Annotated in this window: 47 protein-coding genes and 2 pseudogenes; 24 read left to right on the top strand and 25 right to left on the bottom strand. The window is 62.5% G+C overall.

Going from position 1 to position 53,192, the window contains the following annotated elements:
- Positions 1-76: 76 nt before the first annotated feature.
- On the top strand, positions 77-349 hold the full coding sequence (locus ACILRA_RS00495) for a hypothetical protein (protein WP_395660122.1): 273 nt from the start codon (positions 77-79) through the stop codon (positions 347-349).
- Positions 350-676: 327 nt separating this feature from the next.
- On the opposite strand, the gene ACILRA_RS00490 is transcribed toward ACILRA_RS00495, so the two are convergent.
- The 9 genes from ACILRA_RS00490 to ACILRA_RS00450 all read right to left on the bottom strand — a co-directional run bounded on the left by ACILRA_RS00490 (position 677) and on the right by ACILRA_RS00450 (position 12,818).
- Entirely contained in the window at positions 677-1,546 is an 870-nt protein-coding gene (locus ACILRA_RS00490) for an ASCH domain-containing protein (protein ID WP_395660121.1), read from the bottom strand.
- A gap of 25 nt (positions 1,547-1,571) precedes the next feature.
- Complete coding sequence (locus ACILRA_RS00485) at positions 1,572-4,685, bottom strand: DEAD/DEAH box helicase (protein ID WP_395660120.1); 3,114 nt, start codon at positions 4,683-4,685, stop codon at positions 1,572-1,574.
- Positions 4,678-6,021, bottom strand: a complete 1,344-nt coding sequence (locus ACILRA_RS00480) for an EH signature domain-containing protein (RefSeq protein ID WP_395660119.1) — start codon at positions 6,019-6,021, stop codon at positions 4,678-4,680. The genes ACILRA_RS00485 and ACILRA_RS00480 overlap by 8 nt, the downstream gene beginning before the upstream one ends.
- Positions 6,018-7,115: an OmpA family protein gene (locus ACILRA_RS00475; protein ID WP_395660118.1), complete on the bottom strand. Its 1,098-nt coding sequence runs from the start codon at positions 7,113-7,115 to the stop codon at positions 6,018-6,020. The genes ACILRA_RS00480 and ACILRA_RS00475 overlap by 4 nt, the downstream gene beginning before the upstream one ends.
- The gene (locus ACILRA_RS00470; protein WP_395660117.1) at positions 7,112-9,169 is read right to left on the bottom strand and encodes a hypothetical protein; all 2,058 of its coding nucleotides are present in this window, start codon (positions 9,167-9,169) and stop codon (positions 7,112-7,114) included. Before ACILRA_RS00470 ends, ACILRA_RS00475 begins: the two co-directional genes overlap by 4 nt.
- 380 nt (positions 9,170-9,549) lie before the next feature.
- Positions 9,550-10,668 (bottom strand): IS4 family transposase, encoded by a 1,119-nt coding sequence (locus ACILRA_RS00465; protein ID WP_395660116.1) that lies wholly within the window; start codon positions 10,666-10,668, stop codon positions 9,550-9,552.
- A 96-nt stretch (positions 10,669-10,764) separates the two neighbouring features.
- Positions 10,765-11,310: a hypothetical protein gene (locus ACILRA_RS00460; RefSeq protein WP_395660115.1), complete on the bottom strand. Its 546-nt coding sequence runs from the start codon at positions 11,308-11,310 to the stop codon at positions 10,765-10,767.
- Between the two features lie 215 nt (positions 11,311-11,525).
- Positions 11,526-11,786, bottom strand: coding sequence for a hypothetical protein (locus tag ACILRA_RS00455; RefSeq protein ID WP_395660114.1), 261 nt, complete (start codon positions 11,784-11,786; stop codon positions 11,526-11,528).
- 36 nt (positions 11,787-11,822) lie between these two features.
- Entirely contained in the window at positions 11,823-12,818 is a 996-nt protein-coding gene (locus tag ACILRA_RS00450; protein ID WP_395660113.1) for a helix-turn-helix transcriptional regulator, read from the bottom strand.
- Between the two features lie 351 nt (positions 12,819-13,169).
- On the opposite strand from ACILRA_RS00450, the gene ACILRA_RS00445 reads away from it, so the two are divergent.
- The 7 genes from ACILRA_RS00445 to ACILRA_RS00415 all read left to right on the top strand — a co-directional run bounded on the left by ACILRA_RS00445 (position 13,170) and on the right by ACILRA_RS00415 (position 19,480).
- The gene (locus ACILRA_RS00445; RefSeq protein ID WP_395660112.1) at positions 13,170-13,814 is read left to right on the top strand and encodes a metallophosphoesterase family protein; all 645 of its coding nucleotides are present in this window, start codon (positions 13,170-13,172) and stop codon (positions 13,812-13,814) included.
- Positions 13,815-14,151: 337 nt separating this feature from the next.
- Positions 14,152-15,600 carry a hypothetical protein gene (locus tag ACILRA_RS00440; RefSeq protein WP_395660111.1) on the top strand — a complete coding sequence of 483 codons (1,449 nt, stop codon included), beginning with the start codon at positions 14,152-14,154 and terminating at the stop codon, positions 15,598-15,600.
- An 88-nt stretch (positions 15,601-15,688) separates the two neighbouring features.
- Entirely contained in the window at positions 15,689-16,021 is a 333-nt protein-coding gene (locus ACILRA_RS00435; RefSeq protein ID WP_395660110.1) for a hypothetical protein, read from the top strand.
- Positions 16,022-16,084: 63 nt separating this feature from the next.
- Positions 16,085-16,909: an ADP-ribosylglycohydrolase family protein gene (locus ACILRA_RS00430; protein ID WP_395660109.1), complete on the top strand. Its 825-nt coding sequence runs from the start codon at positions 16,085-16,087 to the stop codon at positions 16,907-16,909.
- A 250-nt stretch (positions 16,910-17,159) separates the two neighbouring features.
- Positions 17,160-17,447 (top strand): recombinase family protein, encoded by a 288-nt coding sequence (locus ACILRA_RS00425; RefSeq protein WP_395660108.1) that lies wholly within the window; start codon positions 17,160-17,162, stop codon positions 17,445-17,447.
- Between the two features lie 1,572 nt (positions 17,448-19,019).
- A complete protein-coding gene (locus ACILRA_RS00420) occupies positions 19,020-19,184 on the top strand; it encodes a Na+/H+ antiporter NhaC family protein (RefSeq protein WP_395660107.1) in 165 nt (54 codons plus the stop codon).
- Positions 19,163-19,480, top strand: a complete 318-nt coding sequence (locus ACILRA_RS00415) for a Na+/H+ antiporter NhaC family protein (RefSeq protein ID WP_395660106.1) — start codon at positions 19,163-19,165, stop codon at positions 19,478-19,480. The genes ACILRA_RS00420 and ACILRA_RS00415 overlap by 22 nt, the downstream gene beginning before the upstream one ends.
- A gap of 110 nt (positions 19,481-19,590) precedes the next feature.
- Here the strand turns inward: ACILRA_RS00415 and ACILRA_RS00410 are convergent, their stop codons facing one another.
- From ACILRA_RS00410 to pks2, 5 genes are read right to left on the bottom strand one after another with little or no spacing between them, the layout of a single operon-like run.
- Positions 19,591-21,078 (bottom strand): hypothetical protein, encoded by a 1,488-nt coding sequence (locus tag ACILRA_RS00410; RefSeq protein ID WP_395660105.1) that lies wholly within the window; start codon positions 21,076-21,078, stop codon positions 19,591-19,593.
- 28 nt (positions 21,079-21,106) lie between these two features.
- Entirely contained in the window at positions 21,107-22,483 is a 1,377-nt protein-coding gene (locus ACILRA_RS00405; protein ID WP_395660104.1) for a hypothetical protein, read from the bottom strand.
- Complete coding sequence (locus ACILRA_RS00400; RefSeq protein ID WP_395660103.1) at positions 22,476-23,831, bottom strand: hypothetical protein; 1,356 nt, start codon at positions 23,829-23,831, stop codon at positions 22,476-22,478. The genes ACILRA_RS00405 and ACILRA_RS00400 overlap by 8 nt, the downstream gene beginning before the upstream one ends.
- Positions 23,828-25,252, bottom strand: a complete 1,425-nt coding sequence (locus tag ACILRA_RS00395; protein ID WP_395660102.1) for a condensation domain-containing protein — start codon at positions 25,250-25,252, stop codon at positions 23,828-23,830. Before ACILRA_RS00395 ends, ACILRA_RS00400 begins: the two co-directional genes overlap by 4 nt.
- A complete protein-coding gene (gene pks2, locus ACILRA_RS00390; protein WP_395660101.1) occupies positions 25,245-31,514 on the bottom strand; it encodes a sulfolipid-1 biosynthesis phthioceranic/hydroxyphthioceranic acid synthase in 6,270 nt (2,089 codons plus the stop codon). Before pks2 ends, ACILRA_RS00395 begins: the two co-directional genes overlap by 8 nt.
- Positions 31,515-31,900: 386 nt before the next feature.
- On the opposite strand from pks2, the gene ACILRA_RS00385 reads away from it, so the two are divergent.
- From ACILRA_RS00385 to ACILRA_RS00375, 3 genes are read left to right on the top strand one after another with little or no spacing between them, the layout of a single operon-like run.
- On the top strand, positions 31,901-33,325 hold the full coding sequence (locus ACILRA_RS00385; protein WP_395660100.1) for a trehalose-6-phosphate synthase: 1,425 nt from the start codon (positions 31,901-31,903) through the stop codon (positions 33,323-33,325).
- Positions 33,322-34,137 carry a trehalose-phosphatase gene (gene otsB, locus ACILRA_RS00380; RefSeq protein WP_395660099.1) on the top strand — a complete coding sequence of 272 codons (816 nt, stop codon included), beginning with the start codon at positions 33,322-33,324 and terminating at the stop codon, positions 34,135-34,137. Before ACILRA_RS00385 ends, otsB begins: the two co-directional genes overlap by 4 nt.
- A complete protein-coding gene (locus tag ACILRA_RS00375; protein ID WP_395660098.1) occupies positions 34,134-35,510 on the top strand; it encodes a hypothetical protein in 1,377 nt (458 codons plus the stop codon). The genes otsB and ACILRA_RS00375 overlap by 4 nt, the downstream gene beginning before the upstream one ends.
- Before the next feature lie 15 nt (positions 35,511-35,525).
- On the opposite strand, the gene ACILRA_RS00370 is transcribed toward ACILRA_RS00375, so the two are convergent.
- The 4 genes from ACILRA_RS00370 to ACILRA_RS00355 are packed head-to-tail and all read right to left on the bottom strand — an operon-like array spanning position 35,526 to position 39,882.
- Complete coding sequence (locus ACILRA_RS00370; RefSeq protein ID WP_395660097.1) at positions 35,526-36,692, bottom strand: ABC transporter permease; 1,167 nt, start codon at positions 36,690-36,692, stop codon at positions 35,526-35,528.
- A 2-nt stretch (positions 36,693-36,694) separates the two neighbouring features.
- Positions 36,695-37,855: an ABC transporter permease gene (locus tag ACILRA_RS00365; RefSeq protein ID WP_395660096.1), complete on the bottom strand. Its 1,161-nt coding sequence runs from the start codon at positions 37,853-37,855 to the stop codon at positions 36,695-36,697.
- 9 nt (positions 37,856-37,864) lie between these two features.
- Entirely contained in the window at positions 37,865-38,596 is a 732-nt protein-coding gene (locus ACILRA_RS00360; protein WP_395660095.1) for an ABC transporter ATP-binding protein, read from the bottom strand.
- A complete protein-coding gene (locus ACILRA_RS00355) occupies positions 38,593-39,882 on the bottom strand; it encodes an efflux RND transporter periplasmic adaptor subunit (protein WP_395660094.1) in 1,290 nt (429 codons plus the stop codon). The genes ACILRA_RS00360 and ACILRA_RS00355 overlap by 4 nt, the downstream gene beginning before the upstream one ends.
- A 462-nt stretch (positions 39,883-40,344) precedes the next feature.
- Between ACILRA_RS00355 and ACILRA_RS00350 the strand changes: the two are divergent.
- Positions 40,345-40,616, top strand: a pseudogene (locus ACILRA_RS00350) (site-specific integrase); the annotation flags it as partial.
- Here the strand turns inward: ACILRA_RS00350 and ACILRA_RS00345 are convergent.
- Both ACILRA_RS00345 and ACILRA_RS00340 read right to left on the bottom strand, forming a co-directional pair.
- Complete coding sequence (locus ACILRA_RS00345; RefSeq protein WP_395660124.1) at positions 40,577-41,440, bottom strand: hypothetical protein; 864 nt, start codon at positions 41,438-41,440, stop codon at positions 40,577-40,579. The pseudogene ACILRA_RS00350 and the gene ACILRA_RS00345 sit on opposite strands and share 40 nt — an antisense overlap.
- 18 nt (positions 41,441-41,458) lie before the next feature.
- Positions 41,459-41,737 (bottom strand): CatA-like O-acetyltransferase, encoded by a 279-nt coding sequence (locus ACILRA_RS00340; RefSeq protein ID WP_395660123.1) that lies wholly within the window; start codon positions 41,735-41,737, stop codon positions 41,459-41,461.
- A 133-nt stretch (positions 41,738-41,870) separates the two neighbouring features.
- Here ACILRA_RS00340 and ACILRA_RS00335 point away from each other — a divergent pair.
- A pseudogene (locus ACILRA_RS00335) lies at positions 41,871-42,337 on the top strand (transposase); the annotation flags it as partial.
- 310 nt (positions 42,338-42,647) lie between these two features.
- Here ACILRA_RS00335 and ACILRA_RS00330 read toward each other — a convergent pair.
- The 5 genes from ACILRA_RS00330 to ACILRA_RS00310 all read right to left on the bottom strand — a co-directional run bounded on the left by ACILRA_RS00330 (position 42,648) and on the right by ACILRA_RS00310 (position 45,974).
- Positions 42,648-43,109, bottom strand: a complete 462-nt coding sequence (locus ACILRA_RS00330; protein ID WP_395660093.1) for a GTP pyrophosphokinase — start codon at positions 43,107-43,109, stop codon at positions 42,648-42,650.
- Positions 43,110-43,289: 180 nt separating this feature from the next.
- Positions 43,290-43,787 carry a thermonuclease family protein gene (locus ACILRA_RS00325; protein ID WP_395660092.1) on the bottom strand — a complete coding sequence of 166 codons (498 nt, stop codon included), beginning with the start codon at positions 43,785-43,787 and terminating at the stop codon, positions 43,290-43,292.
- 50 nt (positions 43,788-43,837) lie between these two features.
- Complete coding sequence (locus ACILRA_RS00320; protein ID WP_395660091.1) at positions 43,838-44,212, bottom strand: hypothetical protein; 375 nt, start codon at positions 44,210-44,212, stop codon at positions 43,838-43,840.
- On the bottom strand, positions 44,209-45,528 hold the full coding sequence (locus ACILRA_RS00315; protein ID WP_395660090.1) for a recombinase family protein: 1,320 nt from the start codon (positions 45,526-45,528) through the stop codon (positions 44,209-44,211). Before ACILRA_RS00315 ends, ACILRA_RS00320 begins: the two co-directional genes overlap by 4 nt.
- 2 nt (positions 45,529-45,530) lie before the next feature.
- Positions 45,531-45,974, bottom strand: coding sequence for a DUF2924 domain-containing protein (locus tag ACILRA_RS00310; protein ID WP_395660089.1), 444 nt, complete (start codon positions 45,972-45,974; stop codon positions 45,531-45,533).
- A gap of 935 nt (positions 45,975-46,909) precedes the next feature.
- Here ACILRA_RS00310 and ACILRA_RS00305 point away from each other — a divergent pair.
- The 11 genes from ACILRA_RS00305 to ACILRA_RS00255 form a co-directional block, all read left to right on the top strand.
- Complete coding sequence (locus ACILRA_RS00305) at positions 46,910-47,662, top strand: ImmA/IrrE family metallo-endopeptidase (RefSeq protein ID WP_395660088.1); 753 nt, start codon at positions 46,910-46,912, stop codon at positions 47,660-47,662.
- A gap of 24 nt (positions 47,663-47,686) precedes the next feature.
- Positions 47,687-47,965, top strand: a complete 279-nt coding sequence (locus tag ACILRA_RS00300; RefSeq protein ID WP_395660087.1) for a helix-turn-helix domain-containing protein — start codon at positions 47,687-47,689, stop codon at positions 47,963-47,965.
- 133 nt (positions 47,966-48,098) lie between these two features.
- Positions 48,099-48,707: a sigma factor gene (locus ACILRA_RS00295; RefSeq protein WP_395660086.1), complete on the top strand. Its 609-nt coding sequence runs from the start codon at positions 48,099-48,101 to the stop codon at positions 48,705-48,707.
- A gap of 255 nt (positions 48,708-48,962) precedes the next feature.
- Complete coding sequence (locus ACILRA_RS00290) at positions 48,963-49,316, top strand: hypothetical protein (RefSeq protein WP_395660085.1); 354 nt, start codon at positions 48,963-48,965, stop codon at positions 49,314-49,316.
- The gene (locus ACILRA_RS00285) at positions 49,309-49,806 is read left to right on the top strand and encodes a hypothetical protein (protein ID WP_395660084.1); all 498 of its coding nucleotides are present in this window, start codon (positions 49,309-49,311) and stop codon (positions 49,804-49,806) included. Before ACILRA_RS00290 ends, ACILRA_RS00285 begins: the two co-directional genes overlap by 8 nt.
- The gene (locus tag ACILRA_RS00280; protein ID WP_395660083.1) at positions 49,803-50,588 is read left to right on the top strand and encodes a hypothetical protein; all 786 of its coding nucleotides are present in this window, start codon (positions 49,803-49,805) and stop codon (positions 50,586-50,588) included. Before ACILRA_RS00285 ends, ACILRA_RS00280 begins: the two co-directional genes overlap by 4 nt.
- On the top strand, positions 50,581-51,060 hold the full coding sequence (locus ACILRA_RS00275; RefSeq protein WP_395660082.1) for a hypothetical protein: 480 nt from the start codon (positions 50,581-50,583) through the stop codon (positions 51,058-51,060). The genes ACILRA_RS00280 and ACILRA_RS00275 overlap by 8 nt, the downstream gene beginning before the upstream one ends.
- A 107-nt stretch (positions 51,061-51,167) precedes the next feature.
- Positions 51,168-51,449: a hypothetical protein gene (locus ACILRA_RS00270; RefSeq protein ID WP_395660081.1), complete on the top strand. Its 282-nt coding sequence runs from the start codon at positions 51,168-51,170 to the stop codon at positions 51,447-51,449.
- An 8-nt stretch (positions 51,450-51,457) separates the two neighbouring features.
- Positions 51,458-52,204, top strand: a complete 747-nt coding sequence (locus ACILRA_RS00265) for an ATP-binding protein (RefSeq protein ID WP_395660080.1) — start codon at positions 51,458-51,460, stop codon at positions 52,202-52,204.
- 31 nt (positions 52,205-52,235) lie between these two features.
- Positions 52,236-52,754: a DUF669 domain-containing protein gene (locus ACILRA_RS00260; protein WP_395660079.1), complete on the top strand. Its 519-nt coding sequence runs from the start codon at positions 52,236-52,238 to the stop codon at positions 52,752-52,754.
- A gap of 76 nt (positions 52,755-52,830) precedes the next feature.
- Positions 52,831-53,192: hypothetical protein (locus ACILRA_RS00255; RefSeq protein ID WP_395660078.1), on the top strand; the 362-nt coding region annotated here is incomplete at its 3' end.

Below are 53,192 nucleotides of genomic sequence, written 5' to 3'. Positions count from 1 at the left end.
ATCAACTACACTCACTGTGGCGGGTTCTTTCCGCACCTCTTGACGAGCTTGAATATATCACAGGGATGACCCGCGCATGAACTTGAAGCCCGAACTCCTCGCCACCCTCACCAGTCTCGGTATCACCGGGACCGAACTCGACACTCTCAAGGCAAGGATGATGTTCACCGTCACCAGCCTTGAGGCTCAGGCAAGCGCGCTCAACGCTCAGATCGCTACGCTCACCGCCCAGCGCGATGTCTCCCGGCAGGAGCTCGCCGTCGCGCTGATTACGGCGTCGAAGCTGGTCGATCCGGCGGCGCCGGAGCCGGAGGCGGGCGAGACTGAGCCAGTTGCAGCCTTATCATAGCAGGGAAGGGATGTGCCGGCAGCGCCGCAGAACCCGCGCGCACCCCGGATGACATGACCGGGATTCCGGCCATGCCCGGCCGGCGAAGTCTCAAGCCAGCCTGGCGGGCTCCGGACGGGTTCGCCGCCATTCCCACCACCGCGCTCGATCCGCCCCACCGTGCGGCTTCTCCAGCGGTTCCCGCGCTTCATGGGTCCGGGTCCCCCTTGCTGATCATTGCCACAATGCGCGGAAAGTCGTTTCCTGGATCGTGCAAGTTCTTTCCGATCAGCTCCTCCCGCTTGGAACCTCTCGATCGTCGACAAAGATATCGGGACGACGATACTGCTATCCAATATGTAGGTTTCGCTCGACTCGCACATGAACTTCATATGGCCCGGTCAAGCTGATTACGATCGTATCACCCTCTCGGGCCTTAGATGCAGCAAAAAATTTTCGTACCCAGCTGCGCTTCCGAAACAATTTCTTCGATCGATCAATGTCGGTTATCTCGCGGGTAGGTCCACCCCAGTCGATGCTCAATGTCTTGGCCGCAACCTCACTCGCATTCCTACCACCTATGGCGTCTGTCGGAAAGGCGTCGAGGAAATTCGTAAGGTAGAAATGATAGTTGTTCAGATTTCCCAAAGTGAGGCGTGCACGCCCAATTACACGGCGACTCTGGTCCAAAAGTGCTCTGGTAGGGGGCGCGGCCGCAGGGGACCGCAGCCTCATGGCTTCGTCGGACCGCGATATAGATATCTCCACCGTTTTGGTCACGGTCCGCGATGGAGATTGCATCGGACCGGAATCAGCACTCCTGCACTCTGCGATCAGCTCTGTCAGTTGGCGAGATACATCTTCTGACAACGTGACCCAGATCACTGCACCACTTTTGTGATCGTAGGGCAGCGGCCGCTCGAGGGCCAGGATGTCAGCTAGCTTCCAGGGCACAACCCATTTTGCGACGTCGCCGCTTCGGATCATGCGCTCGGGCATGCGGTGATGATCCTGGGTGGCGATCATGTCAACTTGCTCCAGGGCTTTGCCGCAGTCCACTAACTTTGCAAGGCCCACAACTTGGCCGCTGCCCTTGCGGATCAGCCCGATCCATCCGCGAACGGACGTCGATTGAGATCGCATTTCCCAGTCCTTGCGACCTTCGAGGATGTGGTCGATCCATGGGGTGTCGATGATGAGGCCGCGAGCGACGGTCATTCGATCTTCCTTCGGCAGCGCTTGATCACGTCAATTCCCACGCACCATGGGCGTCCGGGGTGGTGGCGGGCAGGCCATCGCGTCGAAAAAGATCGTCCATGCTATCGGCGATGATGGTGTGGCTGCGGGTAGTCTTCGAGACCGCCGCGGTGAGGTCTGCCACATCAGCGAGGCTGTCTCCCATGGGCCAAAGAGCCTGTTCGGCAAGCTTGCGCTTGCGCTGCATCAAGCTTTGCAAAAGGCTGTCGAAGCTCTGGGCACCTAGCTCAGGGTGAAGTGCCATCGGAACGTGGACGGAGACCGGCCTCGATTGGCCGATCCTATGCACACGGTCGTTGCACTGCTCTTCCACAGCGGGGTTCCACCAGCGGGACAAGTGAATGACTTGGTTTGCGGCAGTTAAGGTTAGCCCTGTGCCGGCGGCCTTCGGACCGAGGATCAGCACGTCGAAGCCGGCATCCGTGGCTAGGTGGCGCTGAAAGCGGTTCACGATCTCCTGCCGCTTCGGTATTGGCGTGTCACCGTTGATCACATCGATCCTTTCGAGTTGAAACAAGTGCCGGACAAGCTCGGCAAAGCGGAATTGCATATCGCGATGTTCGATGAACACCAGGACCCGCTCGCCTGCATCCCTGATGCGATGCAGGATATCAATGACAGCATCAAGCCTGGCACTGAGGGCTATAAACTCCCCCGGTGGCAGCGTCTTAGTCGCGCCAGGATGGACAGAAACAGAGCGGATGTGATGCAACACCTTAAGTGCCGCACCCGGGCCGCCGTTCGCGAGCTTGAGCTGTGCCAGATCATAGGCTTCGGCCTGAGCCTTGGGCATCAGCCGTGGGTGAAGAAAACGCCGCTTCGCTGGCAGGTCGCGGGCCACTTCGCTCTTGAGGCGGCGCAGCCCGAGCGGTGGAACTGTGCCCCGGGCTTTGAAGACGCGGCTGTGAAGCTCGGCCATGTTTTCGATGTCCGGAGTCGCATACCTGGCCTTGAATTCGGATCCGGAACCGAGGGAACCAGGAGAGATGCGATCCATGATTGTCCAGAGGTCAATGGCTGCATTCTCGATCGGTGTGCCGGTTAACCCGATGCGGAAGTCTGCGTTCATTGCTTCGACAGCCTTGGAAGCAAGCGTGGCCCGGTTCTTGATGTTCTGGATCTCGTCCATGACCATGGCCGAGAAGGGGATCTTACCGAGCGAATGTTGATAGTTGGCGAGTGTCGTATAGGTAGCCAACAGCCAATAGCGATGGGCGCGACCATCCTCAAAAGCCTCGTCCAGCCAGCCCAGCTCTAGCTGCGGAACGGCAGATTGGGTCTCGGTGCCGCGTGTATCACGGCGTTTCTGTGACCCAAGCGACGAGCCATAAAGGCGTACGAGTGTTCCGAAACCCGGTCCTTCGACATGGGTTTCGACCTCTTGTTCCCAATTCCTTAGCAGTGATGTCGGTGCCAAAACAAGGATCGGGCCGCGATTGGTGGCACTGGGTTGCCTCATGTGGTTCTTTAGCCAAGCGAGGAATGAAATGGTCTGCAACGTCTTGCCAAGACCTTGCTCATCTGCGTTCAGGATGCCGGGAAGACCAGCTGTCCAAGCCTCCATCGCCCAATCGAAGCTGACTTTCTGGTGCTCTTGCAAAGGTGTGCGGATCATCGCAGGCAGTGCAACCGGAATGGCGGGCACCCGGGGCGACAGCCGCGCCTCCCACCTCAGTTCGTCAAAGTTATCTTCAGTCTCGAGAATGATCGGCCCATCATTGCCCAGTCCCTCAGTTTTGATCTCTTCCGGCACCGGCGAAGCCTCGCGTCGCTGGATTTCGCCCTCAATCGCGGTCAGCCGTGAAACGGTGACATGCACCTCTTCGCCGGCGATGAGAGCTGTCGATCCCGCTTCGGCTTCCAAAACCGCCGCCATGTGATCGCGCAGGGCGCGCAACTCCGGTTCGGGCATCAATCTGATGGCCTCGACGAGGTGCTCTGCGAAGGCCTCCGGCAACCAGGTTGTTCCGCTGGCTTCCCCCATATCGTTGGTCCGTTTGTAGACTACAACCCCCGTAACCCGCTCGGAATATTCGCGGCTTTCGATCAGGGTCAGCCCCGCGATGGCCTCGACCATCTCCGCCTGCTGAATATCATCGATCTCGTCGAGCTGGCCTGTCGCGGACAGGTGGCGATTGACCGCCTCTGTGACGAATACGCGCGGATTTTTGATGAAGGCACGGCGTTCGTCTCGTGGTGCCTTTTGGACGCGCACCATTTCTTCGAGGATCGGCTCGGCGCCCTTGTCGATGACGAGATAATTATTGTTGCCAAGACTGTAGGCGGGCCTTACTCCGCGCTGGTGCAGAGCGAACTGGAAAACGGCCAAGGCTTCACCGGCCAACTCAGCGTTGTCCTCTGAGACATCTTCGATTAGCCCAGCGCTTGCTAACCTCTCAGTTGAGAATGGTACCACCTCAAATTGACTGAGGGACTTGTCCGGCGAGATGGAGAAGCAGTCAGCGATCCGGACTTCGAGGCCGCGTAAGAACGCGCTCATCGACAGCCCGGCCATCGTTCGGTTAGCGGGCATTTCCGCGCTAATGGCGGACTCCGGTTCAATTGCCCGACGGAATTCGCTGAGAGCACGCCAATGGCCTTCTATCGGCTCGGTCGGATCGAAGTGATCCGCCAGGTCAAGGATACGCTTCATCCATAGCGGCAGTCGCCTGGGGCCTTCTGACGTACTCAAGAGTGAGCCGGTCCGCTTGGGGGTCTCGCGGCGACCTTGGCGTGACCATTCGTAATGCAGCCTGAAATCCGGACGTCCCAGTACTCCGGTTACGTCAGTCCTGAGCATCAGATCGATGGTGCGCGGCAATCCCAAGGCTTCGGCCGAGGGCGCAGACAGGCTTGCTGCCGCATCGTGGGAGATATGCAGATGGTCTGCGGCTATGACCACCTCACCCGGATGAGTGTCGTTCCAAGCTCGTAAGTCGCCGAGCGCGAAAAGCAGATCTCGGTCGGGCGACGCCAGGCTTGTGAAGCTTCGTTCCAGTGGCTTGGAAAACAAACCAACCAGAAGACCCTGTCGTGGCTTTGGGAAGCGGATTTCGATGCCAGTTTCGGTGATGGTGTGACGTGGAGGGAGGTCAGACATTCTGAAGAACCCACTGCGACCAGTTATAGATTGGATTATGTGACTTTGAGTTTGTCGAGGCCCTCATGATGTTATCGCAGTGGTATACGCGTTCGTAAAGCTTGGGGGCGCGCTTATCATCCTGGCGAAAGATATGCGTCTTGTAGCTGTGGCAGCCATCCACGACGATCTTGTTGCCGATCCTCATGATCAGTAAAGACGTGCTGCCTCCGCGATCGGGCTGTAGTGCAAATCGCTTGACCGCGTCTGTACGCCCTGAACTTAACAGATTCTGCTGGGCAAAGCGCCGGGCGTCGCTTCCGAAGGCAACCCAAGCTTCATCAATCATGTTGTCTTTGTGCAGCTTCAGCCAGAAATCACGGCGGGGGGGCCACATGTGACTGTTCTGCGTGGCCGTGACCATGTCGCAGAAGAATTTCATGTCCTGATAGGTTAACCACTGTAACAAGATGGCACGAAGCGCAGGATCAAACCCGGACCATATCCCACCTGCATGCAGACGTGGGTCGTTCCATGCGGCAATGATCCGCTCGGACAGTTCGTTGCGCAGGGCTGCCGGTGGCGGGTGGTCTCGCCAGGGTGCCAGCAGGGCTTCGACAGCAGCACCCGCACCCGATTGCAGGACGGGGCCATTTTCAGGCGTCAGCCAGTGGAAGAGCTTCGTTCGCGCCTCCGCTTTGTCCAGTTCAGGAGCGAGGAGCTGGAGAAAGATTTTGTGTGCAGCCCGGGCGAGGCCCGAAGCATGTGGGGTAGTCAAACCATTGCTTATCATGGCCGCATAGCTATCTTCAGCCTCTAGCATCATGCGGGCCAAGTCTAGTGGCGCAGCATCAGGCTTGAACAATCTCTGCAATATCTTGTGCAGTTTTTGCAGCCGCCCCCCCAGATCAGCTCTTCTGGCGCTCAATGCATCGGCCAAGAGCTTCGTGTGCTCGCCTTCGAGGTCGAAACTGTCAATATAGACTTCGACCATCCCGTCAAGAAAGGGACCTGGCTTTGACGCTGCGATTTCTCCGAGGTAGAATTTTCGTGCCGGTAAGAGGTCGGGGCGCCTTCGCCGGTCTTCGTCAAAGATTGCGATGGCGGCAGATGTGACGCGCTGTATTGTGATATCCGTCCACTTGTTGTTCTGTATCCGGAAGAGCATGCTCAGCGCGAGCGCTTCACGGTCGCGTTCTGGGGGTGAGCTGACGATATCGGGCCAGCGCGCGAGGATTTTTTCGATCGAACGTCCGATGCCGTCTAACGACGGAAGAACGCGAGCGGTCAGAGGCTTCTGCCGTGCCAGCAAAGTACGTGCACTGTCGCGCGGCTTTTTTGGCTCACTTTCCATCATTGCCTGACCTCGCCCAAACCCTGAAATGCGTCACGGATCAGTGCGATCCCGTCGGTGTCGCGTGGGGTCACCATAATGAAGCGCAAGTCGATCCGTCGGTTCGTTGCGCGGCCTTTTTCAGTTTCATTTGTCTCGACCGGGCGATCGGGACCGTAAGCCGCGACCGATAGTACCGGCTGCCTTTTCAGATTCCGATGTTGCCTGAGGCCTTCTGCGGTATTTGTCATGGTGAAAAAGGTGGTATTGGCTCTCGCGGTCGAGAGGTTGCGATTGACCTCGTCGGTACCACTGGAATCCGTGTGGCCTTCGATCTGCACGGCCTCCACCATGGCGAATGCGGGGTTACAACCTACATCGAAACGTGACGCCGGGCCGAGGGTGAAGCAGGGTAGGATTTCGTCTAATCGTTCGGCGAGGCGCGAAACAATTGCGGCTTTGTCGGGTGTCAGATATGATTCACTTTCGATGAATAGTCCCTCGCCCTGAAAGCGCAACGCATCGCTTTCCTCGCTGAGCTCGACCTCTAGGTTCTTGAAGTCTTGACGTATGGCGTCTCGGAGGCGGATTAGGACTTCGCGCCGGGCCTTCGATACATTAGCAAGGTATGATTCCAGCGGATCAACCAGCTTGAGCTTGGCGAGTTGTTCACGCAGGCCAGCAATCTCTGTGTTTTTTTCCTCGATCTGTTTCTTGAGATCTGCGACATCTGCATTGAGTTTAACAATCAGTCTGGAAAGCTGTTCGTTGCGGTCGATCAATGACGCTGCCTGAGCCTTGAAGTTGTCGCGTTCCGACTGCATCTGGACGAGCTGCTCACTCAGATACTTACTCACGTCCTTCGCCTTCTTTAGCTCTGCCTCCAGATGCGTGATGGTCTCGGCACGACTTTCTGCCTTTCCGCGCCAAACATCGCGTTGCGCCACCATGTCATCAAAGCGGCTTCGAGAGACGGTTTCCGTTTCACCTGCCTGGCTGGCAAAGAATGCCAGCAGGATCATCATGATGAAGAGAAACCCCACGGTCATGTCCGTCATCGAGACGAAGGCGCTTTCGTCCTCCTCCTCGCGTCGAACTTGTTTGGCCTGCGCCCTCATGGCCGACCCCGGCTTTGCGGAATGAACCGTTCCGCCTGTGCAACAACGTTCAGCAATGTATCAAGACCTGGCTGGAGAGTGTCTCGCATCTTGACAACGTGGTCCTGGGCGTTGCCGAGAGCTGTTTCAAGTTGGTTGTTGTAAAGGGTAAGGGCACGCCCAAGCATGGAGTCGATCTGGTCCAGCCGTTCGGCTTCGTGGGACAACTGAGCGATCACCGCGCGCGTGGCCTCCAGGTTCCGGCGAATACCCTCTCGTTCTGTACCCAGTGCTGTCTGCGCGGTTTCAAGAACATGTGCGGCATTCTCTGCCACTGTGGCGGAGTTCTGCATCAAGGTTTCCGAAACCGTCTCCACAAGTTCGCCGACACGACGAAGTGTGACATCGACACGCTCCTGCGAGGCTCGGATTGGCTCGAACGAAGCCGTAAGCGTCTGGCTGGCTCCCCGAAAACCTGCCGACGCATTGTTGATAGCATCGGCACCGGTGGTCATGCCCTGCGCTGCCTTCTGTGCACCTATAGCGCCCTCTTGCACGGCATGGGCCAATTCTGACAGATGTCCACTGACTTCTTGTAGTTGCGACAGCAGTTCATCACTGATCACACCGCCCATCTCGGTGCCGAGTTTTGCAATATCGGTGCTGGTTTGGTTGAAGCTGTTGAGCAGAGAGCGGCCGGCATTTGTGATGGCTTGGCTTGCCTCCTCGGAACTGGCGGCCATGCGTTGGCGCGCAGCCTCAGCACTGGTCTCGCTGGCGCTGGCAAGCGTATCGCGGAAACCTTCCGCTGCTCGTCGCATCTCTTCAGCGGCGCTGCGCATTGCAGTTGCGCCTTGGCCGGTATTCTCATGGATACCCCTCAACGTGTCGTTCATGATCGCAAGCAGGCGATCGGCCCCGTTGTTCATGACTTCGGTTGCAGTCCGGCCACTTGCAGCCACCTCAGCGCGCATCTCCGACATAACGCGGGCTATCTGGTCGACTGCGTCACGCAAACCATTACCCGCCTGGGCATGGCTTCCGTCTATTCGGTCGACCATAAGGCCGATCCGATCCGTCGCTTCTCTTAGAGCCTCGCTGGCGCGCGTAAGTGAAAATCCGACAGAATGCGACAACTGCTTTGACAGATCGCCAACCATGCCTTCCATGCTGCTGGCACCCATCGAAGACACCTTCTGAAAGATCGGGTCCATGCTTTCAGCAATGGCACCGGTGATCCGATCAGGCAATGCCTCTAGTGGCTTTGTAAGCTCGGCCACCATCCCATAACCAATTTCGCGTAAGTGTTCGCGCTGCTCGGTTGCAGCACGCAACTGGCGGAATCCAATGTCCTCGAGGCTAACAAAAACCAGGCGCCGCTCGATGCTGCGGCAAAGATGGTTGAGTGCCGCCTCTATCGCGTTCTGCCGCAACCGCAGAATGATCGTGAAGAGGATGGAGCAGAATAAGCCTACGAGGGACATCACGAATTTGGCTGAGGCTATCTGCATGAAGCCCTGCATGGCCTGATCCATTGCGCCGGATCCGGTATTCATGGACTGGGAGAACTGGTGCAGAGCTGCAACGAGGCCAAGAAATGTTGCTAAGAGGCCAGCGGAGACGAAGAAGTTCGGCAAGATACGATAGATGCCCGGACCAAACTCAAGGTCGTCGACATTCAAAAAATTCGTGGGGCGGATCGAGTTGCGGAGTCTAGGTGGCCCATCCAGATCGTCGATCACTACCGTCTCAATGAATTCGTCGAAGGCCTTCCACACAGCTTTCCTATAATGATTGGCTTGGAAGTCTTCGCGCACTCCGGCCAAAAATTCATTGTAACCCTCTGCAAAAGCGGTGATGCCGTCATGCTTCCGGACCCGTGCATCGAGTGCCGCAATTGCTGCCGTCTGGCGAAGTGTCTGCCAACAGTAGAAGTACCCCGTAATGATTGACAGGAGAAGAAACAGCCCGGCAAAGTATCCGGGGGCGCTATCGGAAAGGGTAAGTAGCTCTGCCAAGCTGATGATGCCGTTTTTCAGCATCAGGCCAGGGTCAACTCCAAGTTCAAAATTCATACATATCTCCCGACGGAACCGGACCGATCTTCGTAGTTTCAGCCCTTGATGAAATGTTCCACTTTGTGCGTTCGCAAGGCTGCAACTGTCAAGGGAGGCCGATTTTTATGGAGTAGCGAGACATTTAATGTTAGGAATTGTCTGTAAGAGAAATCTGTCCCCAACCAGGGTGCTGAAGGCAGGACTGAATTAAAGTCACGAAAAGTCACGCGACGAGCCGCAGATATTGCGATGAACAAATCATGCAATAATTCATTCCGTAAAGCCTGCGATGACCGTATCAACGAATGTCTGTATTGTGCTGTGAGCAATCAGCCGTTGGCCGATCTGAAGTCCGTGTGGGTGGTATGATCTCTTCAGCCATCGTGCTCGACTCCCCTTCAGAACGGCAGCGGTTTCAATTGGTTAACGGGAAGTTTCGGTGAGAGCAGGTGCTGCAGGAACGCGATTACTTGATCGGGCTCTGCTGCTGCTGCGATTTTGCGGAGTGCGCTGAGGCCAATTGCAGAGATCGAGCAGGCCTTGCGGCCATGTTTCTTGACAGGGACAGGACGGATACGCTCCGAGGCCACCCCGGTCTTCACGAACAGTGTCACAGCGAGGGCGAGGACAGCCAACAGGGTAGACAGCTTCTGCGCATTCGTGATGTGCGTGTCCTCCAGATTGAAGCCCTTGGTCTTGAGATTGGAGAACAGCGTCTCGATTGTCCATCTTTGCCGATAGGCGGCGAGCGCATGCTTCGGTTTGGCCGAACAAGCGAGGGCGAGGAGTTCGCCGGAGTGCAAACGCATGACGACAAGCCGGACCGCCGGAGAGTCCTCGTCAGTATGCTGACCAAGTTTGCACCAGCCCTTCAGGATCATTTTCTCACCCTTGCCGAGGCCCTTTGCGATCTGAGTGATCGTCCACGTGGCGAAGCCGTCGCGAACGAAATGCTGGTTCTCGCGGAGCCGAAGAACAAAAGGGATCTTCTCCTTGGAGAGATAGGCCATCCACGCGCCGCCAATGAACTCCCGGTCGCCCATCAGTGATGAGACCTTCATGTCAGGAATGGCTTCGCGGAGCCGGTCCAGAAGGTCCGTACGCGCCTGCGTGTTCGAATTCCCGGCAGTTGGCAGTAGCGCCCAGATCAACGGAATGCCTATGCCGTTCCAGATGACTGAAATCATGAGGATGTTGATCGTGGTCTTGCCGAACTCCCAGTTGGTTCGATCCATTGCGAGAACCCAAGGCTTTCCACGCAGCCCCAGAAGTCCAACGATCACAGGGGCTGTCAGGGACCCATCCAATGCGACATGCTGAAAGAAGCGATAGAACCGACGGCGCACCGAATCGATCTCAGCAACCGTGTCGACATAGGCGGCAAGCCGCCACAGGCAGATCGTGCCTTGGCGCATGATCATGAACGCCAGCCAAGTCAGCGTTTCGTGTCTTGTCTGAGCCAGCGCGATGTGCTGGGTTAACAACTTGGATAAGGCGTCTGAAAATGCATTCTGCATCAAGGCGATCCTTCGTTTGCTGACAAAGAATCCCTTTTGTGAGTCGTTTCAACGCCTTATTCAAACGTGTCGAGTACTATGGGTCACAGCATTCGGCTATGGTTCAAGCCATTTCCAGAATTCATCTGGCATTGCCCCCTCGACTTTCTCGAGGTCTCTAATATTGACCGTGTCATTACACCCCAAGAGTTGCACCTCTATTTCATCTGACTGAGGAGACCATTGCATCCTCAACATGCGATCACCTTTTTCTGACTTGTCCAGCGCTGTAACTCGCCCATGTCCATAAAGCCGCATCACTTTTCCGCGCTTCTGAATCTTTTTAAGTATTATCAAGTCACCTACTTGTATTGAGCGGAACCGCTTCATTTGGCGTTCACTCTCGTAGAACTCAAAGGTGCAAGTACTGTTGCTCTTCCACTCGATGTCTAGTCGATTGCTGAAATCCGCACCAGGGCAGAAACCCATGAATACAAAATACCTGTCAGAGGGTGCCGTCCTATTGACGGCATCCAAGACCATCTGAGCTCCTCTGTCGCCCCCATCAATTGCCTCCTGCGCACGAAGTCTCATAGTGGAGAGGTCTTCGCGGCTGAGGGCGGTACTATTGATATAGGCTACCATTCGAGCATGTTTGTCCATCAGTGACTTCTATCCGAGTGCGTTGTTCAGTGATTATGTTTTGATAGTCAATTAGTTTCAAGCTGGCTCTAGCCGTCACGCCGGGTCCACAAGAGCAACACAGATCGCTCATGCAGTGCACTCCTTGCCTTGGAAGCCTTGAGGTACATGGACATCAAAAGAGAACTTGAAGCGTCGTTTCCTGGTACCCGCGTGCCACATGACAGTAGTAACGCCTAGGTTGCGGACAATTGGGCGTGACGGAAGGCACAATAGGATAGCATCGTGAAATATACTCCGCGCACGTTCTCATCCATGCTCCCAAAGATGGCAGGTAGCCTTTCGGTGACGATCAGCAATCCGTTGAAAAACCCGAGGTAGAACTCTGCGGAGCGTTCAACGTCCGTTCCGCCGTCGATCAGGGCTGCGATCTTCGTTTTAACGATCTCGTCGTTGCCGGCCCACTTTGCAGCCATCTGCTGAAGAAAGTCATCCATCTCAATTACTCCTGCAAAAAGTGTGTTTTTAGGCGCTCAGGGTAGGCCTTCATAACTCTGTGCCATCCTCATGACTTGTTGCCTCATCTCGGAGCTAAGGTCAGGTGGAGAGATAACGGTGGCCGCCGTACCAAGCGACAACAGCCACGTCCTGAGTTGGGCCGAATCGGGAACCGTTGCTATCAGACGCTTCGAACCATCGGGTGCGTCGGTTATTTCCTGGTCATCCGAAATCGGCGCCTCGAGAAGATAGCGGGCAAGCTGAGGGTCGATGCGGAGTTCGAGCGACACCGTTCCGCCGCCCTGCATGATCTGGAAGGAGTTCTGCTGAAGGTAGCTGTCGATGGAGAAGCCGGGATCGAGGATGGCAGGCTGATCCAAGATCCGTGCGCCGGCGATGCGGTGGATTGCCACGATCCGGATGTCGTCATAGTCCCGGATGCGACCTACGAGATAGATCGTCGAGTCGCGCACTACGATGGCGAAGGGGTGAACCGGGTAGGTCTTCTCGCCGCCGTTGGAGATGGCCCGGTAGTCGATCTCCAGCAGTCGTTCTGTCTGGACCGCCTCGTAGACCGCCCGCTGAACCTCGCTGTCCGTTTGGCGGATGACCCGGAAGGGCGATCCGGGAATGACCCGGATCTTGTCCTGCCAGCGGGTGATTGCGGAGGCCTTTGTGGATGATATATTTCGGGCGGCATTGAACCAGGGCTGGAGTTGGGCCGTCGCAGCGGGTGGAAGCAGCCTGGTGAGGTAGGCCTCGGCGAGGTTGAAGGTCAGCGCCGTCGCCGGTTCGAGAGTTTGGACATCCAGCTTGTGGCCCTTTCGCCAGCACCACCCCTGAGGCTTTGACTGGTCACCCTCGATCTGGAAAACCAGTGAAAGCTTGTTGAGGTCCCTCTGGATCGTCCGGAGCGAGACCTCGCCCATGATGTCGGCGAGCATGGCCTGCAGCTGATTGGTGGCGATTCTCCGGGGATGATTGGGAATGCTCCTGAGGAGAGTCCATTGCCGCAGAATGGTGTCGTCCATGAGTGCCATGAGCTCCTGTATCGGCTTCTCAAGCGTCATTTAAGGTCGTTTGGGCGCAGGAGATCAATGCCCTTCTTCGCGAAGCGACACTTTTTGTCGCTTGACGGGGCTATGATGCAGGCGGCGGCAACAAGACCAGATGAAGATACCGGCTGAGTCAATACCGGTATTCCGCTAGCTACCGCACGATCAATGACTGCCATGCGGACGGCATCACCTTGAGAGAACGTCTGGCTGACACGCTACGCTCCTCCGGGCGAGATCGAAGGATATGTGCGCGATGCTGGATATCCTGCTCGCTTGAGTGGTGACGGGTACTGACGGGAGAGAGATCAATCGATAGGAGCGGGTATGATTGAGTACCTTTATGCCATAGGCGACATTCACGGCTGCGCAGGGCTTCTCGAACAGGCACTCGCGTGGATCGACAACAACGCCAGCGGCAATCCAACGCATATTGTCTTCATGGGCGACTACATTGATCGTGGGCCGGACAGCAAGGCTGTTCTGGACATCCTGATGGCGGGCCCGCAGGTTAAAGGCAGCCGTTACACATGTCTGCGCGGAAATCATGAGCAGATGTGCCTCGACTCGCAGCTTTCGTCCCGCGACATGGAGAACTGGCGCTTCAACGGAGGCGACACGGCTCTCAGGTCATTCGGTGGCGGGATCGGTGAGGCATACAGGAACTGGATGTCGTCTCTGCCGTACTGGCATGAGGACAGGCTGCGTATCTTTGTCCATGCCGGACTCTTACCGGGGATCCCTCTTGTCGAACAGGATCCTTATGACATGATGTGGATCCGTGAAAGGTTCTTCAGATCCCGAAAGTCCTTCGGCAAACATGTCGTACACGGCCATACGCCCGTTGGCCCAACTCTGCTCAAGAGACGGACGAACATCGACACGGGCGCTTATCATACGGGACAGCTCTGTGTTGCCGGGTTCCTTGATTCCACAGATCCGCGGCCATCGATCATCGTGCTTGTAGAGTGAACTTGTGGGTAGGCGTAAGCTGATGCGCAGCGTCTCTTGGCGGCCTTGATGCTCGCCAGAAGCTTGTAGCGCTGGGAACGCCTGCAGTTTGTTCGCCTCCAGCATTCACGCCGCCGTGCGCCAAACTCTCATCGACTGAGGGTTCGGGTAGGTGCCTGACCGAGATGCTGTCCCGGGGATTACTCCCTTGCCGCCGTGAAGCCGCCACAGCTGAGTGATAGGCATTCTGAAGAAGGACGCTGACGTCTGAGAGTGTCCGTCAGACTTCTCAAGCGACACGATATGTCGCCTGCGCGGTTTATGATCATCGTTATCCCCTGCAACAGAAAGGCGCATCATGACTGTGAGTGACTATCCCGGGTTCAGTGCGGAAACGGGTCTGGCGGAATGGAATTTCTATCCGGAGGATTGCGCTCCGAAGCGCTGGGCGCGTGAACTCGCCGGTGTGGTTGCCGATGGTTTATCAGACCAGGGCTCTTGGGATCTGGTTGGCCGTGGGGTCCTCCTGGAAGCGGAAGATCCGGAATTTGGTTTGGAAATCGCCAGGCGTGTCGCCTCAGTCAGTGGTTTCCAACTGGTGGAGATCCCGCGTGAAGACGTCTGGGCAGGGTACGGAGCGTGGATGTCGGAATTCACCGGCTCATCGGAACCGACCGAGCCCATGATGCTGTTTCTCGAGCCTGGCATGTGGCTCACCGCCGGCAACGAGGACCTCAAAGCTTCATTGCGATTTCCTCACGAACCGGACTTCGATCCCGGACGTGGGACGGCGTTCAGGCGTGAACTGCTGCGCTTCATGCTGGACGGCATAGGGAAAAGGCCACTGGTCGTGGTGAGCGCGGTCAAGTCCCTGGAGCAGGCCGATGAGGGGCTTCGCAGGGTAGGTGCGTTTGACCGGTACATTGGTCTTCCCGATCTGGTTCCCGAAGACATGGCCGCGGCCTTTGTCCTGAGCACCGGGCCTGAGTTGTTTGATGCTGCAGCGCTGGCCGACCGCGCCCGCCTCGGACACTTTCTGGAGGCGGAGTACGGAAATTCCCGGAGGCGGCTGAAACTCCTGCAACTCGGCATGCGGCGCCTGTCACGCCGGGAAAACCGGAAACTCGGGTTCCGGGATCTCATGACCTTCGCACTCTTTGGTTCATTGGAACGGGATGCCCGGCTCAGTGATGGAGAAACTGCATGGCGCACCGCTGTGCACGAAGCGGCACACGTTCTGGTCCGTTACCTTTCCGAACCGGTCGGAACCATCCCGGAATACTGCGGGATCATGGAGTGGGACAACATGCTGGGGGTCACGGTTGACTGCTATTCCGCCCGCGTGAACAGTTTCCATCAGAAGACCTGGCAAGACATGATTGCGAACATCCGGGTCACCCTCGGCGGGCGCGCGGCAGAGCATCTCGTTTTCGGCGTGAAGGGCCTCAGCGCTGCGGGTTCGAGGACCGACCTCGACGGTGTGACATCCATGGTGCGTGCAATGATCGAAGACTTCGGTCTGCCGCTGCGTGATGGGACGTTTGACGAGGCACTTGACCACCTGATGGTATGTTCCGGCGTTCTCTCTCCATCCGAGAGCGCCTACAACGAGTTCCGCATACGTGAGTTCATCCGACGTGAATACACGGAGTGCTTCCAGCTTCTGGAGGGGCACAGAACGCTGCTGCTCAGGCTCGCGGAAGAAATCCGGTCGAGGGTCATTCTTGATCAGCGGGACCTCCGGCTGATTCTCGAAACGACGCCGATTGAAAGTCAGGATACGGTCGGCCTTCCGTATGCAGCCTGAAACGTCTGCGACCCACCGGTGTCGGCCCGGCAAGGCGGCCAGCCGTGGCATTGGCTCCTATCCCATCCTGTTTGAAGAGGTAGACGCTATGATTGAACAGACTGACAGCAGCGCCGACGAGGACACCTGGTGCGATATCTGCGGAAGAGATCGGCCCTGTTCGATCGTGGCGAGCGGCTGCGCACCGGTAACCTACTGCGCTTGTGACGAATGCTGGTCTCATGGGGCGGAAAACCTCAATGTGATCATGACGAAGCTGGTCTTCGCCGGCGGCAATAGCGATGAACTGGAATACTGCGGTCCCCTCCGGGCCTTCCACGAAGGCCGCTATATCGAGTGGCCTGAAGTTCTCGCGTACTTCGACGTCAACAAGGAGTCGGTGACCGCCGCGGTGTGGGAGAACTTCGCGAGGGTCAGTTAGCTTTGGACCTTGCAAGATGACTTTTTGCGGCAAGTTCCCAACTTAAAATCAATTGGAAGTGGCATGATTGGCGCTATTGCTGGAGATATCATAGGATCAAGATACGAGGGTTCGCGGGCGAAGGTAGCGGACTTCCCCCTATTCCTCCGGTCGAGTCGGTTTACTGACGACACCGTCTGCTCGCTGGCAGTTGCAAATGCCATCATGGTCGATGGTAACTTTGCCAAACACCTGCGTCGGCTCTGCCGATGCTATCCAGATGCAGGCTATGGTGGCATGTTCCGGCGATGGTTCGCGGTTGATGACGAGCCAGCCTACGGCAGTTGGGGAAACGGCGCCCCGATGCGCGTTTCCGCCGTGGGGTGGCTCGCGCGAAGCATTGATGAGGTCGACACTCTGGCGGAGGCGCAGGCCTCGGTAAGTCACAGCCATCCTGACGCCATCATCGCATCGAGAGCGGTTGCACGTGCGATATTTCTTCTGTCTCAGGGGAAGGAAACTGCCGATGTTGAGGAGTCTATCAGTAAGGAATGCTCCTACGACCTCAGTGCCGGGGCCATCGGAACGCGCCCGAGATTTGACATCACCGCAAAAGGTACCGCGCAGACTGGACTGAGCATCGCTCTGAGATCCAGCAGCTATGAAGCCGCCATCCGCGATGTTGTTCTCCTTGGTGGTGATACCGACACCCTGGCATGCGTAGCCGGATCTGTGGCGGAAGCGATCCACGGTGTTCCTCAGGAGATTGCAATAAAGGCGAAGCGTCGCCTGCCTCCTGATCTGCTGGCGATCCTCAAGGAATTTGATTTACGGCGGAACATTGAGCGCAAAGCGAGCGATCGAACCCCCGGCAGGGGGGGGAATTTACGAAAAGCCGCGAAACAATAGAAAACCAATTCACCGAGAGGAAAGCCGCCAATGGCATCTATCGTGACCGCAGTGGAGACAGGTGGTTTTGTCTACGTCTACGGAGAACAAAACAGGGTTCTCTGCACTATACCGTCTGGCGGAGGTCCAGGCGATGGCCTCAAGGGTTATACTGCCTCCTCAGTCAGCGTTCAGCAAGGCAGATTTATTTATATTTACAACGAGAGGGGTCAATGCGTCCAGACAATAGGGGTGTGACTGGTCACCCGCTGTGGCCTATGTCCGGATGTCGACTGACCATCAGAAGTATTCGACCCAGAACCAGTTCGACCTCATCCGCAACCATCCCGCCGCACTCGGATTGACCTTCCTCCACGTTTTCGAAGACTCTGGCCGATTGGGTCTACAATTGAATGGGCACGAGGTACTCCAGAAACTGATGTCTAAGGTAAAATCGGGTCAGGCCAACTTTAAGGCTATTCTCGACTATGACGTGAGCCGCTGGGGTCAGTTTCAGGACGCAGATGTACCACATATTGGTCAGCGAGAACCGGCCTGAGCGCGAAATCGCGGAATGGCTCGGCAAGGTATCGAAACATCAGGAATGCGGTCTACTGCAATCGAGCGATATGAGATCTTGCGTCGTCGATTGCGCTCTCCCAACTGGGTAGTGCCGTTTTGAAGTTGCATCCCGGCGGAGCTAATGCCACCGCCCTCTTGAATTGCCGTCTGAGCATTTCGAGAGTGCGCTGCGCCTTGCCACCAAACGCGAGAGTGATGGCATTAGGTAGCGAATCGAGTTGACGTGACAAATATTCCCGCGCGCAGGTGTCTTCCCGATGGCCACCGATTTCGTTGTCTATCGAGCAGAGTCGTGCGTCAGTTAGCCAGGTCCGCTTCAACTGAGAATCGAATTCCTCAGGAAATATTCTGTCCAAGACGAACCGGACATTCCGGTGAAACTGGTCCGTACAGTGCTTGAAGCACTCATATGTGTGATCTACTGCTGATTGCATAATTTCTTCGGGCGAAGTGCCATACCTGTCGTGCTTCTCGGAATTGTGAGGGAATCCGGGTTCTGCAAATACCAAGACCACTGCCACATCCTTAAGCTCTGCCGTCGCGCCCAGGTAACCCCGAGGAACGTGTCCAACTCGTGCGTCAAACCGCGCATGGCGGCAAATGCCGAGAAATTGGCACGGAGCATAAGCCCGCAGGAGATGCGTTCTAAGTCCTGGATGAGGAAGTGGTGCCAAGAAGTACCTCCGCTTTCGCGCCCCTGCCCAACTGTCTGTAGAACTCAGCTAGCCTCTCGACAGCCAGCTGTGTCTACGCATCGCCTGGAGTCAGGATCGTTTTTCTTATGGCGACATTATAGGAGCATCCTCTCCGGTACTTCAAGCCGATCCTGAAGTTGACGCAGCTGACCAAGAGTGGAAAAGCTCAATACTTCGTTCATTGAAGCCGTGCTATCACTCTTCCGTTTGATCATGTTCATCTTCCGCAGATCGAATCGGGCGATGGGAGCAGGTATGCTGGTCGCGGCCGTCAGGACGGTTCTCGCGAGTTCAGGGCCGCGGACAGCAAAAAATTAGAATCGACAGTTCGGATCCTGGCGCAGGATTCGAACCCCAGCAATGCTGGTTTGTCGAACCCTCGACAGTGGGCAGTCTCTGTCGGGCGGGAAGGAGCGTAGCCCTGCGCAAACGCTCCTAATTGCCAGTTTCCGCAATCGTACCAAGGGCTTCGCTTCTCCCCGCCCAGAGAGTTCGCACCCAGTACCTCTCCCTCCGCCATTTATTCCTAAACCGACCCTCTCTCAGCGATAATTAGACGTCGAAAATCCCCAATATTCGCCGGTGTTTTGGCGTTGGGCTGTTGACTGCCAAATGGCTGGCTGGCGCCGAAAGGGCCTCTCTAGGCCCAATATTCTCCGAACCTCATGACTTTCCAAATTTAGTACGGAACTTGTAACCAGCTGAAAATGAGCGAAAATTCGTTTCATCATGTGCCTTGTTTCTCTGCAGCCAAGCGGCAAGCGAACGGGTCTCGGCTCGAATCCGAGGCGCGGCAAAGTCGCGCGTGCAATGCGGCAATTGACCAGCTGGTGTCGCGCGGTGGCATGGACAGCATGCTGAAAACGATCTGGCTCGTCATCACGGCGCTGGCCTTTGGCGGCATCGTGGAGAAGGCCGGGGTGCTGGACCGCCTCATCCAGCCCATCGTGGAGCGCACCAAATCGACGGGTGCGCTGGTCTCTGCCATGGTGGGCTCGTGTTCGGCGCAAATGTGGTGACGGCGGACCAGTACATCGCCATCGTGCTGCCAGCCCGCATGTTCAAGTCGGCTTTCGCCTCACTGGGATTTTGCCCCATCGTGCTGTCGCGCGCCGTGGGCGCCACGGCGACGCCCACCTCGGCCATCGTGCCGTGGAACAGCTGCGGCGCCTACATGGCAGCGACGCTGGGTGTCGGCACATTCCACTACGCGCCCTACGCGCTCTTCAGCTTCATGAGCCCGCTGGTGGTGATCGCGCTGGCCTTCCTCAACATCCGCATGCCGCGCCGGCCGGCCTCCGCCGCCCAAAGATAGGCGCAGGGACAGAACCTTGTCGAAGGACTGTTCCCGCGAATGGACCTGCTGACGCCACTGTTCAGGCTGCCATAGAGCAGGATAGCCCCGAGCTTGTCCTTGCGCGTTCGTCAGCTGACGTCGCCCTCAAGGGCCATGTCGGCGAGTGCGGCCTTCACCTGTGGCAGCAGTTCGGCGCAAGTGGTGACATGGCCGGGGCTGTGAGCCATCACCGTGATGAAGAGCTTTCCTCCGAGACGGTAACAAGCGAGCAACATGCCACCGCCGAGCCGTTCGAGCAGCGGGGCGGTGTAGGGTTCAATGTTGGAGATGTGAAGCAGGGATGCTTCGCCGCAGGGACGGATCATGTCGGGGTGGAGTTCTCCGATGACGCTGCACGTCACCGGGAGCCTCGTCCCCAGTGCCTTTCGTTCGAACAGGCGCAACAGCCAGAGCGGCACGTAGGGGATCAGCGGCAGAATTGGCGAGATATCGTCGCCGTGCCGGTCCCGGGAGGACAGCGCGGCCCTGATGCCTTCCAGCAGCGTGCGCGGGTCCCTTTGGCAGGCATCGGGGTCGGCCTGCACAGTGACCGTGCGCAGCGCGTTGCCCCGCCAGTCGTCGGGCTGCCGTTCGCTCACCGGCAGGACGAGGTCGACGCGCCCCGCGCCGTCCAGCCGGCCTAGCCTATACGCAAGGCGCACCGCAACCGCCGCAACAAGCGTGTTGCCTTTCACGCCAAGGGCGGCTGCCCGCGCCTCGCATGCATGATGGTCGATAATCACCTGGGCGAGTGGCAAGACCACCACCGGCTCTGCCGTCAGTCCTCCACGGCGCTGAGGCGGCGTGGAAGCGCGCGACGCTGGCCGGGCGATTGCCTTCGGCTGCCGCGCCAGTGCCTTCAGAGCGCCCCAGACCGCGGGCAGGCCACGTAGGCTCTCCTTGCCGTCGGCAACCACTCTTGCCGGCGACCATCGCCTGGATGGAAGCGGGAACCCCGGCTCCAGGCGCCGGCCGGCCACCGCGTTGACGATGGCCTCTTCTGTGGCTTTCACATCAGCGATGGTGTGCGACACCAGGAGAGCCAGTGCCGTGCCGCCATGTGCCAGTGGCCGGGCCGCCAGGCGCCAGCCCGGGCCGTGTTCGGGGTCAAGCGGCAACACGACCAGGGCATTGCGCCATTGAGGCAGATGCTCCGGCGCAAGCGGGTCCGCATACCACGTCACAGCTGCGGGCACCGGGTTCGCCACCCAGCGGTGCCGCCCCCATGGCAAGGGCGAGCGTTGTAGCACGCGTCCAAGAAATCCCTGCGCGAGGCACTGGTTGAAGCGATCCACGGCTGCCGCGTCCAGCGGTTCGCGATAGAGCCACAGGAAATACATGATCGGCTGGCGCCCAAGCGCACGAAGCGAGGTGAAGAATGCCTGGTCCAGATACCCCAGGACATCTTTCGCGCTGGCGTCGGGGACTGCCCCTTCCACCATGTGGTTTGTGCCCTGGTGCGGCATGTTCACGGCTGCCCCCGCCGCCGTCCGGGGTCTGCCGATCTCGACGCTGGGAGGTGGTTCGATCGCATATGCCTCTCCGATGATAACCCGGGCGATTTGCCAGCCTTCCACATGTCACGCATGCTCACACACCCCGCAGTCAGTCTTCGATGGTGGCATCGAGGCCGAAGTCGGCCAGTGTCTTTATCGTCATGCGGCGCAGGTGTTCCGTGGTGGTCGGCTCCGGCGCCAACTGGCAGGCCTCGATGCAGAGGGACACGGTGTCGCGATAGCGCGACGCCACGACGACGAGGTGGCCATGCGAGCGCTGCAGGTCCCGCAGGCTTACATTCACGTCGACGGCGCGCGCCAGCAGCCGCGTGCAGGGCGACCCGTCGATCGAAGCGAGGGCGTCAGGCAGCTCTCCCAAATTCGAGCAGCTGACCGGCGGCGCATCGCCATAGGCAAAGATTCGGTTCACCAGCGCCGTGGCAGCGCTGGCTGGCAGCCACGCAATGGCGGGAAGGAGCTCTGCCAGCGGGTCAGGCCCGGTCTTCTTCGCGGCGCGCAGGAGCGCCCTCATAGGGGCGCTCACCGGCCCCAGGTCGGTGGCCAGGCCCTCGGGGTGGAGGCGCATCGAGGCGAACTCGATTGCCAGTGCGCGCTCATCGTTCAGCCCGTGGCGCCTGTCGATGGGAACGATAAGATTGACCGTCGCGTCGGAGACCCGGCAGTGGCCCATGTGCGCAGCGAGCCGCGCGACGAAGCCCGGCAGCAAGGTGCTTGCCCGTCCGCCGAGCCGCTCTGCGCAGCTCTCCCATGCGCGCACGCCAATGCTGATGGCGATGGCAGGAATGTCCACCATCGTTGCCGGGTCCGGGCCATCCGGAACGGCCCTTGCAGCGGCACCGTGCCGGTTCGCCCACGCGAGCCGCGCGATGCGGGCAATGGCTGCCAGGGTTCGCGGGGCATCGGCGAGGATCTGCTGCGCATCCGACATGAGCCCGGACAGTCGGCCACGCCCGTTCTGCGGTAGGTAACTGCTGGGCAAGGCCTTGCCGCTCGCTGCAGCCGAAATGGCGCCGAGGGCGCCCATGCCGTCGATGATCAGATGCGACCCGACGATGCTGACGGCGGTGCTGCCATCGGCGAAGCGTTGCATGTCCATCCGCCAGGCAGGTCCCGCAACGGGATGGAGGGGACGACGCGCCTGGCGGTTGGCCCAGCGCAGCAGATGTTCCCGAGACAGGACATCGGGGCTGATATGAAGCGGTTCAGGGAGGCTGGCAGGCCGCACCCAGTGCGGCCGCGCCGGCGGCAGGGGCGATGGTTCGATCAGCCGGTTGAAGGACCAGGAGGACAGACGCGCACTCACGCGCAGCAGCGATGCCATGTCCACCTCGCGCTCATACAGCCACAGGCATTGCATGAGCTGGTTCCGGCCGGTTGCCGTGAACAGTTTGAAGGCAAGCTGGTCTAGCCAGGCGAGGCGGTCTCGCATATGGGCAGCGGCGCGGCTTGCCCCCGTTTCAGCCATCGAAGGGCTCACCCGCGAGGCCATAGCTCGCCAGCAGGTCCTCGACGAGAACCTGGAGCTGCCGCGTTTCGGTGACACGCCCCGGCTGGTAGGCAACGAAATTCAGGATGAGGAAATCTGGAATCACGGCCGCAATGAGCGACGCCACACCCTGGCGGGCCTCGATGTCGCGTACTGTCACGCCGCGGTCGACGCCGCGAAAGCAGAAGAGATCGGCGATGGTTCCGTCGATACGGAGCGCCTCCACCGGCCAGTTTCCGAGATGTGAGCAGGTCACCGGCAACTCGGACAGCGCACCAAGCGCCATCGACCCCGCTGCCCGGAAAGCCCGCTTCGGCACGAAGGGCACAAGGGGCAGCAGTTCGGCCATCGGGTCTGGCTCGCGCCTGCTGCGCACGAGCGTTTCCTGAAGGCGCCGCTGCAGCGGGCGAAGGGGGCCGCGGGGCTCCGTCACCGGAACCTTCAGCGTGGCGAGCGTCACGCAGTTGCCGCCCTCGGCCGCCAGCCCCTCCCGCTGATTGACGGGGACCAGCAGCGAGACCTCCGCACCCTGGACGCGGCCGAGGGCCGCGCCAAAGGCGGCCGTCATCGCCGTGAGGAAGGTGAAACGGTTGGCCTCGTGGCGCTTGGCCGTCGCGTCCCATTCCGCGGTGGAGATGCGCATGAAGACAGTTGGAAACACCACGGTACGGTCAGTATCCGTCACCGTGGCGGGCGCGGCGGGGCCGCGGCGCGCCGCTGGCCCCTTGCGCATCGAGCGCGCCATGCGCACCAGCGCGCGCAGCGTCGCTGGCGCGTCCTTCGCAACCTGCTGCAGTTCGGCAACAAGCCCCACGGGCGAGTAGGCCGAAGCCCGCCGTTCACCGAGGGCCGCTTCCTTCGTGGCGAGCAGTACCGCAATGCCATCGGCGATGCAGTGCGACACCACGAGAGAAATCACCGTGGATCCGTCCTCGAGCGGCTGCAGCGTCAGATGCCAGCCTGGGCCGGACACCGGGTCGAGCGGAAGCTCCACCTGTGCGTCGATCCATTCGTGCAGGGCAGCTACGGCAATGGGCGCCTGTGCGGCGGGCAAAGCGGGCGGCGGGGCAGGCGGGCTGGCCCACTGATGCCGGCCGAAGGGCAGCCGTGCGGGGCGCATGAGGCGGGCGAGACGTCCGTTCGCTAAGTTGTCGCGAAAGCGCATCAGCCCCGCCATGTCGACTGGCCGCCGGTAGCGCCACAGGAATTGCATGATGGAGTGCTGCCCGCCCGCCACATGGGCGAGATACATCGCCTGGTCGGCGAAGGGCACGAAGGGGGTGGCCCGTGGCGAGCCGGCATCCCGGGCAGCCAGGGCGTCCGTCATGGCCTGGCCCCGGGACCAGCCGGCGCAGCCCGCACTTGGCCGCAGGCCCGCCTGCAGGCATCTTTCAGCGTATCGGCATAGCGCCGCATCGAACTGCGGGCCGTGGCGTTGGCCGTATAGGCTGCCGTGACGGTCAGTCCTTGCGGCGTCCGGAAGAACCACAACGCCACCTGCGCGGCCATGCCCGGATTGAGGTAAATCCGGCCACCTGCGGCCTGCCAGTCGCGCGCGATGTGCGCGCTGAGTGGGGGAAGGTTGGTATCCATGTACGAGAGCATGACGCCGCCGGTGGCGACGGGGCGGATCGACGGCAGCCCGGCGGCGAGGTCGAGAACGCGCTCGATCGGAATCTGGGCGAGGGGCGCCCTGCTGTCGAAGCTGCGCTGCGCCGCGGCGGCCAGCTTCGCGAAGTCGCCGCGCGCTGAATCGAAGTCGATGGGCACCACGCCCATGCACCACCCCGTGGTTCTGAAGGCCTCGGGAGTCTTGCGTGTCGTCGTGGGCGTGATCACACCATAGTAACTGGTTCCCGCCAGTTCGCGTTCCGTGATCGCGGCGCAGGCCAGCAGCCCGCCGATGACGCGCGCGCCGGCGGCGCGGCAGGCATCCTCGAAGGCGGCCATGTCCGCCTCATCGAGGATGTCCGCCTGCAGGTACTCGGCAAGGCAGCGATCCTCCTGCACGGCGAGCGGCAGCGGGAACGGCGGCATGCGTCCGTTATGGCGGTGCAGGAAGGCAATCCACTCTGCGACACCGGGATCATCGAGGGTCATCAGCGCCGCGCGCTGGCGCTGGTCGGTGCAGTAGTCGAGATAGCGTCCGGCAGGCGCGTCATGCGGGGGTGCCTCGCCGTCGAGCAGGGCGAAGTAGGCGGTGTGGATCTCCTCCATCAGGAACGCGATGATGCTCGAGTCCAGGTGAATGTGATCGATGACCGCAAAGCAGGTGAAGCCATCAGCGCGCTGCAGGATGCCGAACCGGAAACAGTCCCACGTGAAGGGTGAGGGTGTCGCCAAGACCTGGCGTTGCCAGTCCGCTTCACCTGCCGCGCCGATCGTCACCGCTTCCAGCTGCAGCGCGGCCGGGTCCTCGAGGGCGTGCCGCACGATTGTCCCGCCGCGCTCCTCGAACCAGCTGTGATAGGTGTCGTGCCGGCGCAAATGCGCCGTCAGCACATGTGTCATCTCCCTCAGTTCGCAGCGTCCGGGCTCATCCCAGACGACGGCGAACATGCGCGGCATGTCCTCGTTGCGGTCAGCGCAGGCGCGGAAGGAACGCAGGTGCTGCTCCTGCTCGTAGCTCGGAGGCACCGGCGAGATGGGTGCCTGCCGCGCCGCTTCCAACGCAGCTGCCGAGGGCCGCCACATGATGAGGTTCGCGGCCGGGCCCGACCAGTCGGCAAGCGGGCGAAGTTCAGCCATGGGCATCCGCCTCCGCCAGTCCGGACTTGCGCAGCGCCGCACCCAGCTTCTCCGCCATGGCACGTACGGTCGTGACATCCGCAGTGCCAAGGCGGATGCCCGTATCGGCCTCGAGCGCCGTCAGCAGCTGCAGGGTTCCAAGCGAGTCGAGCCCGTAGTCGAAGAACGGCCGGTCCGGACTCACGCTGCGGCGCAGGATGACGTCGAGATGTCCCGTGATGAGGCGCCGCAGTATGGCCGGCCATTCGTTGGCCCGCGCATGTGTGAGCTCCTCGCGAAGACGCCGCGCGGGATCGCCCGCGGCGGCCTGCGCCTGCGAGAGGCCCGCGGCGAAGGGGCTGCGCGCCATGAGTGCGGCCAACCAAGGCGCGCCGTCGAGATGGGCATAGGCAGCATAGGCACGGTCGTGCCGCAGCAGGGCTTCGAAGGCATAGGCGCCGTCCTGCGGTGCGATCATCCGCACATCGCCGCGCGCCGCGAGATGCTTGCCGGCGCCGATCTCCGCCCAAGCGCCCCAGGCGATGGCGGAAGCGGCAAGGCCCTGCGCCCGGCGCCAATGCGTAAAGGCATCGAGCCAGCTGTTCGCCGCCGCATAGGCGGTTTGCCCGGGTGACCCGAAGAGGGCCGCCACGGAGGAGAAACAGCAGAACCAGTCGAGCGGTGCCTGAAGCGTCGCCTCATGCAGGTTCCATGCGCCCGCCACCTTGGGGTCCCAGTTGCGGCGAAGCAGCTCCTCCGAGACGGATGACAGGGTGCCGTCCACGACTGCCGCGGCACCGTGCAGAACACCGCGCAGCGCGAGGCCCGCGGCTCCTGCAGCCTCTACGAGGGCCCGTGCCGTCGCCGGCGCCGCGATGTCTCCGCCGATCACCTCGACCTCGGTGCCCCGCGCCCGCATTGCGGCTAGGGCGCTCCGTGCCGTCTCGCCCGGCGCGGAGCGCGCATTGAGGATCAGGCGGCCGCAACCCGCTGCGGACATGGCATCGGCCAGAAACAGGCCAAGCCCCCCGAGGCCGCCAGTGACGACGTAAGCGCCGTCACGCCGGAAGGGCGTGAACCGCTCCGCCGGCACCGGCACGCGGTAGTGGCCCTCATGCGGGACGCTCAGCACCAGTTTTCCGGTGTGTGCCGCGCCGCTGATCACCCGGATTGCGGTTGGCGCGTCGGCGAGGGGGTATGTGGAAATGTCCGGCAGGGCCAGCCGTCCCTTGCTCGCGAGATCGATTGCACGGGACAGCAAGTCATGAATGCGCGCCGGGGCGGTGGAGCACATCAGCGCCAGGTCGACAGCGAAGAACGAGAGATTTCGCTTGAACGGCGACAGGCCCAGCCATGTGCCGTCATAGATGTCCTTCTTGCCAATCTCGACGAAGCGGCCGCCGGGGGCCAGCAGCCCGAGTCCCGCGCGCTGCGCAGCACCGGTGAGCGAGTTCAGGACGATGTCCACGCCATAGCCCGACGTGTCGCGCCGGATCTCCTCGGCAAAGTCAGGCGAGCGCGAGTCGTAGACGTGGCGGATACCGGCCGCGCGCAGCTTATCGCGCCGCGCCTGCGAGCCTGCAGTGGCGAAGATCTCCGCACCCGCGGCCCGCGCAATGGCGACGGCGGCCTGTCCCACACCACCTGTCGCGGAGTGGATGAGCACCCTGTCGCCCTGGCCGATCCGCGCCAGGTCGCAAAGGCCGTGGAGCGCCGTGGCGGTGGTGGTGATGAGTGCTGCTGCCGCATCGTCGGTGAGGCCTCCGGGGATTGGCGCGACCAATCGTGCATCGCAGGTGACGAAGGTGCCCCAGGCCCCACCCGCACACAGCCCCGCCACCCGGTCACCCACGCGAAGAGCGGTGACACCCGGCCCGACGGCTGCGACCACGCCGGCAAAGTCGAGGCCCAGCCCCTGCTGGCGCCCGTCGAAGGACGGATAGCGGCCCAGCGCGACCAGCACGTCGGCGAAGTTCACGCTCGTGGCACGGACCGCCACCTCGACCTCGCCCACGCCCGGCGGATTACGGCCGCAAGCCGTCATCTCCAGGCTCTGGAGATCGCCCTGTGTGCGGATTTCCATACGGAGGCTGTCGCGCGCGGCGTCGCACTCCTTGGTGCGCCGGTCGGCAGGGCCGAGCGGGCTGCGCTGCAGCCGGGCGACATAAACCTTGTCGGCGCGAATGGCCGTTTCGTCCTCCTTTGCGCCGCTCAGGAGCAGGCCCAGGAGGCGGAACGTGTCAGCTCCCGGGTGAACGTCGATCTGCGTCGGGTGAAGGGCAGGGACCTCGGCGCCGAGTGCACGCAGCCAGCCCCGGACACCGCCATGCGCAAGGCGCACAGCATCGTCCGGCAGCACTCGCTGCGACCCCGTGGTGACGACGAACAGGCGAGACCGCCGTTCGCCCTCCGTCATCGCCCTCGCGACGTCGATCAGGTTGCTCACATGCGTCCGCGCTGCGTCGGCACCGGCGGGTTCGGTGCCGGCCGGCAGAAACACCACCACGGCGCCGGGCCCGTCTTGATGGAGGAGCGCGGGCAGCGCTTCGCGCCATGCGTCCGGCCGGCCGATGCTGCTGAGGACGCGTGTCCTGAAACCCTGGACGCTCAGCTGCGCCTCGATCTCGCGGGCAGCCCGATGCCCGTTCTCGTCGGCCACGAGCAGCAGCCAGCCACCGTCGGCCGGCTTGAGCGTGGCGCGCGGGACGTCCCATGCCTCCCAGATGATGTCGAGGAGCCGCGCATTGCAGGCCGCTGCATCCGAGTTGATGTTGGCAGCGCCGCTGCCAATGATCAGCCCGCGGGCGCTCAGCAGCACATTGCCCGATGCATCGAGCAGGTCGATGTCGGCCTCCACCTCGAGTGCGTTGAGCGAGATGAGGCGCGTCACGCAATGCGCCGCATCGCCTTCCCCGGCATGGACATGGAGGCTGCGGATCGAGAGCGGCAGCAGCATGCGGCCCTCCACCCCTTCACGGACACTGGGGAAGGCGGCAACCGACTGGAAGCAGGCATCGACCAGCACGGGATGGATGGCGTAGTGGCGGGCGTCCTGGCGAAGCGCCGGCGGGAGGCGAAGATCGGCGAGAAGGGAGGTTCCGTCTTCAGACAGCGCGAGGCTTGGCGCCAGCACGCGGAACGAAGGGCCGAACTGCACCCCGTGCGAGTCGAACCACTGCCAGACGTCCGATGCTGCCACCGACGCGGTTTGGGCCGCGCGCAGCCTGCCAAGGTCCAGCGGCGCCTCGCCGCCCGGCCTGCCGGCCGGCAGGAGGCGGGCGCTTGCATGGATCTGCGGCTCTCCACCCGTCTGGCTCTCGATCCGGAAGCGCAATTCGCCGGGCCGCTCGAGCACCGCCGTGGCAACGACGGGCGTTGACGGTTCGAGCCGCAGTGCCTTCGCGAAGCTCAGCTCCTGCACCTCGACGTCTGCCGTTCCGAGTGCCGTGCGGGCGGCGGCGAGGGCCATTTCGCCGAAACCGGCGCCGGGAAACACCGGTACCCCGTTGACCATGTGGTCTGACAGCCATGGGTGGGTGCCGAGGCCTAGCTCCGAGGCCCAGACGTGACGTTCGGGCTCCTCGTGCAGCGTGCGATGCACATTGAGAAGCGGATGCGTGGATGCAACGTGGTGCCCGGCGGCAGCCTGTCCTGCCGGTGCGAGGAACAGGTGATGGTGTGTCCACGCGGGCAGCGGAAGGTCGATCAGCGCTCCCTCCGGGCACAGCGCGCCGAAATCCACCGCCGCGCCGCTTGCATGGATTGCGCCGACGAGGTCCATGAGCCCGTGGGGCAGCGGCTCGCCGCGTGTCATCGACGGCAGCGCGCGCGCCGGGAGGTCCAGCGCGGCGGCATTCTGGAGCACCGCACGGATCACGATCGGGTGTGGAGAAATCTCCACGAACACGCGGTGGCCGTCCTCGAGTGCCGCGCGGACGGCAGGGCGGAAGCGCACCGTGTGGCGCAGGTTGTCGACCCAGTAGGCCCTGTCGCAGACAGGCTCTTCGCGCGGGTCGAGCAATGTCGTGGAATAGGTCGCGATGCGCGGCTTACGCGCCGTGACCCCAGCCAGGCGCTCCGACAACTGACCGAGAATCGGTTCGACCTGGTGTGTATGCGATGCCACGTCGACGGCGACTTCGCGGGCGAAAATGCCCTCCGCCTGCCATTCAGCAACGAGGCGCTGCACGGCCGCGGCCGCGCCGCCGATCACCGTCGAGCCCGGCGCAACCAGCACTGCAATCTCAACGTCCCTGATCTCGCGGCGCGCCAGCTCTTCGCGCAATGCCGCCGGTGCAAGCTCAACCACTGCCATGGCGCCAAGTCCGGCGATCTTGCGACAAAGCGTGGCGCGATGGCAGATCACCTGCACGCCATCCTCCAGCGACAGCGCGCCGGCCACCACGGCGGCCGACACTTCGCCCATGGAATGGCCGATCACGGCTGCGGGCACCACGCCTTTCGCCTTGAGTGACGCGGCCAGCGCCACCTGGATGGCGAAGATGGCAGGCTGGATGCGGTCGATGCCATCGAGCGTGCCGGGCAAGCGCAGCGCACCGGTGACCGAGAAACCGGCGGCAGCCGCGATGAGGGGCTCAACACTGGCGATGACGCTCTTGAAGACGGGGTCGGTGTCGAGCAGTGACGTTCCCATCGACTCCCACTGCGAACCCTGGCCCGAGAAAACGAAGACGGGGCCGCGGCCGTCATGGTCGGCCACCTCCGCGTCGAGCGGTGCATTGGCGGCCAGGTCTCGAAGCTGGCTGGCGAGGTCCTGCGGCGTCGTTGCGATGACGGCATGCCGGACCTGCCGGTGCCCGCGGTGCAGGCCAAGCGTTGCCGCGATGTCGGCCATGCGGATGATACCGGCCTTTGCATCCAGCCAGCTTGCAAGGCGCCCGGCCGTGGCGCGAAGTGCTTCGGGCGAGGAGGCCGAAAGCGGGAACACGCGCGGCGGCTCGGGCGCGGCGCCACCGGGCGGCGATGGCCGCTGGAGCAGATCGGGAGGCGCCTGCTCGAGCACCACATGCACGTTGGTGCCCGACATGCCGTAGGAGGACACGGCGGCGCGGCGCAGCCCGTCTGCGCCTGTCGATGGCCATGGCACGGTGTCGGTGGGAACGAAAAGCCCGGTCCTGATCGCCTGAAGATGCGCAGGCAGTTTCCGGAAGTGCAGCGTACGCGGCACGGCGCCATGCGACACGGCGAGTGTCGCCTTGATGAGCCCGAGCACGCCAGCGGCCGATTCCGCATGGCCGAGGTTGCTTTTCAGCGAGCCGAGTGCGCAGGGTGCCGAGCGTCCGTAGTGACTCGAAAGGCTGTTGAACTCCTCCGTGTCACCCACCGGGGTTCCCGTTCCGTGCGCCTCGACCATGCCGATGCCGGAGGGATCGACCTGTGCTTCCGCGAGCGCCCGCCCGATGACCGCGGCCTGGGCGGTTCTGGAGGGGGCAAGAATGTTATGCGTGCGCCCGTCCTGGTTCACCGCGCTGCTGCGGATGACCGCCAGCACACGGTCATTGTCCCGCCGGGCGTCATCCAGCCGCTTGAGCATGACGACGCCGCAGCCTTCCGCGCGCACGAAGCCGTCGGCGCGTTCGTCGAAGGCGTGGCAGCGCCCCGTCGGCGACAGCATGCCCAGCCCCGAGGCGGAGGCGTATGTGGAGGGCGCGAACATCAGCATCGCGCCACCGGCGAAGGCCGTGCTGCAATCACCCGCGAGCAGGCTTCTGCGTGCTGCATGCACGGCGACCAGGCTCGACGAGCAGGCCGTGTCGATGGTGAGAGCCGGTCCGGTGAGGCCCATCGCGTGGGCGACGCGGCCCGATGCCATGCTGAAGGGCGTGCCGGTGAAGCTGTAGGCCTGGCCGATCGTCCCGGCGTCGCGGGTGACCTGCAAATAGTCCTGATGAGACAGGCCGAAGAACACTCCGGCAGCGGTGCCCGCCAGGCGCCGCGGGTCCCAGCCGGCATGTTCGGCTGCCTCCCACGTCACCTCCAGCAGCAGCCGGTGCTGCGGGTCCATGGCGAGCGCATCGGGCTCGCGGATTCCGAAGAAGGGAAAGTCAAAGCCGGCAGGATCGTCAAGGAACGCGCCCCAGCGCGAAACAGAGCTACCCGGCACACCGGGTACTGGGTCGTAATAGTCGTCGGCGTTCCAGCGCTGCGGCGGAATTTCGGTGACCAGGTCTGTGCCCCGCAGCAGCCCTTCCCACAGGTCCTCGGGCGAGTATATCGCTCCCGGCAGCCTGCAGCCTATACCGACGACAGCGATCGCGGTCACGATAACCCAGCCCCTCCAACCACAACTCTACGGTCCGCGTCTTAATCCGCAAGACGCGTCCGAGGCCAGAAGAATTTGGTTGACTAAGTTTGCGTCTGCTGTTGAGAAAAACAAAGACGCGGCAGGCATATGACTTGGGATGACATCCCGAATTCCTTCTGGGCTTCTGCCTCAGCAGGAGATAAGCTGGCCGTAACGGGGATGAGTTGCCACCTACCGGCATGCCGCGCTTGGAAAAGCGCTGACTTAGGTCGCCGGACTGCTCAAAGTGCAGCCGTCCCGGTCCGACTTGGCCAATCCACCGGGAGCTCATTGCTCGCTTGCAGACTCCAAACTCCAGAGCATCCATTCTTCGCAAGGGGGATGTCGAGCCACCGGCGCGGGAGATGCGCGCACCGGATTCAAAGGCTGCCGTTGCGTATGTCCTGGCTAATCGTCTTTCGGTTGAATACAACGTCGAAACGGGGTGGCGGACATCGCCCGGCGGCCTTGTCAGCGCGCTCGATTCTGCACTGCGTGGCCTGAATGTGGTGTGGGTCGGTTGGCGCGGCAGCCCCGTACCGGAGGAGGGCCGCGGACCGCACCCGGCGCCCCCGCCCGGCACGTCCAGCATGTCCGTTCTCGAGATCCCGATGAGCCAGCACGAGGTCAGCCACTTCTACGATGGCGTGTGCAATGCGGCGTTCTGGCCTCTCTACCACGATGCGGTCGTGGACCCCGTGTTCCGCGACGAGGAGTTCGCGGTCTACCGCAGGATCAACCAGCGTTTTGCCGATTGCGTCGCCGCGAGCGCCCCGTTGGGGGCCTCGGTCTGGGTGCATGACTACCAGCTGCAGCTGGTGCCGGCGCTGCTGCGCGCGGCCCGGCCCGACCTGCGCATCGGCTTTTTCCTTCATGTGCCGTTTCCCTCGGCTGCCGTCTTCGAGCTGCTGCCGTGGAAGGACAGCGTCCTCCATGGCCTGCTCGGTGCCGACCTGATTGGTTTCCAGACCGGCGCATCCGCCGACCGCTTTTGCGAGGAGGTCTGTCAGCGCGCAGTCGCGTCGCGCGACGGCCGGGACCTCGTGCTGGGCGAATCCGCCCACCCGCGGCGCGTCGCGGTCGATGTCTTTCCGGTGGGCCCGGATGCCAACCGGTTCGAGACCCTCTCGGCCACGCCCGCTGCGCGCGATAGAGCAGCGCGCATCCGTGCCGGCTTCGGCGCGCCAGAACAGGTTCTGCTCGGCGTCGACCGCCTCGACTACACCAAGGGCATCGATATCCGCATTCGCGCCGTGGCGGATGTGCTCAAGAGCGCGGAATACCGTGGTCGCAACATCCAGTTCATCCAGGTGGCGATGCCGAGCCGCAGCGATCTTGCAGCCTATCAGGAGCTGCGGATACGGGTGGAGGAGGTGCTGCACTCCGCCAACGCGGAACTGGCGGCGCTTGGGCTGCGGCCGATCCACTATGTGAACGAGGCGCTGCCGACGGAGGAGATTGTGGCCCTCTACGTGGCGGCCGACGTCATGCTCGTCACTTCTCTCGCCGATGGCATGAACCTGGTCTGCAAGGAATTCGTCGCCTGCCGGGGCGATGGCAGCGGCCGCCTCGTGCTCAGCCGGGCAACTGGGGCGGCGGAGCAACTGCAAGATGCCTGGCTCGTCGCGCCCAACGACCTCGCGGATGTGAAGCGCGGCATTGCCGATGCCCTCCGCGCCGGGGCGGGCGAGTCGCATGGACGCATGGCCCGCATGCGCCGGGCGGTGTTCGGCGCCGACGCAAGGCACTGGGCGGACTCCTTTCTCGCCCGAATGCATCAGACGCGATGAAGCTGATCCTGCCCATGGATGTCTCCCGGCGTCTTGTCCTGCTCGGCGAGGCCCGGCAGCTTCTGGTGTGCTCCGACTATGACGGCACGCTGGCGCCGATCTCGGCGCGACCTGAACTGGTGCAGATGCTGCCGGGTGCGCGTGAGCTGCTGCACGGCCTAGCCCAGCTTCCGCATACCCGCGTTGCGATCGTCTCCGGGCGCGCGCGCGAAGATCTCTGCGCGCAGGTGGGGCTTAATCAGCCTGTGCTGCTCGTCGGCTCGCATGGCGCGGAGTTTCCGGGGCGCTTGACGGCTTATGGCGAGGCAGACCGCCAGCAGCAGCTCGATGCGCTGGCAGCCGCGCTACGGCGCCTCTGCGCAGCTTCGCCAGGAGCCTGGGTGGAGCGCAAGCCCTTCGGTCTCGCCGTGCATGTGCGTGAGGCTGGCCCGGAGGATGCCGCCCGCGTCATCGCTGCGGTACGTGCCAGCTTTGCTTCAGTGCCGGGAGTGAAGCTGACGGACGGCAAGGCCGTGATCGAGCTGTCACTGTCACGAGCGGGGAAGGGCGATGCCATCCGCCGGCTTCGGGAGGAGACGGAGGGCAGTCCGCAGGTTCTCTATCTCGGCGACGATGTGACGGATGAGGCGGCCTTTGCAGAACTTGGCCCCGCCGATCTCGGCATCAAGGTCGGCGCCGGCGCCACAGTGGCCAGCCACCGCGTGGCCACGGAGCACGCAGCGCTGGCTGCTCTTGGCCTGTTGTGGCGGCGCCGTTCCGCAAGGCTGTCGTCCGGCGCGGCTGCCGCGCGTCACCGGAGTCTGGACGCATGAGTACGGAGCGGGCGTCGAAGCAGCGCAGGCGCCGCAGCCGCATCAGCGATGAGCGCGCCAAAGCGGGCGACCTTCTGTGCTACATGGACCAGGGCTCCTTCCTCGCGCTGCGTGCGCTCGGGCGCCAGCCCATGGGGCTCATCACCTGGGTTTACCCCCATGCGGTGGACGAGGCGGCCGTCGACGCCGTCAGCCGGCGCCTGGCGGAGGGATTGCTGGGGCGGCTGCTGCAGCGCTCACCGCTTCCCTGGGGCCGCCACCGCTGGGTGGCCAATCCCGTTCCGCCACCCGTCACGTGGAACCGCACCCCCATCCCCGTGGACGCGCTGCAGACGTGGCGCAGCTCGCTGGTCGACCTTCCGGTCGACCCCGAGCACGGCCCTGGCTGCCGGTTCGCGGTTCAGGCACTGGCGGATGGCGGCACTGCGGTGTCGTTCTTCGTCTCGCATACCATCGCGGACGGGCATGCCGGGCTCCTCGCCGTCGCCGACGCGATCGCCGGCCGGCCCTTTTCCCATCGCTTCCCGCCACCGTCCCGGCGCGGGTCGCTGTCCAGGCTGGCGCGCGACGCGGCGGAGAGCATCCGGTCTCTGCCCGAAGCCGGGCGTGCCCTGGCAGCCTTCCTCGCCCGGCCGCGCCAGCAGGCGCCGGCTGCGGTGAACGGGCTGCCGCTTGCCCAGCCTGGCGCAGCCGCGCCGGGCGGCCCCGCGGTCGAGGTTCCCGTGGTGCAGATCGTCCTCGATGCCGCGGCTTGCGAGGCGCGCGGGGTGAAGATCGGCATCCTGCTCATGGCTCTCGCGACGCGGATTGCCGTGCGCATGGGCCGCGTCGATGCACAAGGCCGCGTCAAGCTCGTCCTGCCCGTCAGCGAGCGGCAGCCTGGGGACCTGCGGGGCAACGCCGTCCTTGCCGTCACTGTCCTAGCCGATCCGGAGCGGACCTTGGCCGACCCGCGCACGCTGCAGCGCGAATTGCGCAGCGCGCAGGCCAACCTGCTCCGTCATGGGCACGAGCTGACCCCGCTGCTGCCGCTCATTCCCTATGTGCCGGTCCGGCTGATGCGCCGCATGGAGCAGGTTGCGCTCGGCGCCGACCTGCCCGTCGGATGCAGCTTCTTCGGCGATCTGCCGCCGGAGTTGGGCAGTCCATGGGGCGAGCCGTCGATGATCTGCATTTCCCCCATCGAACGCTTCGACGAGGCGGCGCTTACAGCCAGGGGCGGGCAGCTGTTCCTCGAGGGCTACAGCCTCGGCGGCCGCATGTATGCCACGGTGTCCGGCCATGCGCCGGGGCGCGTCACCACCCGCGCGGATCTCCTGCCCGTGGTGTGCGAGGCGCTGGCCGAACTTGGCATGACTGGCACCGCGAGCTGACGAAGACGGGGCGGGTCAGGCCGACCGCAACGCATCGACGATCTTCAACCGGGTGGCGCGCACGGCCGGGAGGAACCCGCCGAGGAAGCCCATGGCCAGCGCAAAGACGAGCGACTGCACAACGATTCCCGGTGTCAGCACGAAGCTGAAGGCGAGTTCGGACAGCGAGGCCCAGTTCAGCGTCGAGATCTTCACCAGCAGCATGAGCGATGCCAGCGATAGGCCAACAACCCAACCCACGAGCCCGAGCAGCATCGCCTCGGACAGGAAGGCCGCAAGGATCCCGGCGCGCCGGAAACCCAGCGCCCGCAGGGCCCCGATCTCCCGCGTCCGGCTTGCCACGGCGGCATACATGGTGATCGTCGCGCCTAACACCGCACCCAGCGAGAACATGACCGACAGCGTGATGCCGATGAACCGGATGAAGTCGGAGAGCAGCCGCGACTGCTGCTCGTAGAACACGCGCTCGCGCTTGGCGTCCACGGTGAGGCGGGGATCGGCTTCGAGCTTTTTCTTGAGGGCAGCAAAGCTGCGGCGGTCGGCGAGTTGCACCACCACCGACGAGAAGGAGTCGCGCCGGAACGACTGCATCAGCTGCTCACTGTCGCCCCACACTTCCGAGTCGAACCCGCTGCCCCCGGCCTCGAAGGTGCCCACCACCTGCCAGTCGCGCTGCGCGAACCGGATGCTCGCGCCGATCTCAAGGCCCTTGAAGCGCCCGGCAAGACCGCTGCCGACGATGATCTCCGTCGATCCAGGGCGGAACATGCGGCCTTGCGTGATGCGCACCTGCGGACGCACCGCGAGGATGGCGGATCCCACGCCGCGCACCACCACGTTGCTGGCCTGCGCAGGTCCGAGCTTGGGCAGGGAGACCAGCACCACCAGTTCCTTCGAGACCAGCGGTGCGCCATCCACCCCGAGCAGCACCTCCGGCTGGCTCTCGATGATCCGCGCTTGCGTACGGTCGACCAGGCTCTGGATCTCGACCTCCGCGGAGCGCCGGACGAAAATGACGTTGGATGCGCCACCCGTTGCCACCAGTGTCTGCTTCAGCCCGGAATCGAGCATCAGCACGGCGGTGTAGACGAACACGACCAGCGCCATGCCGCCCGCGGTGAGTGCCGTGGTGAGCTTGCGCACACGCAGGTTCCGCAGGCTGTAGGCGAGCAGCAGCGGCATGGTCAGCCCACCGCCCTGAGGCCATCGACGATGCGCACGCCGGCGGCGCGCCGCATCGGCACCAGCGCGGCGAGGATGCCCACCAACACCGCCGCGAGCGCCTGAAGGGCCATGGTCGTGCCGCTGACGGTGAGCGCCGGAAGCAGTCCCGCGTTGAGGCTGCCGAAATAGGCTGCGACGGGCGGCGTGAGCGCGATGGCGAGCGCGCCGCCCACCAGAGCGATCGCCACGGATTCCCCGAGGATCAGCCGCGCGACATAGCCCGGCCCGAAACCAAGTGCCTTCAGCGTCGCATATTCCGCCAGCCGCTCGCGTGCCGTCATCGCCATGGTGTTTGCCATCACCGCGAGGATGATGACGATGACGACGAAGGAAATGACGCGGACGGAAACGAGGATGGCCTCCGTCTGCTTCACGAAGCCGATCTGGAAGGCGCGCTCGGTCTCCGTGAGGGTCTCGGCCGCGGAGTTTCGGAACGTGCGGTCGATGGCCTGGCCGACGTCGGCGATCTGGTCGAGGTTCGCAACGTCAATGACGAAGAAGTTCACCTGGTCGGCCTGCGACTTCGATCGCAGGCGCAGCGTTTCATTGAGGTAGTTCCAGTGAAAGAACATCTGCGAAGTGTCGGTCTTGGCTTCACGCCCGTCGAAGATGCCGTCGATCACGAATTCCCATGTGCCGGGAAACTGCGTGCTGCTGAGCTGGATCACATCGCCTGGCTTGAAGCCGTAGCGATCGGCGAGCTTGCGTCCGACGATGGCGCCCCGGCGGTCACGCAGGAAGGTGTCGCGCGCTGCCTCGTCCAGCTGGATGTCGGGGTAGACGGCGAAGTAGCTCTCGGCATCGACTGCGAACTGCGGAAAGAAGTTCTTGGGATCCTTGTAGATGCCGCCGAACCAGTTCATGTAGGTGACGGCCTTCACGCCCTCGACCGCGCGGATGCGCTTCTGGTAGGCGGGGGGCAGCGGCAGCGTCAGCGAGATCGCGTTGCGGGTGATGAGGCGCGATGGCACGGCGGCATCGACTCCGGCATACCAGGTGGCGATGATCGTCTGCAGCAGGCCGAAGGAGAGGAACGCGATCACCAGCCCCGCCAGCGTCAGCGACGTGCGCAGCCGGTGGCGGAAGGCGTTGCGCGCCACCAGCTTGAGCCACTGGCTCATGTTGCGGGCTCAGCCATGGCGCTGCTCGACCCGTCCGGAGAGTTCGCCCTTTTCGAGGTGCATGATGACCTTGGCGTGTTCCGCCGCCCGGCGGTCATGGGTGACCATCACGATGGTCTTGCCCATCTCCTCGTTCAGCCGCTGCATGATGGCGAGCGCCTCCTCGGCGGAGCGGCGGTCAAGGTCGCCCGTCGGCTCGTCCGCCACCAGCAGCGTGGGGTCGGTGACGATCGCCCGCGCGATCGCCACGCGTTGCTGCTGCCCGCCCGAGAGTTCCGAGGGCAGGTGCTTCTCACGGTCGCCGAGGCCGACGAGACGAAGGGCGAGCTGCGCCCGGTCCCGGCGCTCGCGGCGCCCGAGGCTGGTGAGCGTCAGGGGCAGCTCGACGTTCTCCAGCGCCGACAGCACCGGCATGAGATTGTAGAACTGGAATATGAAGCCCACATTGGCCGCCCGCCAATCCGCGAGGTCGACCTCGCCGAGCTGCGCGATGTCCTCACCCTCGACCTCGATCGAGCCATGATCGGGGTGGTCGAGGCCCGCGATGAGGTTGAGCAACGTCGATTTGCCCGAGCCCGACGGCCCCATCAGGGCCAGGAATTCCGCCCGCCGGATGTCGAAGGTGATATCGGAGAGTACGGGTACCAGCTGCCTGCCGCGCCAGTAGCCCTTGCTCACGCCGCGCAGTTCGATGAGGACGTCGTCCCGCCCGGCGCCCGCCCGGGCGCTTGGCGCCGTCACTTCGTCTCCTCCGTGACTGCCCGCCCATTTGCGAGGCCCAGTGGAGGCCGGATCACGACGCGCGTTCCAGCCTCCAGGCCGTGCACCTCGACCTGGTCGCCGATCTTTTCGCCCAGCTTGACGGGCTCGAGGCGAACCTTGCCGTCCGCCACCACATAAACCTGCGTCTGCCCGCCGATCTCCACCAACGCGGCGGCCGGCAAGGCCAGCACGGGCGTGCGCTCCGCCTCCGTCACCTCGCGGGAGAGGAATGCCGCCCTGGCGCTCATGTCCGGGAGGATCCGCGGGTCGCGTTGCACCAAGCTGATCTTGACGAGAGTGGAAGCCTTCGCGCGGTCCACCGTCGGCACCATGCGGCTCACCACGCCCGCAAAGCGCTCGCCCGGGATGGCATCGAGCTGGATCTCGACCGGCTGGCCGACCTTCACGCTCAGATAGGAGGATTCCGCAACGTCGGCCTCCACCTCCAGCGTGTCCATGTCCGCAATGGTCACCACCGCGCCCTTGGTGTCGACCGCCTGCGAGAAGGGGGTGATGGTGTCCCCGACATTGGCGTTGCGCGTCAGGACCACGCCGTCGAAGGGTACCCGGATGAGGGTCTGGTCGAGCGAGACTTCGGCGGCCCGGAGGTTAGCATTCGCCACAGCGACATTCGCCGTGTAGCCGGCGAGGGCAGCCTGCGCCTTGCCGAGCCGCGCTACCGCACTGTCCCTGTCGGATTCGCTGACGAGCTTCTTTGCTGCAAGCGATTGCGTACGCTTGAACACAAGCTCCGCCTCCGCCAGTTCCGCTTTGCCCTGGCCGAGATTGGCTTCCGCCACCTGGACATTGGCAACGGCAAGGTCTCGCATGGCCTGGGTGTCGCGGTTCTCCAGACGGGCAATCACCTCGCCCGCCTGCACCTTGCTGCCTTCCAGCACGCCGAGCCATTCGAGGCGCCCGGTCGCCTTCGAGGCGACGGAGGCCTTGCGCTGGGGGATCACGTATCCAGTGGCGTTGAGAAGTGTCAACGCCTGGGACGGATAGACGCTGGAGACGGCGGTGGTTTCGATGGCGACCGGCGCATTGCGGTACCAAACCCATGCGCCGAAGCCGATGGCGCCGGCGATAGCCAGGAAAAGAAGCCGGAGGAGGATGCGGCGCAGAAGGCCCTTGCGCTTCGAGCCCGCGCGGCGGTCGATGGTGAGGCCGGAAAGATCCGCGGCCGTACCCGTGCCGGGTGGCCGGGGGGCGCGCGGTGCGCGTGGCGCACGCACGCTGTCCCCGAAGGCGTGGGGCGTGCTCATGCGGCCATCCCGGAATTGCGGGGGCGGCAGGGCGAAGGCCACGCGGGCGCGATGCAGGGGGAACGGCGCAACAGGGTACGTCTCATCGTGACATCATCAACATCGTGGTGACCCTCAACTGACTGCCGGACAACCCCGAAGCTGGCGGCTGGGGTCATGAAGCGGTGCCCGATCCCTTTCATGCGACCGGCATCGCGTAAGTTCCCGGCCAGCGGACGCTCTGCGCGGCAATCGGCGCATGCCGCCGGACCCACAGCGCACATCGTTGAAACGACACATTAGAAGCTTACAGGCGCATTCCCTCAAAAGCAAGATTCTGCTTTTCCGCTGGTTAGGATGTGTTGACAAAGTGGATTGAACTAACCCGCTGCCGCGGGAGTGTGGGGAGCGCATTTACGGCTGAGGTTTCCTGTCTGAGGATTGTGGTTGTTACAGCCCAACCCATCAGACAGGAGTTTCCCAATGGCCGATATCAGCCCTCTTCGCCGGCGGATGATCGAGGACATGACAATCCGCAACTTGTCTCCGCAACTCAACGATCCTACATTCATGCGGTGTTGAGGTTCAGCCGTTTCTTTGGCCGTTCCCCGGATCGACTGGACCTGGAGGACGTGCGGGAGTTTCAGGTCTATCTGTTGTTGCAGGGAATTTCGTGGCCGGCACTCAACCAGACGGTCTGTGCTCTGCGGTTTTTCTACGGTGTGACGCTGAAGCGAGACGAGATGCCGGAACGTAAGGGATGCATCGGCCATGAGTGTCTGACGCTGGTCTGGAGTACACCCCCGGACACGGAGTTCTTCGTCGTGTCGTATCCCCTCACAACGAGAAGCACGAAGTTGCCGATGAACTCGCGCTCTGACAGTCCTTGCATGTCGGGATTGTGGGCCATCATGGAAATGAGATCGAGTTTTGGTTGCTGGTGAATGCGCTCGTTCCACAGGCCCCGGAACGCATCGGCCATCTCGAACAGCACGGCTGTCCGCTCTTCCTCGGATTTCACCGGCGCATCAGGTGCTGCGTGATCGCAGACCAGTGCGTCCGACCAGTATGCCAGCCTGTGCCGCTCCTCAAGGGGGAAGTCGAACAGCGTTGCAAGCATCGACACTGTGAGTTCGGAGGAAACGGTTCGGGCCCAGTCGAAGGTCTCGTTGCGGGGTAGCCCGGCCAGCAGGCTGCGTGTGCGCTCCCGGATCAGGATTTCATAACTGGCAAGATTGGTCGGGGCCGCAACGGGGGCAACCGTCTTTCTTTCGCGCGTGTGCCGCGGTGGGTCGCTGGAAATGAAACTTCCGCCAAGGCGGTTGTCAATACGTATGCCTCCCCGCTCGGACGCGGAGGAGAAGCTCGCATAGTCCAGTTCAATCGCCTGAATGTCATCGAAGCGCGTGATCGACCAATAGGCGCCGTAAGGGCTGAAGGCGCAATGATGAACGGGCTGTTCGCATCGCAGTCGTGCGAAGTAGGGACCCCACTTGTCCTGCTGGAATAGTGCAGGGTTGCTTACATCAAGCTTATCGAGCAGAATGTTCTCTGCATCAACGATGTGGGGCGGGGTCATGCGGCGGAAGGTCCGGGTCTAGGCAAAAGTGGAGGTGAATGGACGGTCAATCAGGCCGGGATCCTCGAGATGGCGATGCATGATGTCGAGGAAATGCCCGATATGATAGCCGTCGGTCAGGCCATGATGGTTCTGGATTGCCAATGGTGCCATCGTCCGGCCGCCGCTCTCATACATCTTTCCGATGCCGAACACCGGCATGGAAGCCACGCGGCGCGCATATGGGAATGTCAGCGACGTGAAGCTGTTCCAGGGGTTGTTGGTGATGAAGACCTGGCCCTGGTTGTCGGAACCGATGTTCGGCTCCAGTCCCTGTGCAGCTCTGTCAATGATGGCAAGATTGGACGGATAGTCGTCCGCGAAGCTGATCCACCCCCACAGAAGTGGTCCGACTTGAAGTATGTCTTATGGCATCAAGGAGGATTAGAACATGCCAAGGAAAAAGCACACGCCTGAAGAGATCGTCGCCAAGCTGCGGCAGGTGGATGTCCTTGTTTCGCAAGGGTCTCCAGTGAGCGACGCGATCCGGCAGATCGGGGTGACCGAGGTGACCTATTACCGGTGGCGCCAGGAATACGGCGGGCTGAAGCTGGACCAGGTGAAGCGGCTGAAGGAGCTGGAGCTTGAGAATGCCAGGCTCCGGAAGGCCGTCTCCGACCTTACCTTGGACAAGCTCATCTTGAAGGAGGCGGCACGGGGAAACTACTGAGCCCCGCGCGGCGCCGGGCGTGCATTGCGCACGTCCGGCAGGCTCTGTCGATTTCGGAGCGCCGTGCCTGTGTGGGGCTCGGCCAGCACCGGTCGACACAGCGTAAGACCCCGCGGGGCCGGGACGATGAGGAGCAGCTGACTGGTGACCTGGTTGCGCTGGTCCGGGAGCATGGCCGGCTGCGCTACCCCAGCCGGCTACGCCGCCCGCGCTGGCGCCAAGGCAGCCAATGCACTAACATTCAACCCGGACCACTCGTTGGGGGCCGATCAGCTAGCGGCTAGGCAATTTTTGATCGTAGCCGCTGGTGGCGGCTAATGCATCGGGCCGATTGGCTCAAGTCTCACCTCGTCATACCCGTGGGCGAAGCTGAGTGATGCAACCGCCATTTCGGGATCGTCGCGATAACTGCTGCAGCCCAGAGACTGCATCGTGGCGACCCATCCATGCTTGGTTTCCTCCACTTCTCCCAGTGCGCTCTCCAGGAGTTTCCCAGTCTTAGAGCTTTTCGCTGTGACGAGGTACTTCATGTGCTTGCTGTTCTGGTTGGAGCAATGCCAATGCGTGTCGATACTTCTCGATCCTCTCGAGATCTCGCGGCGTGACGTCGGCGATGCGGGACAAGTCCATGTTGTCCTGGATGTCTGCTATCTTCACCGCACGAGAAATCTGATTGCCCGCGGCCCGGCGCACGAAACTGTTGTAGACCTCGCCATTGATTTTCGTCACCAGCCGCAGGGCTTCTATAACAGTTGAGCTAAAGCCCTCGTGCTCAAGACGTTCGAACGTCCAGCCTGAGCAATCCTCGACTACGTCATGCAGAACGGCGACGATGCGGGCCTCCTCGCTGTCTTGGGCACGCATTACGCGTAGCGGATGCGAGATATAGGAAGCGCCTGCCTTGTCGACTTGGTCAGCGTGAGCTGCAGTGGCGATGGCTATGGCGCGTTCAAAGTTCATACGGATCTCCTGTCTTGGAGCCCGGCTCGAGCCGCTCAGGCTCGCGCCCGGCGGTGTTTTCAAGATGGAATAGATGGAGATTATAGCCGTTGGGCATGGAGGGCAACAATCCATACATGATGTCTTTGAACTGAAGGACACTCAGTGATCCGTGTGGTGCTGCCATTCCACCGGCAGGGATCATCGCTTCCGCGCTCGCCAGTCCCAAGGCATCTCGAAGGACCCCGCCCAGATGCCACGGCGGGCAAGCCGGGCTTCGTCTTCCTGTGATATGTAATCGATTCCGTACTTCCGAAATGCCACGGCCCAGCCCTGCGAGACCATCCAGGCGTTGAGGTTTATGTCGCCTTTGAAGCAGACGGCTATGGTGCGCTTGTAGCGGTCGCGGCCCTTGGGCTCGCAACTCACCACCGAGCGCCCGATCATATCAGCGAGCGCAAACGCCGACTTCTGGCCGCAGCGATATCGTTTGCCGGCGGCGTCAATACAAAGCTGGGAACTCTCCGGCGCGTCTATGGCGTCGAGCCGTATCCGCTCGCCGTGGATCTCAATGGTGTCGCCATCGATGACCGAAGCCCTACCCTGGATCGCAGGGGCGCTCATGGAATCAGCCACGCCGGTGCCGAGGGATGCTACAAGTGCAGTCCATATTGCCAGCGCGGGCATGCGGTTGATCATGATGCCAAATCCCTATCACGGGCTTGGGAAATCGGGAACGGTTCGCGACATCATGGGAATACTTGGCGCTGCCATTCCAGCGGAAACGGCTGCATAGCCTTGGCCATCGTCAGCCCCTCCGGCTGCCGCCCTGACAGTATGGCCTCGACGATCTCCGGCGCGAGCAGTGTCATGCGCAGCACGCGGCTGACGTAGGACGGATTGATGTTCTCTTCATCAGCGATTTCCTCGATGGTAGCGTATTCGCCGGTCTCCAGCAGCTTGCGCCACCGGAAGCCGCGGGCGAGGGCCTTGAGGAGCGCGCTGTCGACCCATGCCCTCGGTGCCGGTGTCGCCGCAGTGCCGTCCGGCGTGATCACGAGCTTTTTTCCGCCGCGCCTGCGGATGGTGAATGGCACGGTGACGGTTGTGGTCTGTTCTGTCATGCCGCCGCCTTTCGGCTCTTGCCGGTAATGGTGCCGACCTCCGCCACCATCTGCGCCAGTCCCTTGTCGCGGAACCGCAGCTTCAATCCCCCGGTGCCGATGTCTACGCGCTCGATCAGCAATTGTACAATGCGCGCCTGCTCTGCGGGAAAGAGTTCGGCCCACAACGGGTCGAGAGCCGTCAAAGCTTCGCGCACATTGCCTTCCGCCAAGCCCTCACATTCCGGCTGCGCGGCGCGCCAGGTTGCCACGACCACCTCCGGCGCGCGCAGCATGCCGCGGATCTGACTGATGACGGCGGCCTCGATCTCCGCCGCCGGGACGCGCGCCACCGGGCATTTCCCAGCTCCGTGCTTCAGCACCGTCTGACTGACGTAGTAGCGGTAGAGGCGGTCGCCCTTGCGGGTGTGGGTCGGTGAGAAGGCGGCACCATCCGGCCCGTAGAGCATGCCCTTCAGCATGGCAGGCGTCTCGGCGCGCGTATTGCTGGCGCGAAGGCGTGGGCTTTGTTGCAGGATGGACTGAACCTGTTCCCATGTCCTCTGGTCGATCAGGCGCTGGTGCTCTCCCGCATAGCCGGTGCCCTTGTGGACCGCTTCGCCGATGTAGGCGCGGTTGTTCAGCATCCTGTAGAGGAAGTTCTTGCTCATGGCATTGCCGCGCGGCGTGCGGATGCCTTTTCTCACAACCTCCCGCGCAAGCTCCGTGGCCGAGCCGATTTCCAGGAATCGGGCAAAGATCCACCGGACGTTCCGGGCCTCCTCGTCCTCGATCACAAGCTTCCTATCCTTCGGCTTGTAGCCGTAGGGCGGGGTGCCTCCCATGAAGATACCCTTCATCCGGCTGGCCTTGACCTTGTCACGTATACGCTCGGCCGTTACTTCGCGTTCGAACTGGGCGAAGGACAGCAGGATGTTGAGGGTGAGGCGACCCATGGACGTGGTAGTGTTGAAGCTCTGGGTGACTGATACGAAGGTGACATTGTTACGGTCGAACACTTCGACCAGCTTCGAGAAATCCATCAGCGAGCGCGACAGGCGATCAATCTTGTAGACGACCACTACGTCCACGAGGCCGTCCTCGATGTCGGACATTAGCCGATGCAGGGCAGGGCGGTCCAGCGTGCCGCCGGAGATGCCGCCGTCGTCATAGTGATCGCGCACCAGCGCCCAGCCCTCAGACCGCTGGCTGGCAATATAGGCTTCGCAGGCTTCACGCTGGGCGTCGAGCGAATTGAATTCCTGCTCCAACCCTTCCTCGGAGGATTTGCGGGTGTAGACGGCGCAGCGGAGCTTGCGATTTGTCGGCTTGTTCATGCTTATGTCCTCGCACTGGATTTGAGGCCGAAGAACACTGGCCCACTCCACGGAGTTCCCGTGATGACGCGTGCAATGGCAGACAAAGATTTGTAGGGCCTTCCCTGATATTCGAAATCATCATCGCGCACCGTGACGCAGTGCTCGACGCCCTGGTATTCGCGGATGAGGCGCGTGCCAGAGATCGGTCGGTCATTGGCAGGGCGCTTGCGCACATCGACGCGGCCGCCGTCCAGTTCCTCACCCAGCTTCTCCAGCCGCCGCACCGTCTCCGGCTTCAGCCCGCCATAAGCCAGTTCCTGGATGCGGTAGGCGAGGCGGCTTTCGAGATAGCGGCGGTTGAAAGCCGGCGGCTCACTTTCGAACAGTTGCCGCCATTGCTCCTTGAGTTTTGGTGTGGGTGTGGTCTTCAGCGCCGCCAATCTCGCCAGTACTTGATCGCTCATCGTGTCAGGCCTCCATTTGAGTTGCGGGTTGCATGACTGCTCTTCGGGCGGGATATGTCGACGTGACTTTCTCCGCAGTCAGCAGATAAAGGACTGGACTGTCGCGCCTTCATGCGGATGAGACCGGCCGCGAGGATGCGGCCCAACTCGGCGAGGCGTTCGGCGGGGGTCATGCGGTTGGGGTCGAGGGCGTTGCTCATACCTTTATAGTAGGAGCCCGCGCCTCCGATCTTCCCAAGAGGTCCCATCGGAACAGTACAGCGCGAGGCTGGGGATGAACTTGCCAGCCATTGGGCAAGGCGGGCTGGGTGCTTGCCGGCGTGGGCTTTTTCAAGGTCCAGTTCCAGAACCCTGCTTATTCGTTCGAGCTAAGTGTTCTTACGGAGGTCTTTCTGCACTGATTTGCTATAATGCGGTCACACTGAACAACGCTGAGGTATAAAGGAGAGCAATGGTTATCTTGCCGGAGGACTATCTGGACAGGTTACTTGCACCAAAGGCAATAGATCCGCGGCGGGTTACCTTGATCCTGAAGACGCTCTATCCGAACTGTACGCTTCAGGAACTTGAGGCACTTCTGGTCCAGTCGGCGGCCAGAGATGGCTATAGTTGCGTCTGTCAGGCTCCTTTCTTCACCGAAGGCGATCCCAATCAGAGTACCCGTTGCCACGACTTTTGACATGGCCGACAGCCTGCCGCCGCAGAGCCTTGACCCGCAGGCTGAACATGCCTTTCCAGGCAGATCATGGCGGTAGACCAGAAGATCAAGTCTGACCAATTGCCTATGTTGTTTGCCTTGATGCAGGGGGGGCGGATTCTCCACAGCTTGTCCACAGCAACCGATGCAGATTTGCGCATCGGTAAAAATTCCTCTGGACAGGAATGTTCGTGTGTGGAACAAATATAGAACAAACTGATGTGAGAGGATGCGTTCAATGTCCCAGATCATTGCCGATTTCCGCCATTCTGCCCTGACCCACGAACCAGAGCAACTCACCAGCCGCGAGATCTGGGCGGTGGCGCACCAGGTCCGCAACCAGCTGCTGGACAATACCCTCGACCGGCAGATCGACCTGTCGCAGATCGAGGAGAAGGCGGCCCGGTTCGAGGTGAATGGCATCCGCTATGGCGTCCTCTGGGACTTCGAACATGACGTGCGCAACGCCAGGGACGATGAGGTCATGGGGGTCACCGAGTATCACGACACAACGCCGATGCATGTGCTGGTGTCGATCAACGGTCCCCGTCTCAGGTCGCTGGATACGCTGCTGCGTTCCACCGTCGCGCATGAACTGGGCCACGTGGTGTTTGACGCGCCGGGCTGGATGGTTGTGGGGGGAGATGCCTTCGTTCAGGTGGCCTCCGCGTTCAATCCCGGCCCTTTGGCGCAACGGGATCCGAAGGAGGTGCGCGCCAACGAGTTCATGGGTGCGTTCCTGGTTCCTGCTCCGCTGATCCGTGTCGACTGGCTGCGTCTCGTCAAACGCAATCGATTGCCGCTGTCGCCCAAACCCTCGCAGGTGATCATCGGCGCTCCAGCTGTCGACGGCACCGCGATCCATGCGGAAGCCGCGATGGAAATCCTCTACGCGCTGGGCGAACTCTACGGCGTGTCCAGCGACTTCATCCGCGTGCGGCTTTGCCGCTACGACCTGCTGCGCACGCCGCGGCCCCTCACCTTTCACTGAACCGTTCCAACTGGAGGACAGACCATGGCCTTTGGACAGTGGATTCGCGCCAAGCGCGAAGAAGCCAACATCATGCTGATCGATTTTGCCCGCGATATCAACATCTCGCCGGCCTACTGGTCCCGCATCGAGCGGGGCTTCGAGAAGGCGCCGAAGGACCAGCTCATCATCGCGGCCTGCGAGCGATTGGGGCTCGGCACCGACCGGGCCTTCATCGAGGCGCAGCGCCTGCCGCCCGACATGCAGGAGGATATCTCTGTCGCCGTGTCGGTCTACCGGCAGTTCAAGGCGCACGCCAGATGAGTACCTGACCGGTTGATGATCTCTCAGATCTGACGTTTCTCACCGCGGCCTTCCGGCTGTTGCTGGCGGACGTGCCTCTGCACGTTTGCGCGTTTGCACACCGACGCAATCCACGAGCACCCGGGAGGCCACATTGACCAGCACAGCCTTGAAGCTTCAGGCCTCGAACCGGGAACTTGACGCCCGCGACCTCGGCGTGATGCGGGCGACCGCCAGCGCCCATGCGCGCAAGCTCTCGCGATCATTCAGGCTTTCTCTGGACGAGCAGAATGACGTCGAGCAGGATATTCTCGTGACGCTGCTCGAGCGCTGGCACTACTTTGACGACGCCCGCGGCAGCAACATCGCCTTTGCCATCCGGATCGCGCGCCAGGCCCTGCATGCGATTGCCGGCCGGATCATTGCCAACCGTGAGATCGCGGCCCTCGACATCGACTTCGCGCAGGATGTCGATGATCCCTCAGGCGAAGTGGAAGCCCTGACGATTGCCGACACGCTGCCGGACGATGCGGCGCCCACCGAAGCCATGATCCTGGATGCCTGTGCGCTCGGCCGATTCCTCGAAGGGCTGCCGCAGGATTACGCCCTTGTCGCCCAAGCCATTCGCGAACAGGACGGTGATCTTGCCGAGGCGCAGCGCCTCAGCGCTCTGTCCACAACCGAATTCTACCGGCGCCTGCGTGAACTGCGCTACCGGCTTGTCTGCCTCGAGCTGGCCCCGCGGCAGTGGCTGCAGCGCTGATGACCTCCTGGGAAAATCCCGCCTCCCGGCCGCTACTATAAAGGTAGAGGGGCAAGTTCTGGAAGGACGCTTGCCCCCTGCATCGGGGCCCAGGTCGACGCCCAAGTGACCTCCTGGGAAAACTGAACGCCCCGATCGCTACTGTAGAGGTAGAGAGGAAAGTCAGGGCTCGCTCCGGCACCCAAACCTCCCTCCGACATCAATGGTTCACAACGGCTGCAAACCCATTGCGGCCGAACGAGAAAGGTTTGCCCGATGCTTGCCCGCCCTGATCCCCTTCCGCTCTTTGTCATTCCTCTCGACGAGAACGGCTTCGTCGACTGGCTGATCGATGCAAAGCCCGGCGATACGCTGGTCTATTACCGGGGTCATCTCTCGCACGACCGCATGCCCTCCACCAAGGTCCTCGACGATCCTCGCCGCCGAAAGCTGGCGGAGGTTGCAACCCGCGTCCTCGCCGCGGAAGCCCAGGGCCTGGTCATGCCCGTGCAGCACCGCGTTGGCCCGAACGAATGGCTCTATCTCGCCATCCGCACGCATGGGGCCCTGCGCACCACCCACAACCACAAGCCGTCTCCCACTTCCGCACGGAGCCTCGCCCATGTCTGAGTCATCCAACGCCCATTCCGGCTTCGCCGGCATTGACACCATGAGCGTCGGGGATCTCGCCATCCTGCCCGCTGCCACGCTGGCAAGCCTCAAGGCGCAGGTCGAGCAGATCTACGAGGAGGCCCACCGCCTCGATGACAAGCTCGATGCCGCGCTCGACTATCGCTACGGCCCCCGAGCACACCAGACGCGCGCCGCGCAGGAAAAAGACACCGGGACTGTCCGCTTTGAAGACAACGGCTTCATCGTCGTCGCCGATCTGCCCAAGCGCGTCAAGTGGGACCAGCAGCGTCTCAAGGAACTGGTCGAACTGATCCGCTCAGGCTGGGGCGAAAACCCTGCCGACTATGTGAAGGTCAGGTACGAGGTCTCCGAGCGTGCCTATGAGGCATGGCCTCCGCGCCTCAGGGAACTGTTCACGCCGGCGCGCACCGTCGAGACGGGCAAGCCTGCTTACGAACTGCTTCCCACCGACAGGAGGCGCGCATGAGCGTCCCCGCGATCGTCAACGAGGGCGATGACAGCATCCCGCAGGTCATTGACCACGCCACCGCCGCGCTCACCAGCGCGCGCAGTGCGGGCGAACTGCTCGAAGCGCGCGATCTCGCGTCCTTCGCCTATGACGCCGCGAAGCGCGCGGCCCGGCTGGCCAAGGCCAAGAATGCGCACGATGAGCTGATCGCAGCCGCCCATCGCGCCCAGGCCGACGCGCTCACCATCGAAGCGCTGGCCAAGCGCCGTCTTGCGGACGAGTACGACGCGGCGCAGGAGCGCGGTGAAGTTGCGACCCGGCAGAACAACCCGGGCACAGGGGGGCATGTTCCGGACGGGAACATGCCCCCTGCCACCGCCGCCGATCTCGGCATCTCCCGCAAGGACATCCACGAGGCGCGTGTGATCCGCGACGCCGAGGAGGCGGAGCCCGGCATCGTCCGCCGCGCCCTCAACGAGAAACTCGCCCGCGGCGAGGAACCGACGCGCGCGGCGCTGCGCAAGATGGTCGTCGATGCCGCCATGCGGGGCCTGCGGCCGGCGTGCAAGCTCAGCCGCCGGAACCCGCTCCATGTCCCGCCGACGCCACAACAGGCCGCCTGGCAACATGTCACCGGCACGTTCCGCGCCTTCGCCGAATGGGCCACGGACGACAACCTCGCGCTTGCTCACCAGGGCATGCGCGAGGCCAGGGCGGGCCCGTTTCACCACCTCGACGTCAAGGCCATCGCCCAGGGGGCGGAATGTTTCAACACAATCAAGGAGTGGTTCGATGCTTGATAGCCAGTCAGCGGCATTTGCCGAGCGGGTATTGGACGTTGCGTCCCAGCTTGGCAACAATGCCCCGAAGATCGCCGATGACATCATGGAGGCCGCTTTCCCGCTGACCTGTTCGCAGGCCCGCGCGGAGGGTGCGACGCGGATGCTGCGCACCGGGGTCATTTCCGAGGTGAAGCGGATCCTGCGCAACCGGCGTGACCTGGAGCAGCAGTCGGATTTTGCCGACCGGTGCGACGCCTTTGCGCCCCTCGTCAGCGATCTGCGGTCTAAATCGTATTTCGTTGAAAGCGCCGAAGAATATGTCGCGGTGCCGGATCTCATTGCGGAGCCCGATCTTCTCGACGACGCGCGCCGTTTCATGCGGCGCAAGGGCCTGGAATGCCTTGCCGAGGCCAATCGCCTGGATGCGCTGTACACGGCCGTGACCGGCAATGGAGCCGACGCTGAGCTGATCGGTGAGGTGCTGGCATGAGCGGCAAGCTCCCCTTCATGGCGACCGGCCCGCCGAGCGGCATCTGAACCTTCAGCCTTCAAGCCATCAACGCCTTTTTCAACCGTCAAATAACGGAACGAGAACTCATGTCCGCAATCCAGAACTGCTCCCCCGTGGAGCTTGCCAGCCGGCTGGTCGACGCCATCGGTCCTGGCCGCTTTGCACTCCTCAACGATGCGCTGTCCGGCGCGCCCGCCGGCGAGATCGGCGCGGCCCTGCGCATGATCGGCGAGGCCATCGCCACGCATGAACGTGCGCATGCCCAACTGGCGGCGCTGCGCGATTACATCGCGAGCCTCGCCGATGGTGCCGCGCCGACGAGCGAGCAGCTTGTCGTGCCTGTCGACCCCTCCGCTGTCATGCAGTGAGGTCCACAATGGCAATTTCTCTCGCTTCCCTGAAGACCTCAACCCACCTCACGCCCCCGGCCGTCATCGTCCACGGTGTGGCTGGCGTGGGAAAGACCACCTTCGCCGCTGACAGCGACAAGGCCGTCGCCGTCTGCACCGAGGATGGGCTCGGCATGCTCAAGATTCCGCACTTTCCCCTGGCGCGGAGCTTCGAGGAGGTGATTGAGGCGCTCGCGGCCTTGCACTCAGAGCCGCACGAGCACCGCACGCTGGTGGTCGACAGCCTCGACTGGCTGGAGCCGCTGGTCTGGCAGCATGCCTGCAAGATCAACAACTGGTCGACCATCGAGGAGCCGGGCTATGGCAAGGGCTACATCGCGGCACTTGATCTGTGGCGGCAGTACCTCGACTGGATCAACGCGCTCCGCGAGGACCGGCGGATGATGGTGGTGCAACTCGCCCACACCGACATCAAGCGTTTCGACAGCCCCGAGCACGAGCCATACGACCGTTACGTCATCAAGCTCCACGCAAGGGCTGCAGCGCTGCTGCAGGAACATGCCGACGTCGTGATGTTCGCAAACTACCGCATCTCGACCGTCAAGGCGGATGTCGGTTTCAACAAGAAGGTGACCCGTGCGCTCGGGAGCGGCGAACGGGTTCTCTACACCGCCGAGCGTCCCGCCTTCCTCGCAAAGAACCGCTACGGGCTTCCCGATGTCCTTCCCCTGGACTGGGACGCCTTCGCCGCGGCCATGCCCAAGTTCGATTGACCTCCAACCCTCCAGCACAGGAACCATTCCAATGGCACGTTTCGACACCACCTTCGACGCCAGCGGCGTCGAGCCCCTCACCGGTTACGAGCTTCTCCCGGCCGGGGATTATGTCGCCCAGATCGTCGAGAGCGAGATGCGCCCGACCCGCAACGGGAACGGCGAGCTTCTCTGGATCGCGATGGACATTCTCGAGGGTCAGTACCAAGGCCGCAAGGCGTATGACCAGCTGAATCTCATAAATCCCAATCCCACCACCGTGGAGATGGCGCAGCGCACGCTGTCGGCCATCTGCCACGCAACGGGCGAACTGCATGTCAGCGACTCCGAGGACCTGCACTTCAAGCCCATGACCATCCGGGTCTCGATCCGCAAGCCCAAGGACGGCGGGCAGGAGCGCAACCAGATCCGCTACCTGGTGCCGAAGGATGAGCCCGCCACGGCGCCTGCACGCCCGGCAGCGCCGCAGCGCCCTGCGCGCTCCGCTGCCGGCACGACGCCCACCGCGCCGGCTCGCACCAATGCCGCGCCCTGGAAGGCCAAGGCCTGAGGACAGACTGAGCCACCGCTGCCGGACGCGTGAGGCCTCCGGCGGCGGTGTTCATCCCAGACATACGGAGACATCGATGGATACCCTTCATACCGCTGATTCAGCGGCCGCCAGAGCTTTGCCCGAAACGACCCCCAATGCGCGCAGGCTGCGCCTTGCCGCACTCGACGACAGCATTGCCCGCATCCGCACGCAGATTGCCGCTGCCGATCTCGAGCGTCAGGCTAAGGCCAAGAAGATCGATCCCGGCTGGTTCCACCGCGCCAAGACGGCACTGCGTCATCTGCAGCGCGAACGCGCGGAGTTGCTTGCCACGACCCCTGCCGCCGCCACGCGCAAGGCCGCCCTCAAGGACGCGATCATCGAAGTGGTGCGCCGCGAGCATGATGACGCGAGCTGGGCCGCCGTTCTGAACGAGGCGCATCGCCTCACCGCAGG

The sequence above is a fragment of the Aestuariivirga sp. genome, from assembly GCF_044239095.1.
Taxonomy (GTDB): domain Bacteria; phylum Pseudomonadota; class Alphaproteobacteria; order Rhizobiales; family Aestuariivirgaceae; genus Aestuariivirga.
Note: the sequence above shows the minus strand (reverse complement) of the source record. Positions and strands in the feature narration are given on the sequence as shown.

Bases quoted from the DNA above. Each gene is read 5' to 3' on its own strand.
- ACILRA_RS00465 (WP_395660116.1), bottom strand. From the start codon at position 10,668: ATGCAGAATGCATTTTCAGACGCCTTATCCAAGTTGTTAACCCAGCAC.
- ACILRA_RS00285 (WP_395660084.1), top strand. From the start codon at position 49,309: ATGTCTGAGTCATCCAACGCCCATTCCGGCTTCGCCGGCATTGACACC.
- ACILRA_RS00480 (WP_395660119.1), bottom strand. From the start codon at position 6,021: ATGATGGAAAGTGAGCCAAAAAAGCCGCGCGACAGTGCACGTACTTTG.
- ACILRA_RS00470 (WP_395660117.1), bottom strand. From the start codon at position 9,169: ATGAATTTTGAACTTGGAGTTGACCCTGGCCTGATGCTGAAAAACGGC.
- ACILRA_RS00420 (WP_395660107.1), top strand. From the start codon at position 19,020: ATGCTGAAAACGATCTGGCTCGTCATCACGGCGCTGGCCTTTGGCGGC.
- ACILRA_RS00435 (WP_395660110.1), top strand. From the start codon at position 15,689: ATGATTGAACAGACTGACAGCAGCGCCGACGAGGACACCTGGTGCGAT.
- ACILRA_RS00400 (WP_395660103.1), bottom strand. From the start codon at position 23,831: ATGACGGACGCCCTGGCTGCCCGGGATGCCGGCTCGCCACGGGCCACC.
- ACILRA_RS00490 (WP_395660121.1), bottom strand. From the start codon at position 1,546: ATGACCGTCGCTCGCGGCCTCATCATCGACACCCCATGGATCGACCAC.
- ACILRA_RS00355 (WP_395660094.1), bottom strand. From the start codon at position 39,882: ATGAGCACGCCCCACGCCTTCGGGGACAGCGTGCGTGCGCCACGCGCA.
- ACILRA_RS00260 (WP_395660079.1), top strand. From the start codon at position 52,236: ATGGCACGTTTCGACACCACCTTCGACGCCAGCGGCGTCGAGCCCCTC.
- ACILRA_RS00305 (WP_395660088.1), top strand. From the start codon at position 46,910: ATGTCCCAGATCATTGCCGATTTCCGCCATTCTGCCCTGACCCACGAA.
- ACILRA_RS00495 (WP_395660122.1), top strand. From the start codon at position 77: ATGAACTTGAAGCCCGAACTCCTCGCCACCCTCACCAGTCTCGGTATC.
- ACILRA_RS00385 (WP_395660100.1), top strand. From the start codon at position 31,901: ATGCGCGCACCGGATTCAAAGGCTGCCGTTGCGTATGTCCTGGCTAAT.
- ACILRA_RS00365 (WP_395660096.1), bottom strand. From the start codon at position 37,855: ATGAGCCAGTGGCTCAAGCTGGTGGCGCGCAACGCCTTCCGCCACCGG.
- ACILRA_RS00330 (WP_395660093.1), bottom strand. From the start codon at position 43,109: ATGAACTTTGAACGCGCCATAGCCATCGCCACTGCAGCTCACGCTGAC.
- otsB (WP_395660099.1), top strand. From the start codon at position 33,322: ATGAAGCTGATCCTGCCCATGGATGTCTCCCGGCGTCTTGTCCTGCTC.
- ACILRA_RS00455 (WP_395660114.1), bottom strand. From the start codon at position 11,786: ATGGATGACTTTCTTCAGCAGATGGCTGCAAAGTGGGCCGGCAACGAC.
- ACILRA_RS00290 (WP_395660085.1), top strand. From the start codon at position 48,963: ATGCTTGCCCGCCCTGATCCCCTTCCGCTCTTTGTCATTCCTCTCGAC.
- ACILRA_RS00325 (WP_395660092.1), bottom strand. From the start codon at position 43,787: ATGATCAACCGCATGCCCGCGCTGGCAATATGGACTGCACTTGTAGCA.
- ACILRA_RS00440 (WP_395660111.1), top strand. From the start codon at position 14,152: ATGACTGTGAGTGACTATCCCGGGTTCAGTGCGGAAACGGGTCTGGCG.
- ACILRA_RS00475 (WP_395660118.1), bottom strand. From the start codon at position 7,115: ATGAGGGCGCAGGCCAAACAAGTTCGACGCGAGGAGGAGGACGAAAGC.
- ACILRA_RS00370 (WP_395660097.1), bottom strand. From the start codon at position 36,692: ATGCCGCTGCTGCTCGCCTACAGCCTGCGGAACCTGCGTGTGCGCAAG.
- ACILRA_RS00395 (WP_395660102.1), bottom strand. From the start codon at position 25,252: ATGGCTGAACTTCGCCCGCTTGCCGACTGGTCGGGCCCGGCCGCGAAC.
- ACILRA_RS00450 (WP_395660113.1), bottom strand. From the start codon at position 12,818: ATGGACGACACCATTCTGCGGCAATGGACTCTCCTCAGGAGCATTCCC.
- ACILRA_RS00270 (WP_395660081.1), top strand. From the start codon at position 51,168: ATGTCCGCAATCCAGAACTGCTCCCCCGTGGAGCTTGCCAGCCGGCTG.
- ACILRA_RS00460 (WP_395660115.1), bottom strand. From the start codon at position 11,310: ATGGACAAACATGCTCGAATGGTAGCCTATATCAATAGTACCGCCCTC.
- ACILRA_RS00375 (WP_395660098.1), top strand. From the start codon at position 34,134: ATGAGTACGGAGCGGGCGTCGAAGCAGCGCAGGCGCCGCAGCCGCATC.
- ACILRA_RS00320 (WP_395660091.1), bottom strand. From the start codon at position 44,212: ATGACAGAACAGACCACAACCGTCACCGTGCCATTCACCATCCGCAGG.
- ACILRA_RS00300 (WP_395660087.1), top strand. From the start codon at position 47,687: ATGGCCTTTGGACAGTGGATTCGCGCCAAGCGCGAAGAAGCCAACATC.
- ACILRA_RS00315 (WP_395660090.1), bottom strand. From the start codon at position 45,528: ATGAACAAGCCGACAAATCGCAAGCTCCGCTGCGCCGTCTACACCCGC.
- ACILRA_RS00265 (WP_395660080.1), top strand. From the start codon at position 51,458: ATGGCAATTTCTCTCGCTTCCCTGAAGACCTCAACCCACCTCACGCCC.
- ACILRA_RS00405 (WP_395660104.1), bottom strand. From the start codon at position 22,483: ATGGCTGAAACGGGGGCAAGCCGCGCCGCTGCCCATATGCGAGACCGC.
- ACILRA_RS00485 (WP_395660120.1), bottom strand. From the start codon at position 4,685: ATGTCTGACCTCCCTCCACGTCACACCATCACCGAAACTGGCATCGAA.
- ACILRA_RS00280 (WP_395660083.1), top strand. From the start codon at position 49,803: ATGAGCGTCCCCGCGATCGTCAACGAGGGCGATGACAGCATCCCGCAG.
- ACILRA_RS00445 (WP_395660112.1), top strand. From the start codon at position 13,170: ATGATTGAGTACCTTTATGCCATAGGCGACATTCACGGCTGCGCAGGG.
- ACILRA_RS00310 (WP_395660089.1), bottom strand. From the start codon at position 45,974: ATGAGCGATCAAGTACTGGCGAGATTGGCGGCGCTGAAGACCACACCC.
- ACILRA_RS00345 (WP_395660124.1), bottom strand. From the start codon at position 41,440: ATGACCCCGCCCCACATCGTTGATGCAGAGAACATTCTGCTCGATAAG.
- ACILRA_RS00275 (WP_395660082.1), top strand. From the start codon at position 50,581: ATGCTTGATAGCCAGTCAGCGGCATTTGCCGAGCGGGTATTGGACGTT.
- ACILRA_RS00430 (WP_395660109.1), top strand. From the start codon at position 16,085: ATGATTGGCGCTATTGCTGGAGATATCATAGGATCAAGATACGAGGGT.